Raw genomic sequence first — 56,786 nt, 5'->3', positions numbered from 1 at the left:
GGGCGACAGGCTGACCGTGCTGGCCGACAGCGGCGTGCGCTCCGGCCTGGACGTGGTGCGGATGCTGGCTCTAGGCGCCAAGGGCGTCCTGCTGGGCAGGGCCTTCATCTACGCCCTGGCCGCGCGCGGCGGGCCGGGGGTCAGCCAGCTGCTGGACCTGATCGAGAAGGAGATGCGGGTGGCCATGGCCCTGACCGGCGTCAACACGCTGGCGGAGATCGACCGCTCCATCCTGGCCAAGGTCGACCGGTGAGCCTGGCGTCGCTGGTCGCCGCCCTGGCGCTGGTCCAGGCCGCGCCGGGCGCGCCCAGACCTGACCTGACCGACGTGCCGCCGCCGCCAGCCATGGAAGCGCCGGTCGCGCGCATCCTGATCGCCAGCGACTCCACCGCCGCCAACTACGGCGCCTCGGCCTATCCGCAGATGGGCTGGGGCATGGTGCTGAAATGCTCGCTGGATCCCCGCGTCGAGGTGGTGAACCTGGCGCGCGGTGGCCGCTCGACCAAGACCTTCATCGAGGAGGGCCTTTGGACGGGGCTGCTGGAAAAGCTCCGGCCCGGCGACACCGTGCTGATCCAGTTCGGCCACAACGACGCCGACCGGGTGAAGATCGTTCGCTTCACCGACCCCAAGGGCGCCTACACCGACAACCTGACCCGCTTCGTCGCCGACGTCCGGGCCAAGGGCGGCCAGCCGGTGCTGATGACCCCGATCGCCAAGCACGTGTTCGTCGGCGACCGGGTGCAGGAAACCCACGGTCCCTACGCCCAGGCCGTCCGGGCCGTGGCCCGGGCCATGGGCGCGCCGCTGATCGACCTGGACGCCGACATGATGGGCGCCCAGCAGGCGCGGGGCGAGGCGGGGTCGCGCGGCTTCTACCTGATTTACACGCCGCAGGACGGCGTCGCCCGCTATCCGAACGGCAACAGCGACACGACCCATATCAACGAGGGCGGGGCGCGGCTGGCGGCGTCGCTAGTGGCCGGCCGCCTGGCGTTCCTGAAGCTGCCGGTCTCGGCTTATGTGCACCCGGCCTCGACCGGCGACCAGCCTACCCTCGGCGGTCCGCGCTGCCCGGGGCGGTAGGGGCAAAAAGAAAAGCGGAGCGTTTCGAGGCGCTCCGCTGGCCCGGTTGGGGGAACGGGCGAGTCGCGTGTGAGAAGGAATGGACAGGAGTTCAAGTCCTATGTCCGATTTTCCACAATGTGGAACATCATTCGATATAGTGAGAATGTCTTGACAGGCGCCCGGATGTCAAGCCACAGGTGGCGAAAGGCCTGAAGTGGTCTGGCCAATTTGGGGCGGCACGATGCTACGCATCCTTTGGGGTTCGGTCCTGGCCTGGCTGTGCGTACTGTCCCTGGGTCTGGCGAGCCCGGCGGCCGCCGCTTCCCGGATCGACCGGCCCTTCAACGACGGCTGGCGGATGGCGATCGGCGAGATCGCCGGGGCCGAGACGCCCGAGTTCGACGACGCTGGCTGGAAGCCCGTAACCCTGCCGCGCGCGTGGAACGAGGACGAGGCTTTCAAGGTCGACATCCACGACCTGAAGGGCGGGATCACCTGGTATCGCAAGCGCTTCGTCCTGCCGTCCGACATCGGGCCGGCGACGGGCGGCAAGGCCTTCATCGAGTTCGAGGGCGTACGCCAAGCCGGCGACGTCTATGTCAACGGCGTCCTGGTCGGCGGTCACGAGAACGGGGTCACGGCCTTCGGCGTCGACGCCACGAAAGCCCTCAGGCCCGCGCCGTTCGTCAATATCGTGGCCGTGCGGGTCGACAGCGACTGGAAGTACAAGGAGCGCGCCACCGGCAGCGCCTTCCAGTGGAACAACAACAACTTCAACGTCAATTACGGCGGGATCCACCGAGCGGTGCGGCTGCACCTGACCGGAGCCCTGCATCAGACCCTGCCGCTCTATTCCAGCCTGGGCACGACCGGCGTCTATGTCTGGGCCGACCAGTTCGACATCAGGGGCGGGGCCGCGAGCGTCCATGCCGAGTCGCAGGTGCGCAATGCATCCGACCGGCCGCGCACCTTCCGCTACCGCGTGAGCCTGCGCGACGTCGACGGCAAGCCGGCCGGAGCCTTCGACGGCCCCGCCGTCACCCTGGTGCCCGGGGAGACCCGCACGGTCTCGGCCCAGGCCCGGCTGAAGGGCCTGCATTTCTGGAGCTGGGGCTATGGTTATCTCTATGCGGTGACCACCGAGCTGATGGAAGACGGCGCCAGCGTCGACGCCGTCGTCACCCGCACGGGCTTTCGCAAGACCGCGTTCAACAACGGCATGATCTTCCTCAACGACCGGGTCATGCAGGTGCACGGCTACGCCCAGCGCACCAGCAACGAGTGGCCAGCCCTGGGGACCGACATTCCGCCGTGGATCAGCGACTTCTCCAACGCCCTGATGGTCGAGAGCGGCGGCAACCTGGTGCGCTGGATGCACATCGCCCCGGCCGCCCAGGACGTGGAATCGGCCGACCGCGTGGGCCTGCTCCAGGCCATGCCGGCCGGCGACGCCGAGAGCGACGTCACGAGCCGCCGCTGGGAGCAGCGGGTCGAGGTGATGCGCGACGCCATCGTCCGCTTCCGCAACAACCCCTCGATCCTGTTCTACGAGGGCGGCAACGAGAACATCAGCGACGCGCACATGGCCGAATTGAAAGCGGTCCGCGACCAGTTCGATCCGCACGGCGGCCGCGCCATCGGCTCGCGCGAGATGCTGTCCAGCAAGGTCGCCGAGTACGGCGGCGAGATGCTGTACATCAACAAGAGCGCGTCCAAGCCGGTCTGGGCCATGGAATATTCCCGCGACGAGGCGGCGCGGAAGTTCCAGGACGACTTCACCCCGCCGTTCCACATCGACAGCCCCGACTACAATCGCAACCAGGACAGCCACGCGGCCGAGGACGTGCGCCGCTGGTTCGACTACTGGCGCGAACGGCCTGGGGGCGGGGACCGCGTCAGCTCGGGCGGGGTCAACATCATCTTCTCCGACAGCAACACCCACTTCCGCGGCGACAACAACTACCGCCGCAGCGGCGAGGTCGACGCCATGCGCCTGCCCAAGGAGGGGTTCTACGCGCACCAGGTGATATGGGACGGCTGGGTCGACGTCGAGCATCCGCGCAGCCACATCATCGGCCACTGGAACTACTCGCCGGGCGTGATCAAGGACGTGCTGGTGGTCTCCAGCGCTGACAGCGTCGAGCTGGTGCTGAACGGCCGATCGCTGGGGCGGGGCGTGAGGTCCGAGGGCTTCCTGTTCACCTTCAAGGCCGTGGCCTGGGCGCCGGGGACCCTGCGCGCGGTCGGCCGCGACGCCGCCGGCAAGGTCGTCTCGTCGGACGAGCGGGTCACCACTGGCCCGGCCATGGCCCTGCGCCTGACGCCGCATGTCGGCCCGGCCGGCTGGCGGGCCGACGGGGCCGACCTCGCCCTGGTCGACGTCGAGGCGGTCGACGCCCAGGGCCGGCGCGCTCCCGCCGCCCTGGACCTGGTGATCTTCGACGTCGCCGGCCCGGCCGAATGGCGCGGCGGCATCGCCCAGGGCGACTCCGGGGGCGGGGCCAAGCCGACCGAGGCCCCGGCCTCGCCGACGGGCGATGTCGTCACCGGGGCGCATACGGTGGACGGGGTGACCTCGTACGCCGGCGCTTCGCGGGGCGACGATAACTACATCCTGTCCCGGACCCTGCCGGTCGAAGCGGGGATCAATCGCGTGGCCCTGCGCTCGACCCTGGCGACGGGCAAGGTCACCGTGACGGCGCGGGCCGAGGGGCTGAAGCCCGCGACCGTGACGCTGGACGTCGCGCCGCCGTCGGCCGTCGAGGCCCTGCCGCCCGTCAGCCTGGCGCGCGGTCCGACGCCGGCGACCCCGTCGTTCAAGGTCCGTCGCGTCGCCCTCAAGCCCGTCGCCACCCTGGCCGGCTCCAATCCCGCCACGGTCGGCCTGGCTCGCGACGACGACGAGACGACCCACTGGGCCAGCGACGGCCAGTTGGCCAACGCCTGGATCGAGTACCAACTGGACGAGCCCCAGGTGATCAACGAGGTGGTGCTGAAGCTGATCGGCTGGCGCCTGCGCTCGTACCCGCTGCGCATCACGATGGACGGCGTCACCGTTTACGAGGGCGTACCGGCCAAGAGCCTTGGCTACGTGACCCTGCCGCTGAAGTCGGTGAAGGGCCGCAAGCTGCGCATCGCCCTGACTGGCCCCACCGTCGACCGCGACGCCTTCGGCAAGATCGTCGAGATCACCGGCGCCCGGGCGGGGCTGGATACGGGCGCCGAGAAGGTGGCGGCCGGCGGGGGGCTGGGGATCATCGAGGCGGAGCTGTATCGGCGGCCATGATTGGCGCGATCCATACTTGCCCCCACCCGACCGCTTCGCGGTCTGTCCGCCCCCATGGGGGGGCGGAGCCTTCGCGCTTGAGGCTCTTCCCCCTCTGGGGGAGGAGGGCCGCAGGCCCGGAGGGAGCAAGTATTGACGGGACCTGCGCTACCGCTCGGCCTTGGCCACCTCCACCGCATACACGTGGTTGGCTCCGTGCATGTTGGAGCGGAACACGATCCACCTGGCGTCGGGCGTGAAGTTGACGTTCGGCTCGAGTCGGTAGTCGTGGTCTTTCATGTTCACCAGCCGCTCGGTGTCCAGCACGCCCGGCTGGATCAGCGCCTCGGACCCTGGAGCGTGGATGCCGGCGACGTCGGGGATGGCGCGGGGGCGCATCAGGTACAGCCACTTGCCGTCGGGCGCGTGGGCGACCATCTCGCTGTCGCCGCCGTCGCCGGCGAACAGCTTGCCGTCCGGCGAGGTGTTGAAGTGCACCGACCAGGCGTTGCGGTCCAGGTGCAGCCAGGTGCGCCTGCCGGTGGCGATCTCATAGCCGGCCACCCAGAAGTCCTCACCGCGCGGGGTCTGCAGATCGTACCAGACGGTCCTACCGTCGGCGCTGAACCATTCATGGCCGGCGATCTCCATGTTCATGGTCCGGGTATGGACCTTGACCGGCGGATCGGCCTTGTCGGTGCGGACCAGCCACAGGCGGTCGACCTTATGCCAGGGCCCCTCGTGGCAGAACATCAGCAGGTGCGGGTCGGTGGGCGAGAACTGCAGGTGGTTCAGCCAGTCGGTCGCCTGGTGCACGACCTTGCGCGCGCCGGTGGCCGTGTCGATCGTGAAGATCTCCATCGGGATGCGGCTGTCCAGGCGGGCGTTCAGCTGCACCTCGCGACCCTCGGCGTAGGACAGCGCGCGACCGTCCGGACCCTTCACGTCGTCGGGATTGCGGGGCAGGGCGTCGGCCAGGTTGGGCGGGATCGGGACGTCGGTGCGGTTGGCCACCCCGGCCAGCAGGGTCTCGTCGGCGTTGATCGTCTGGACGCCCACGCCCTTGGCCAGCCGGGCGACCTGGCGCACCGCCCGAGTCTTCGGATCGACCGCCTCGACCACGCCGGTCCCGTCCTGCGCCAGGCGCTGGTAGTAGACCTGGCCGGTCTTGCGGCCGACGAACAGCAGCCGAACCTTGCCCTCGACCAGCGGGCGCAGGGCGTGGGTCTTCAGGTCGACGCCGGAGATCCCGTCGGGCGTGCTGATAGCCAGGGTCGTCCCGTCGGGCGTGTAGCCGTTGAAATTGAAATAGAGGCTGCCGCTGCCGGCCTTGTCGGACAAGCGGATCACCCGGTGGCCGGTGTCCTTGTCGATCCATTCGCGCGGCGGCTCGGCCGCGCCGGGCCTGGGCTGGGTGACGACGTCCTGGGCGTGGGCGGACGGCGTCAGCACCGTCAGGGCAAACGCCAAGGCGAAGAGAAGGGGAGCTTTCATCGGCGGTCTCACCGGGTGCGGATGTGGGGACGGGGCGGGGCCTTCATGCCCTCGCCGAGATAGAAGCTGGTGTGCGGCGGCTGGTTGTAGGCGGTGTTCTGCCAGGCGATCGACAGCCGATACTGCGGATCGTGCATCAGCGTGACCAGCCGTCTTTGGGTAAAGTACGGCGTGGCGTAGATCCGCAGGGAGCGGTTGTCCTCGGCCCGCCAGATCACCTCTTCGCGCCAGTCGCCCAGGATGTCGGCCGACAGGACCGGGGTCGCCTTTGTGCCGTTGTTTGAGGCCGCGCCGGCGGCCGTCAGCAGCGGAACCGCCTGTCCGGTCTTCCAGTCCCACTTGCTGATCTGGGTCTTGTCCAGCAGCTCGCGCAGGTCGTCGCCGTCCCACCAGATGGCGAAGTTGGTCTGGCGCGGATGCTGGACGCCGTCGATCGGCCTGCCCTGGGCGGTGTAGAGCCGGTCGCTGTTGGTCCCCCAGGCCTCGACGCCGGGGAAGCGCGGGTCGATGTCGGCCGCCAGGCCCCGGCCGGTGTCGTGGTCGGTGGGCGTGCTCCACAGCACCTTGCCGGTGCGGGCGTCGAGCATGGCCGCGCCAATCCCGCCGTTCCGGCCGGGACTCTCGTGAACGCCGAACTTCTCGAGGCCGGGATGGGCGGGATCCAGGTCCGACACGTGCATGGCGTCGCCGTGGAACAGCTGGGCGCTCCACAGGCCCTTGCCGTCGTCGTCTACGGCCATCGAGCCGTAGACGATCTCGTCGCGTCCGTCGCCATCGACATCGGCGACGCTGAGCTGGTGATTGCCCTGGCCGCCGAATCTTTCATTGCCGGGCGCGGCGCTGTCGAACAGCCAGCGCCGAGTCAGCTTGCCGTCCCGGAAGTCCCAGGCCGCCAGGGTGGTGCGGCCGTAGTAGCCGCGGGCGAAGACCAGGCTGGGCCGCCGGCCGTCCAGATAGGCGGTGCCGGCCAGGAAGCGGTCGGAGCGGTTGCCGTAGCCGTCGCCCCAGACCTGCGTCATCTCCTCGATGCTCGGGGCGTTGGTGCGCGGGTCGCGTGGCGGCGAATAGGGCGCGCTGGCCAGGGCCTTGCCGGTCCGGCCATCGAACACGGTCAGGTACTCGGGACCCTTGAGGATGCGACCCTGCACCCGGGCCACCTTCGTGCCGTCGGTCAGGACGGTGGCGCCGGTCTTGTCGGCTTGGGGCCGCTCGCCGCCGCGCTCGCGCCAGTCGGCGTTGGGATCGCCCAGCACCCGGCCGGTCCCGTCGATCGTACCGTCGCTAGTGCGCAGGGCCACCTCGGCCCGGCCGTCGCCGTCATAGTCATAGACCTGGAACTGGGTGTAGTGGGCGCCGGCCCGGATGTTGCGGCCCAGGTCGATGCGCCACAGGCGCCGGCCCTCCAATGTGTAGGCGTCGAGGAAGACCGGCCCGGTATAGCCGCCGAAGGCGTTGTCCTTGGAATTGGTCGGGTCCCACTTGAGGACGATCTCGTAGCGGCCGTCGCCGTCCAGGTCGCCGACACTGGCGTCGTTGGCGGTGTACGAATAGGCCTCGCCCGCGGGTGTGACGCCGTCGGCGGGGGGCTGGATCGGGACGCTCAGATAGCCGTCGGCCCAGACCCCGGCGGGCTTGCCGGCCGGAGCCTCCCTGCCGCCGACCACGGCGCGCACGGTATAGGCGGCGGACGAAACGCCGGTCTTGTCGACGAAGTCGGTGGGCCCCGCCAGGGGCGCGGCGTTCAGCTTCGCGCCGTCGCGATAGAGGTTGAAGGCGGTCCTGGCCGGCTCGTCGCCCAGCAGCCGCCAGCTGACCAGCACGCCGCCGGCGGCGGCCGGCACGGCGACCAGGCCGCGGTCCAGGGCTTCCATCCGACGAGGCGCCGAGAAGGCCGATCCACCCACGGAGGACAGCACCGTCGCGCACAGCAGGGCCGCCGCCGCGACCCGCGCGCCTCGGTTTTCACCGCGCTGACTCATGCGTCGCAATCCCTTTGGTTTCCCCGTTCCGGCTCGTGACGACCCTTCTTCGCGGCCTTCGGATCGGCGCCTGGGCCGCCTCGCGAGCGTTGCAACACGCTTACATCATGGAACAATGCGGCTGTCTTCCCATAAATTGCATTGACATCTCAATATATGGAATTATCCATTGTATGAGAAATGCGCCGCCGAGCGCGCCGCGAGCTGTCCGAGCAAGGGCGGCCGCAGGGGTCGGTAAGGCGTCCGGGGACCTTCGTCAGGAGGCCCAGGCCTGGTTAGAGGGAGGGAACCCAATGCTTGCATCCACTCGCGGCCGTCGCGCGGCCGTCGCCACCACGTCCTTGCTGGCCTTGGCGGCCAGCCTGGCCTTCGCCGGCGGCGCGTACGCCCAGAGCGCGGCCCCTGGCTCGAACGTCGAGGACAAAGCCAACACCATCGACGAGGTGGTCGTGGTCGGCACCCGCGCCAGCCTGCAGTCGGCGATGAACCGCAAGAAGCGCAACGGCACGATCTCCGACTCGATCGTCGCCGAGGACATCAGCCAGTTCCCCGACAAGAACGTCGGCGAGGCGCTGGGCCGCATCACCGGCGTGCAGCTGGCCCGCGACTTCGGCGAAGGCAACGCGGTGTCGATCCGCGGCGTCGAGCCCGACCTCAACCGCGTCGAGATCAACGGCATGAGCACGCTGTCGACGGCCGGCAACCTGCAGGTCTACGGCGGTGGCGGCCGGTCCAACGACTTCCGCGAACTGGCCTCGGAGCTGGTCCAGTCGATCGACGTGTTCAAGGGCTTCACCGCCGATATGACCGAGGGCGGCGTCGGCGGCACGGTCTCGGTGAAGACCCGCAAGCCGCTGGACTTCAAGAAGCCGACCCTGTCGCTGACCGCCTCGGCCCAGAACCTCGACACCGCCGACACCTGGAAACCGCGCGGCAACCTGTTCGCCGCCACCACCCTGTTCGACGGCCGGTTGGGCCTGATGGCCAACGTCACCTACGACAATGTCGACACCCGCGGCGACTATGTCCGCAACTCGTCGTGGGGCCGGTTCGCCGACTTCGACGCCTCGGCCGACAAGACGGTTCCCTACTACAGCAGCGCCTACAATTCCCAGATCAACGACCTGGCGCGCAACGTTACGACCGCGGCCGGCTGCTCGGGCCTGACCACGCCGGACGCGACCCAGATCTCGACCACCAACCTGCGCAACGCCTGTCTGTCGCAATGGTACGACTACGCGCCTCGCACCGCCCGCTACGGTGTCTGGACCCGCAACGACGAGCGCATCTCGGCCGAATTCACGGCCCAGTACCGCTTCACCGACAAGATCGACGCCTGGGTCAGCTATAACCGCAACGAGCGCTCGCAGACGCTCAACGACATCAACTACGGCACCGACTTCACCACGACGACCCGGCTGCGCAACACGGCCACCGCCACCACCTGCTCGTCGACGAACACCACGGCCGGCGCAGTCAAGGTCGACGCCAACCACAACGTCATCGGCTATACGCTGGGCAATTGCGTGAACACCACCGGGGCCGGCGGCAACAACGGCTTCGGCATCAGCGCCCGCGACTTCAAGTACGACACGACAAGCAATTACTACAACTTCGGCGCCAACTATCGCGGCGACCGCCTGCAGATCGAGTTCCAGGGCTCGAAGGCCGACACCAGCACGGTGTCACAGACCAACAATGTCAGCGTCAGCTTCGACACGCCCGGCATGTCCGTGACGCTGGATCCGGCGACCGGCAATCCGTCGTTCGCCTTCGCCAGCGGCTTCAGCCCCAGCGACGCCGCGGCGATCCGCCAGTGGCAGATCCAGTATCGCCCCTCGAACTCCGGCTCGAAGGAACAGCAGTACAAGCTGGACTTCGACTATGAGACCAACCTGCCGTTCATCAAGAAGATCGAGTTCGGCGGTCGCGCCACCGACTTCTCGACCAAGGGCTACGGCTACGGCGGCTTCATCCTCAGCGGCGGCTCCAACCCCTCTTCGACCACCGACGACACCGTGATCTACTCCAACGCCGTCAATTCGACGGCGGTGGTCTCCAACACCCAGACGGCCGACCAGACCGATCCGGCCTATGGGGCGACCTACGGCACCGGCTACTGGACCACGACGGAAAGCTGGTCGCGCGGCTTCTCCAACGCCCTGTTCGCCTCGGCGATGAGCCCGCTGCCCAGCGACTTCTACTGGGGCGGCGGCTCGATCCCGTCGACCTGGAATTTTCCGGACTTCAACAAGGTCTCGCAGAACCTCGACACCTCGCACTTCAACCTGAACAACCTGGAGAAAACGGTCGGCAGCGACGGCAAGCCCTACCGGCAGTTCCCGTACATCATCTCGGAAAAGACCGACGCCCTGTACCTGAAGTTTGACTACAACTTCCCGCTCGGCAGCTACGATGTTGACGGCAACTTCGGCTGGCGCCGGGTCCACACCCAGACGACCGGCGAGGGCGTTTCGAGCCGCAGCGCGACCTACGGGACGACGACCTACGTGCTGAGCAACTCGCTGGGCAAGATGACCAAGGACTATACGGTCTGGCTGCCCAGCTTCAACGTCGGCCTGTGGTTCATTCCCAACAAGCTGTCCGCCCGCGCCGGCTTCGCCGACCTGATGGCCCGTCCGCGCATGGATTTCCTGATGCCGACCGTGGCCTGCACCACCGACGCCTCGCCGGACGCCAACGGCGAATTCGACGAACCAAGCTGCAACGCCGGCAACCCGGAGTTGAAGCCCTACCGCGCCAAGCAGTACGACCTGAGCTTCGAATACTACCCCAACCAGGACACCCAGGTGTCAGTCGGCCTGTTCAAGAAGGACATCGAGTCGTTCTACGTGTCGTCGCGCACCCTGATCGGCAAGCGCGACGTCTACGGGGACGGCCAGCTCTACAACTACAACACCTACATCAACGGCACGGGCGCCAAGATCGAGGGCGTGGAGATCACGGCCAAGACCGCCTTCACCTTCCTGCCGGGTTTCCTGTCGGGCTTCGGCGTCGACGTCAACTACACCTACCAGAAGGCCAAGAACGTCAAGTTGTTCTCGCAGTTGGACGGCTCGCCGCTGCCGTTCCCGGGTCTGTCCTCGGACAGCGCCAACCTGACCCTGTGGTACGACAAGGGCCCGCTCAACGCCCGCCTGGCCTACAACTACCGCTCCAGGTACCTGGTCTCGGCCGCCGACAACTCGCTCCAGCCCGTCTATCGCGACTCGACGGGCTATCTCGACGGCAAGGTCACCGTGAAACCCGGCTTCAGCTGGGCGCCGGGCCTGTCGTTCTTCGTCGAGGGCAAGAACCTGACCAAGGAAGACGAGCGTTCGACCGCGGGCGACATCCGCCTGACCGAACTGGGCTATTTCGGCCGCCGCTTCTTCGTCGGCGTGACGGCGAAGTTCTAGGGCAGGGCGATCTTCCTTCTCCCCTTGCGGGAGAAGGTGTCAGCGAAGCTGACGGATGAGGGGGGGGGCTCTACGACAAAAGCCGCGACCGGCCTTTCGGCTTGTCGCGGCTTTTTTGTTTCTCGGCCCCGACCGCCTTCGGCCATCGCCCTCTCCGGCAAAGGGAGGGCTATCGCATATGCCCAAATACGACTGTCATCCCGGACGAGCGCGCAGCGCGAAGATCCGGGACCGGGGCGTGAACGCATGCGCTTGCGGCGGTCCCGGATCTGCGCCCGGCTACGCCGGGCTTGTCCGGGATGACAGCTCTTATCTCAGCAAATCCATATGCGATTGCCCCGCCCCAAAGGGAGAGGGACTATGCCAGGGCGAACACCCCGAACCGCCGCACCCGCAGGTGGCTGAACGTCGTGCGCAGGCCGAACCAGCCGCGGGCGTAGGGCTGGGCGTCGTCCAGTTCGAACAGCTTGCGGCCGTCGTTCCAGTACTGGATCAGCCCGCCATCGGCGACCAGCCGCACCGTTCGCCAGCGGTTGGCGACCAGCATCTCGTCGGCCGCCGTATGGTCGTGCTGCGGCAGCAGCGGCCGGTCGCCTGGCCGGCCGACATAGCGCCGGAAGCGGGTCGAGGTGTTCCCGTTGCCGCCCTGGCCGACATAGTAGGTCTTCAGCGTGTCGTAGTCGGCGAAGGCGCCTGTTCGTGGTGTAGCGAGTGGGCTGCCTCCACCCGCGTCGCGAGCCATCCAGAAGGCGTTCAGGTCGCTGACCCGGTCGTTGGGGCCGCCCGCCGAAATCGCCTGGGCCTGGTACCGGATCATCACCGGACTGATCAGCTCGGGCCGGAACCACAGGGTCAGGCCGGCGGGGGCGTCGATGTCCAGCACGCCGTCCTGGACGGTCACCTTGGCCGGCTTCTCGGCCTCGAGCGCCCACTGGTCCAGGCCGTGGCGGAAGTCGTCGGCGTGCACGCGCGACCCGGACCGAGGAGGCCGCGCCGAGGCGGCGAAGGCCGGGCCGGCGGCCAGGGCGGCCAGGCCGCCGAGCATCGCGCGGCGCCTCATCGCTCGTCTCCATCGACGGTCGCCAGCCCCACCCGCAAGGGCGGGTCGATGACCAGGCCGGAAACGTCTTCGCCGACGATGGGCTTCACGCCCTCCGGCCAAGCCAGGCCCAGCCGGCCGAACCGCGCGCCGTGCACGGCCTGCAGCAGGATGGGCGGCCGGGGATCGGGCGTCAGGGTCTCGATCCGCACATTGTCCAGCGTCAGACCCGTGACGTGCCGGACCCAGAGGCCATGGGCGGGGGTGGGGCCGAACATGCTGGGCTCGGGATAGGCCTGGGCCATGTCGCCCGGGCGCCGCTCGGCCCAGGCCGTCTCGCCCCCGCCGCCATAGACCAGGCGGATGTCGGTCAGTTCGACGTCCTCGATCGGGTCGCCCTCCAGCCCGGCGATCGTCGCGGCGTAGTCGGGCAGGATGTCGAAGGCGGTCAGTCCGCGCACGCGGATCCGCCGCATGGCCCCGCGCCGCGTCCCGTCCGGGCCGCGCCCGCGGTCGCCCAGGCGCAGGAACAACGGCGCGGTGGTCACCTCGCGCAGGACGATGTTGTGGATCGAGACGTCCTCGATCGTGCCGCCGTCGACGGTCTCCAGCGCCAGGCCGCGCGAGCGGGTGAACCAGCAGTCGCTGATGGCGATGTGGCGGAAGTCGCCGTTGGATTCGGTGCCCAGCTTGATCCGGCCGGTGACGCGGTCCTGGTCGGGGGCCAGTTGCTGAGTGCGGCCCAGCGTGCCGTCCAGCATGGTGCCCAGGTCGAAGCCGCTGACGTGGCAGCGGGTGATCTCGACCCGCTCGGTGGACCGGGCTTCGCCCAGGGCCAGCGAACTCTTCAGCACGATGGCGTCGTCGTTGGGCGTGTTGATCCGGCAGTCGGCGATGACCACGTCGCGGCAGGCGTCGAGGTCCAGCCCGTCGCGGTTGGTGTCGATCCGCAGGCCTTGGATCGCCAGATGATCGCAGCCGGTGGCCAGCACGGCGAAGTGGCCGCCGCGCCAGATCGTGAAGCCTTCCAGCCGGACCCGGCGGGCGTTCTTCAGAGCGATGGCCTTGTTGCCCTGGCCGGCCATGGCCTCCCGGTCGGGAACCAGGATCGCCATCGCTTCGGGCGACAGGCCCCCCATGCTGACCGGAAACTCGCCGGCCTGGCGGCTCCAACGCGAACCGGGACCTTCGCGGGTCAGGCCCAGTCCGTCGATCAGGCCCGGACCGACGATGGCGACGTCCTCGACGCCGTCGCCCCAGATCAGGCTGTTGCGCCAGTGGCTGTGGCCGAAGTCCTGATAGAGGTCGAACGGATTGGACTCGGCCGGGTCGTAGGCGCTGGCATGGCGGGCGGGATCGGCGGCCTCCAGCACGCAGCCCTCGTCCAGCCGCAGGGCGACGCCGCTCAGCAGCCGTATCGAGAACGACAGCCAGCGGCCGGTTGGCAGCACGACCTCACCGCCGCCGGCTGCGTGCGTCGCCCGGATCGCCGCGTTGATGGCGTCGGTGTCCAGGCTGACGCCGTCGCCCCGCGCCCCGAACGCCCGGACGTCGAGCGGCGCGCGGCTCATGGGTAGAGGCCGTGCCGCTTCAGGAAGGCGTCTAGCAGGGCGGGCCAGGGCATGGCGACGCCGGCGGGGCCGGTGAGGCCGAAGCCGTGGCCGCCGGACTCGAAGACGTGCAGCTCGCTGGCGACCGACTTGGCCCGCAGGGCCTGGAACATCAGCAGGCTGTTCTCCATCGCCACCACCTTGTCGTCGGCCGCGGCGGCGATGAAGGTCGGCGGAGCGTCGGCGGGGATGTCGTGCTCGGCCGACACCGCCAGGCGCTGGGCCTCGGTGGGATCGGCGCCCAGCAGCGACCTCAGCGAGCTGCCGTGGGCGTGCGGCGCGGTCATGGTGATGACCGGATAGAACAGGCCCGCCGCCGCCGGCCGGGTCGACAGGCGGTCGGCCGCGTCCACGGGGGCGTAGGTCTCGACGCCAAAGCGGGTGGCCAGCCGCGCGGCGATGTGGCCGCCGGCCGAGAAGCCGGTCACGGCGATCCGCTCGGGATCCAGGCCCCACTTGCCGGCGTTGGCGCGGATCAGGCGGATGGCGCGCTGGGCGTCCTGCAGGGCGACGTCCGGCCCAGCCGCCCAGCCGTCGGCCGGCAGGCGGTAGTCCATGACGAAGGCGGTGACGCCCTGGTCGGCGATCCAGGCGTCGATCGGCCCGCCGACCTTGCTGACCGCCACGCGGATATAGCCGCCGCCCGGGATCATCAGGATGGCCGCGCCGTTCGGCTTGGCCGGCCGACGCATCGTCAGCCAGGGCCGGGTGACGTTCAGGAAGGCGGTGTCGTTGGGATCGCCGCCGGGCCGACGCAGGATCACCCGCTCGGTGACCGTGACCTTCTCGCCGCCAGGCGGCTTGCCGGGCCACAGATCCATGACCTCGACGGGCGAAGGCGGCGCGGCCTGGGCGCGGCCAAGACTGGGCGCGGCTACGGCCAGGGCGCCAAGGCCGAGCAGGGCGCGGCGGTCCAGCGCAGGATCAGTTGCCACGGGGAGCCTCCGAGCTGTGGGCGGCGCTGGGCGCCAGGACGAAGCCGTCGGGCGAGGGCGGATGCGCCGGGTCGAACGACGGCAGGTCGTCGACCAGGTGGGCGGCCAGGTCGGGGACCTGGGCGCGGATCCCGCTCACTACGCACTGCGCCAGCATATAGGCGCCGTAGTTGTTGTGATGGGTGACGTCCTTGCCGCCGTCGGCGAAGGCCTTCCAGGCATTGTTGGGGCCCAGGGCCTCGTACAGCGCCGCGCTCATGTCCAGCAGGTCGATGACCGGGACGCCGGTCTCGCGGCCGACGGCGCGCACGGCCTCGGGATAATCGCCGAGCGTGTTGACGATCCTGCCGGCCGCGTTGAACCTGCGGCGGTGCATCGAGGTCACCAGCACCGGCCTGGCCCCGCGCCGCCGGGCCTCGCCGACATAGGCCTTCAGATAGTCGCGATAGGTGGTGGCCGCCTCGACATAGGTCTGGGGCCACTGGATCTTCTGGTCGTTGTGGCCGAACTGGATCAGCAGCCAGTCGCCCGGCTTGATGCGGCTGAGCAGCTTGTCCAGCCGGCGTTCCACCAGGAAGGCCTTCAGGGTCTCGCCGGACTCCGCGTGGTTGGCCACCGAGACGTCGGGCTTGAAGAACCGGGGCAGCATCTGGCCCCAACTGGCCCCCGGCTCGAAGCGCTGGTCGGTGACGGTGGAGTCGCCGGCCAGGTAGACCACCGGCACGGTGACGGGCTCGACCCGCAGGCGGCGCACGGCCGGGGCCGGTCCGCAGAACTCCAGGGTCAGCTTGTCGTCCCAGTCGTACGAGCCCTCCTCGCGCGGATTGAGCAGCACCCGCACGCCGCCGGGGGCGTTGGGCGGCGGGGGCGTCAGGGTGGCGTTGCGGACATTGACGACGAACGTCACGGTCGCGGTCCCGCCCGCCTTGGCGACGATCCGCTCGGCCATCAGGCGGCGGGACTCGGCCTTGACCGTGGTGTCGGACGCGGCTTCGCCGCCCAGCGCCAGGGTCACCCGATAGTCGCCCTCGGGCGCGGCCAGCGAGAACAGGAACGGACCGCCGGAAGAGAGGGGAGCGGGGGAGGGTTCGAAGCCGTGGCCGACGGCGGGATCGTAGGCGGCGTCGCGCGCCACGCGGACATAGCCGGGGGCGGGCTTGTCGTCGCCGAAGTCGAAGGCCCAGCCCGGCATCAGTTTTTCGGCCTCCACCGCCCAGCTTGCGGTCGGCGCGGCGGCGAGGGCGGCCAGGACCGCGCGTCTATGCCACATCAGGCGCGGCCTCCCTCTGCGATCTGCGTCGCGCTGCGTTGACCCCACAAATATCGACCGCCTCGCGTCGAGGCAATGGATTTCATATTGCGAGATTAAGTCCCGTAAAATGGAATTCGAGGTTTGGCGATCGGCGAGATGCCGCGTGCCGACGAGGGCGCGGCCTTGCCTGCCCTTCGGCGCTCGCGTTCGTCGAACGCACATTTCAAAACGGTTGCAATTCGACTTGTCGGACTTATCGTATCGACAAAATGAGAGCTTATCCCAATAAATGGGATTTCTCCCATGATCGGGCCCGGACGAACCGGCCCTGCGAGGAAACGCGAGAGGCCGGCATGGGCCGGGCCTCCACGAGGAGGGATTGATGTCTGACCATCGCATTCGGCGCTGGGGCACGGGTTGCTCGGCGCTCGCCCTGGCCTTCACGGGCGTCCTGGCGGCCAGCGCCGCCGACGCCCAGACCGCCCCCTCGCCCGACAACACCGTCGAGGAGGTGGTGGTCACCGGCTTTCGCGAAAGCCTCAAGAGCGCCCTGAGCGTCAAGCGCCAGTCCTCGGGCGTGGTCGACGCCATCAAGGCCGAGGACATCGCCGACTTCCCCGACGCGAACTTGGCCGAATCGATCCAGCGCGTGCCCGGCGTGTCGATCACTCGGGTGGCCGGCGAGGGCCGCACGATCACCGTCCGCGGCCTGCCGCCCACCTTCACCCGCGTGCGCATCAACGGCATGGAGGCCCAGTCGACCAGCGGCGCCACCACCAGCGACCGCGGCGCCAACCTCGGCCGGGGCTTCGACTTCAACACCTTCGCCTCGGAGCTGTTCAGCGGCATCACGGTGCGCAAGACCGCCCAGGCCGAGGTCATCGAAGGCTCGCTGGGCGCGACCGTCGATCTGGAGACCGCCAAGCCGCTGGACCACAAGGGCCTGACCTTCGTGCTGGGCGCCTCGGCCGGCTACAACGACCTGTCCAGGAACGTCGATCCCAAGTTCACGGCCGTGGCCGGCAATAGCTGGAACACCACCTGGGGCGAGTTCGGAGCCCAGGCCTCGCTGGCCTACAGCAAGCGCAAGTTCCTCGAGGACCAGTGGGGTTCGGGCGGCTGGAACCCGGCCACGGTCGACGGCGGCTTCTGCACCCCGGTCGGCGTCGCGCCGCAGAACCCGGCGACCAACGCCGGTAACGGCACGGACGCCCTCAACTGCGCCGCCGGCGTAGCCCGGCCGGCGGCCAACGACACGGTCTACGCCCAGGCCAACCGCTCGACCGTGTTCTTCCCGCGCCTGCCGCGCTACGGCCGGTTCCATCACGACCAGACGCGCACCGGCGCCACCCTGGCCCTGCAGTGGAAGCCGACCTCGCGGACCTCGCTCAGCTTCGACGCCCTCTATTCGGACTACGACGTCAAGCGCGAGGAGAACTGGCTGGAGGGCTTCTCGTTCGCCCGCGCCATCAGCCAGAACGGCAAGCCGCAGACCGCCGTGCGCGAGCTGATCCTGCGCAACGCGGGGACCAGCCACACCGCCGGCGTCAATCTGGGTCAGACGGTCTACGACGTCGACTACGCCCGCTTCGACGGCGTCGACATCCGCTCCGACACCCAGCACGACGAGTTCGAGAACGTCTTCCAGCAATACACTCTGGCCGGGACGCACGAGCTGACCGACCGCCTGAAGGTGACCGGACTGATCGGCTACTCCAAGTCCGACTACGACCAGCCGATGACCACCACGATCATGTTCCAGCGGCCCAACGCCGGCATGACCATCGACTTTCGCAAGAACCGCGACCAGCCGATCATCACGCACGATTTCGACGTGACCGACGCCGGGCTCTACAGCTTCGGCGCGCCCAACGCCGAGGTGCGGCTGCAGCAGATCTACACCACCAACATCTACAAGACCGCCGAGGTGAACCTGGCCTGGGCCTATGACGACGACCTGACGCTCAAGGTCGGCGGGCATTATGACGAGTTCTCGTTCGACACCTCGGCCAAGCAGCGGGCGAACAACTTCCTGGTGCCGACCCTGAGCACGGCCGAGTTGAAGGCGGTGACCAAGGTGGTGTCCGGCTTCGGCGGCCACGGCCTCGACGACGGGGTCTTTCCCAGCCGCTGGGCGACCATCGACTACGACAAGTTCGTCGCCAGCCAGAACCTCTACAGCGAGACCGGGATGTACGCCCTGGTCCCGAACTATGGCGGCGTCCGGCGCGTCGACGAGAAAGTGGCCTCGGCCTATTTTCAGGCCGACCTGAAGACCCAGATCGGCGGCCTGCCGGTGCGCGGCGACATCGGCTTCCGCTTCGCCCAGACCGAGCTGCAGTCGCGCGGTTACCAGATTGGCCCGACGCCGGCGCAGGTGACAGCCGAGAACAAGTACCACGACGTCCTGCCGTCGTTTAACGTCGCGGTCGACGTCCGCGAGAACTTGGTCGTGCGCTTCTCGGGAGCCAAGGTCGTGTCGCGACCGGACCTGGGCTTCCTGACCCCCGGCGGCAGCCTGAACCTGACCGGCACGCCGTCGATCACCTCGGGCAATCCGGACCTGGATCCGATCCGCGCCACGACGGTCGACCTGGGCGCGGAATGGTACTTCGCCCCGGGCGCGCTGCTGGGCGTGGGCGTCTTCTACAAAGATATCGCCACCTATGTGCAGAACCAGTCCCAGCAGATGACCTTCCGCCAGACGGGCCTGCCGATGTCGCTGCTGGGCGCGTCGGGCGTGGATCCGGACAACACCCCGATCACCGTCACCCGCCCGGTGAACACGCCCGGCGGCCCGCTCAAAGGCTTCGAGATCAACTACCAGCAGAACTTCACGTTCCTGCCCGGCCTGCTGCGCCATACCGGCGCACTGATCAACTACACCTATGTCGACTCGCAGATCGACTACTTCCTGGCGGCCGGCGGGGTGACGACCAACGATCTGGTGGGTTTGTCCAAGAACGCCTACAACGCCACGCTGTTCTACGAGGACGACAGGTTCAGCGCCCGGATCTCGGCCGCCTACCGCGACAAGTCGATCGTCGCCCTGCCGGCCAACAACCCGCTGCAGGACCTGGAAGGCTATGACGAGAACCTGACCTTCGACCTGGCGGCCTCGTACCAGATCAACGAGAAGTTCAAGCTCTCGCTGGAGGGACTGAACATCCTCGACCGGTTCAATCGCCAGTTCATCGATTCCGACCGCGACAGCACGTTCGTCTACACCCACACCGGGCGGCAGTGGAATCTGGGGCTGCAGTACAAGTTCTAGACCGAATGCGACCGGCCGCCGCGGCCGGTCGTCTCCACGCCGCTACGGCCTGGCCCGCTCCAGCACCAGCAGGGACACGCCCTGGCGCGGCAGCTGGAAGGTCAGGGTCAGGCCGTTCTTGCCGCGAACCGGCGGCGGGCTGTCGATCACCGCCAGGCTGCTGGCCTGCTCCAGGGCGTCGTACTGGGCCTTGGTCGGCGCCATGGGCGAGCCCATCCGCCGCCAGGCCCCGTAGACGTTGCCGTGCGTCTCGTCGACCCGGTAGTGGACCAGCCTGCCGCCGGTGAAGGCGCGGGGCAGGTTCTTGAGGACCAGGCTGACGTCGGCGGCCGGGCCGGGCACATCGTCGTCGTGATAGTTCCACACCAGGATCGCCAGCCGGTCGGGGCCCAGGCTGGCCAGGGTCCCGACATCTGGACGGCCGCGCACCCCCTGGGCGACGATCTCGTCCAGCGGGATCTGACCCGAGCTGACCGCCTCGAGCCGCTCGGGGCCCATCAGGCTGAACATCCGGAACACGTTGAGCACCGCCAGGTCCAGGCCGTTGCTCGACAGCTGGCGGAAGCCGGCGAAATAGGGCTGGTCCTCGAACTCGAACGCCCAGGTCAGGGCGCCGTCCAGGGTGACGCCGCGCCGCGCCGCCAGGTCGTGCGCGCGGGCGAAGCTGGCGGCGGTGTAGCTGGAATAGACCGTGCCGTTGCGATAGCCGAAGCTGGGGCCCTGGCAGGCGGCGCAGCCTTCCGGGTCGGACTCGCCGATCACGATGGGCTTGTCCTTCAGGGCCGGCCGCGCGGCGATCATCGAGAAGCCCTTGTCGATGCCGGCCAGCTGGGCGGCGATCCCCATCTGGACGTGGCCGTCGACGAAGCGCGGCGCGCCCTTGGCGTGGAAGGCCAGGAAGTCGGTCGGCGTGCCCTTCTGGCCGGTGGCGTAGTTGGTCCCCTCGGTCACGTGGGTGAGGAAGTCCTCCATGAACTGGCCGCCGCTGCCGGCCACGTCGGGTCCGCCGACCCGGGCCGTGGGCAGGGCCCGTCGCACGCCGGCGATGGCGTAGTCGTGCAGCTTGTGGAATTCCTGTGGCGTGCCCTTCCAGTAGGCGGGACCGTTCGGTTCGTTCCAGACCTCGAAATACCAGGTCTCGACCTCGGCCCGGCCGTAGCGTTCGACGCAGTGGCGCGTCCACTGGTAGGCCAGCTCCGACCACTTGTCGTAGTCCTTAGGCGGATAGCCCCAGCCGCCGCTGATCAGGTTGTAGTCGAAGCCCGGCCGCCAGGCGTGCTGATAGGGCTCGGGCCGGGTCGACAGCGCCTGGGGCATGAAGCCGATCTGGACATAGGGCCGGACCCCATTGGCCAGGTAGGTGTCGAACAAGCGGTCCAGGATCGTCCAATCGTAGACCGGACGTCCGCTGGCGTCCTCGGCATAGACATTGGTGCTGCCCCACTTCAGGGCGGGGGTCCCGTCGCCGGTGTTCAGCAGGTTGTGAGTGCGGAAATAGACGGCCTTGGACCTGAGCGCGCCCAGGTGGCCCAGCAGCTTGCGGCCGTCCTTCATGGTCGCGTAGTTCGGCTCGTCCGCTCCGAAGAACCGCCAGATCGGCCGCAATTCCCCGACGGGCTTGGCGGCGTCGACGGTGATGGACACCGGGATGTCGGCGGGCGCCTGGGCGAAGGCCGAGGATCCCGCCAGCAGCAGGGCGACGAACAGGCCGGCGCCGACACGGTTCCGCATGACTTCATCCCCGTTGGACCGGCGACCTGCCGCGCGCCGTTGGGCCATGGGTAGCACGGATCGTGGAGCGGGCCAGCGTACTGGTCGGACAATAAGGGCGGTCGGCTCCGGGGACGAGGACCACGCACGGCCTCGGACGTCGATCCGCCTGAGGGGCAATACTCAATCGTTGTTATCCCGGAAGCCTCGCAGAGGCTGTCCGGGATCCAGGGGCCGGCGCATTGCGGTGGCCCCTGGATCCCGGCTCTACGCTTCGCTTCGGCCGGGATGACAACCGTGGGGCAATTGAGTCCAGACCCTAGGACTTCACCGCCTGGCGTCCGGCCCGCACCGCCGCCGCCAAGTCGTCGAGCAGGCGCACGGACGTGTCCCAGTCGATGCAGGCGTCGGTGACCGACTGGCCGTAGGTCAGGGGCCGGCCCGGGATGATGTCCTGGCGGCCGGCGACCAGGTTGCTCTCGATCATCACGCCCATGATCGGCGCGCGGCCGGTTGCCACCTGGGCGCAGAGGTCGGCGACGACGGCGGGCTGGTTCTCGTGGTTCTTGCCGCTGTTGGCGTGGCTGGCGTCGACCATGATGCGCGGCGGCAGGCCGGCCTTGGTCAGGGCTTCGGCCACGGCCGCGACGCTGGCGGCGTCGTAGTTGGGCGTCTTGCCGCCGCGCAGCACGACGTGGCTGTCGGGGTTGCCGGTGGTGGTGGCGATGGCGGCGCGGCCCTCCTTGGTCACGGCCAGGAAATGGTGCGGCTGGGCGGCGGCCAGCACCGCGTCGACCGCCACCTTGACGTCGCCGTTGGTGCCGTTCTTGAAGCCGACCGGGCACGAAAGGCCCGAAGCCATCTCGCGGTGGATCTGGCTTTCGGTGGTGCGAGCCCCGATCGCGCCCCAGGCCACCAGGTCGGCGATGTATTGCGGGGTGGTGACGTCCAGGAACTCGCAGGCGGCCGGCAGGCCCTGGGCGCTGACGTCCAGCAGCACCCGCCGCGCCAGCCGCAGGCCCTCGTTGATCCGGAAGCCGCCGTCCAGGTCGGGGTCGTTGATCAGCCCCTTCCAGCCGACCGTGGTGCGCGGTTTCTCGAAATAGACCCGCATCACCACTTCCAGCTCGCCGGCGTGACGCTCGCGCTCGACGGCCAGGCGGCGGGCGTAGTCGAGGGCGGCCCTGGGGTCGTGGATCGAGCAGGGCCCGATCACCACCACCAGCCGGTCATCGCGGCCATGCAGGATCTGGTGCACCGCCTGGCGGGCGTCGCCGACGACCTCGGCGATCGACGAGGTGGCCGGCGCCTCGCCGATCACCTGGGCCGGCGGGCTGAGGGTCTGCAGGCGCGAGATGCGCAGGTCGTCGGTGGAGACGGGGATCGAGGCGAGAGAGGCGGCGGTCGAGGAAGGCATGGCGTAACTCCGGGAAATCTTGAGGCGTCCGGCGGCCATGAAAAAAGCCGCCCGGGGAACCCCTGGCGGCTGGTGAAGACGTTCGCGGCGCTGAGTTCAGGCCGAACGATCCCCTCCCGGCGCCAGAGGCGTCGGATAGCTAAAGTACCAAAACAGCTGGTGGCTGGCGGCGAGGATCATGGACGCGATCCTAGAGCCAAGTTCGCCGCCTGTCACCCCGTATCGGCCCTGGTCGCCGAACGCGCCGCCGTCGCACGGTCTTACCGGCCCTTGTCGCCGGCCGCCTTGAGCCAGGGCGCTGTCACCACGAAGTGCAATCCGAGCGGGTCGGGCGCGCCGGGATAGTAGTCGGTGCTGATGATCTGCGCGCCCGAGCGCAGCGCGGCCTGCAGGCGGGTCAGGTCGTGCAGGCGGGCATCGCGGGTGTCGGCGTCGCTGCGGGTGCGGACCAGGAAACCCTGGGCGACCAGATCCTTGATCCGCGCCTCCTCGGCCTTGGGATCCTGGATGTTGAACACGGCCGCTTCGGGCTCGGCGGCGTCGTAGAGGCCGAACATCATCCGCCCCTTCAGCGAGGGATGGCCCTGGCGGTACAGCTGGGCGACGCGCGGGTTGGAGTCGAGCACCAGCAGCACCTTGCCGCGCGACGCGGCCAGGCTCGGCCAGCCACCGCCGGTCGCCGCCTGGCGCAGGGTGGCGGCGTCGCCGCGCACGTCGTCGGGCGCGACGATGCCGGCGCGGCCGAACGCCTTGATCGCGTCGGCGTCGATCCCGGCCAGGTCCGCCTCGGTGTAGAGCGGCGGGTTGGGGATGGCCGGGGTGTCGAACGGGTCTTCCTTGGTGTTGACGAAGATCACGATCGGGTCGTGGTCGGGATGGGCGCGCGACCAGGCCGCGACCTGGCCGAAGCAGTCGGCCAGGGTCAGGCACAGGGTGCGGGCGTCGACGACGGGGGCGTGCAGCACCTTGGCGCCGGGGCGGTTCATGATCGCCAGCTTGGCCGGATCGCCGGCGTAAGGCGCGGCGTAGAGGCCGCCGGCGCTGTCGGCATAGGGATCGAATTCCAGCTGGCGCAGGCCCAGGTCCAGTTGCGCCTTGATCGGCGGATGGCCGTATTCCACGCCCGCCGAGCGCTCGCCCATCACCTGCCGCTGATGCGCCAGGGCGGCGGGGTCCAGCTCGGGACGATAGCTATTGTGCGAGCCCAGCACGCGCAGGGCGTTCAGCCTCGGCGCGTCGGCGGCGTGGACGGCGAGCGGCGCCAGCAGGGCGATCGAGGACAGCAGGGCGACAGACAGGCGCATGGTGGATCTCGCGAATAAAAAGGCGGCTGGGCGCGGGCGCGCCCAGCCGGAGTTCGAGGCGGCCGAGGGGAGCGGCCGCCCATCAGGGGAGCGGGTTAGAACTTGCCGCGCAGGGTCAGCGAGACCGTGCGGCCCCAGTGATAGATCTCCATCGGCTGGTCCTTGGTTTTGCCGTAGACGTAGCGGATTTCGTCCGTGAGGTTCGAGCCTTCCAGCGTCAGGGCGTAGTTCGGCGTCAGGTCGTACGAGATCGAGCCGTCCAGCGAGCCGTAGGCGTCGATATAGGACTCGGCGGTGGTGGTGCTGCCCGTGCCCGACAGGTAGCGCGAGCGCCAGAACCAGCCCAGGCGGGCGGCCAGCGGGCCCTTCTCGTAGTAGCCGACCAGATTGTAGCTGGTCTTGGACAGGCCGATCAGGTCGTCCTTGATCGCGCGGTTGCCGGCGAAGTAGCTGGCCTTGCTGTCCACCACGGTCACCGAGGCCTGGACGCCCAGGCCGTCGAACGGGCCGGGCAGGAAGGCCAGGCTCTGGTTGTAGGCCAGTTCGACGCCGGTCAGCTTGGCGTCGCCGCCGTTGACGCTGGTCGATAGCAGGATGTCGCCGCGGCCGGGGACCTGGATCGTGGTGTTCTGCTGGGTGATGTAGTCGTCCATCTTCTTCCAGAACACCGCGCCGGTCAGGGCGGTGGTCGGGGCTGGATACCATTCCAGCGAGGCGTCCAGCTGGTCGGCCAGGAACGGCTTCAGGGCCGGGTTGCCGCCCGAGGCGTTGGGGGAGTCGCGCGAGACGCTGATGCGCGGCGCGCTGTCGGTGACATTGGGCCGGTTGATGACCCGCGAGGCGGCGAAGCGGGCGATCAGGGTGTCGCTAAGCTCGGCCTTGACGTTCAGGCTGGGCAACCAGTTGCCGTAGTCCTGCGGATAGGACACCGGCGTCAGCACGGGATTGTTGTCTTTGTCGGTGCTGGTCAGGGTGCCGCTTGCCACCTGTTCGGTGCGGGCGTAGCGGACGCCGATATTGCCGCTGATCGGCACGAGGGCGTCGAAGCTGAAGTCGCCGCGCACATAGCCGCTGGTGATGTTCTGTTCGACGACGAACGAGTTGCGGGCGTCGGCGGCCGAGATCGGCTGGGCGGCGACGGCCGGGGTGAACAGGCTGTTGTAGAAGGCGGTGGTGGTCGGCGTGACCCAGTTGCGCGGGGTATTGCCGTCGAAGTCGGACAGGAAGTTCTTGTAGGGCAGGGGCTCGTAGAAGGACGCGCCCAGCGTGCTGACCGGCACGTTGAGGTCGTTGTTCAGCACCCAGTCGCGACGGCGATAGTCGCGCTTCAGATTGTGCCGTTCGACGCCGGCCGCAATCTTGGTCAGCCAGCCGTCGAAGGTGCGGCCGCCGTCCAGGCGGATCGTCTCGTCGGTGTCGCGCGAGTCCTTCCAGGTGTAGTCGAAAGCCTGGCCGACGAAATTGGCCGGATTGGCGTAGTCGACCGTGGTGGTCAGCTGCGGGATCGACGTGTAGCCGCGCGAGAAGTCGTAGGTCAGCGGTCCGAAGAAGGCCAGGCGGTTGCGCTTGGTGGCTTGGCCGTCCGGATGGTAGCTGCGGGCCCGCGAGAAGGCGTATTCGGCGTTGAAGCTCCAGGCGCCCGGCGTCCAGGCCTGCTTGAGGCCGACGGCGGTCAGGTCGTGGCGGTTGAGGCTGGTTTCGCGCGAGGCCATCCAGCGCACGTTGTTGATCGTGCCGCCGACCACCGTGTCACCGATGAGCTTCTGGCTGCCGGCCACGAAGACCGGTGTCCGGAAGGTGGAGTCGTCCGGATAGATGTCGAGGCCGAACTCGTCGTAGTCGACGTCCAGGCGGGTCACTAGAACGTCCAGGTCGGTCTGGAAGTCGCCGTTCGGGCGCCACTGGCCGGTCACCGCGCCCGAATAGAGTTTGCGGTGCTCGGTCTCGATGGTCGGGCGGGTGCGCGAGGGGGTGTAGAGGCCCGTCCCCAGCACCGACTTGAACTTATCGAGGTTCCAGCCGACCTGGTACAGGCGGTCGTTGCGCACGTGGCGCTCGTCGTAGAGGCCCGAGGCCAGCAGGCCCAGCGTGTTGTCGGCGTTGGTCCAGGACAGCAGGGCCGAGGCCGAGGGATCGGCCTTCTTGCGCACGTCGCCATAGGTCTCGCGGATCGAGAAGGCGGCCTTGTGGCCCACGTCCAGCGGCTTGAAGGTCTTGATGTTGATGTTGCCGCCCAGGGCGCCTTCGTCCATGTCGGCGGTCGGGGTCTTGACTACCTCGATCTGCGAGATCAGCTCGGACGGCAGCACCTCGAAGCGGAACTGGCGGCCCTTGGCGCCGCCGTTCTCGATCAGCTCGTTGACCGCGATCGAGCGGCCGTTCAGCTCGACATACTGGAACTGCGGACCCAGGCCCCGGACGCTGACATAGAGGCCCGCGCCGCGCTGGCGGTCGATGGTCACGCCGGTTACCAGCTGCAGGGCCTCGGCGGCGTTGCGGGTCGGAAATTTGCCGATGTCCTCGGCGTTGACCGCGTCCAGGCCGTAGGCGGCCGAGCGCTTCAGGGCGGCGGCGGCCTGCAGGCTCTTGCCGTAGGACGTGACGACGATCTCGTCGACGGCGTCGGCCGGCGCGGGCGAGGCGGTGGGTTCGGCGGCCAGGGTGCGGCCGGCGGCCAGGGCGGCGAAGGCGAGAATGGCGACGGCGCCGGCGCAGCGCGCCGACGGGTTCTTGGAGCGGATCATCTTATCCCCCGATCGGTTGAGGCCCGCGGGGAGGCGCGGGTCGAGGGGGAAGAACGAAAACGCCGATGCTCATCCTCAGTCCGCGGTCGGTGAATTATTTGCGACGGGTTGTTGAAAACATTGGGCTTTCATCCGTGTAGGGACGAGCGTCCGGCCGGGGAGATCACCAGGCTTCCGTCCGGGGTTGTCCGGGTCGTCACCGGCAGCACGGCCTCCAGGGCGGCGCGGACGTCGTCCAGGCGCTCGATACGCACCGAGCCCGACAGCCGCAGCCTGGCCAGGGACGGATCGTCAAGGATCACCTTGCGGCCGGCCGCCCGCGACAGCCGCTCGGCGGCCTCGGCCAGGCCGACGTCGGCGAAGACCAGGCGTCCGCTGGTCCAGGACGCGTCGCCGGCCACGTCGCCGCTTTCGGCGCGGCCGCCGCGCCCGGCCGACAGATAGCGTTCGCCTGGCCGCAGCAGTACGTCGGGCGCGCCGGCCTGGGTCACGCGCAGCGAGCCCTGGACCAGCGACACGGTCAGGCGCCGCCCGCCGGCGACGTTGAAGCGGGTGCCCAGCACCGTCAGGGTGCGCTCCGAAACCGCCACGGTGAACGGGCGTCGCGGATCGTGGCTGACGTCGAAGAAGGCGTCGCCGTCGGTCAGGGCCAGGGTTCGCGCGCGTCGGGAAAGCCGGGCGGTCAGCCGGCCGCCCGGGCTGAGGGTGACGCGGCTGCCGTCGGCCAGGGTCAGGCGCGCCGCGGCGTGAGGCGGGGCGACATAGCTCTCGGTTCGGGGACGGTCGACCAGCACCGCGCCGGCGACGACGCTCGCGGCCGCCAGGGCCAGTCCCCCGACCAACCAGCGGCGATTGGGACGCCGGGGCCGGCGGACGGCGGGACGGTCCAGGCCGGTCTCCAGCCGGACCGAGCGACGCAGGGCGCGCACGGCCGGATCCTCCGCCGCCAGGCCGGCGGCCAGCCAGGCCTCGCGGGTCTCGGCGATCTCCTCGCGCGCTTGCGCCGAACCTTCGGCCCAGGCGTCGAGCGCGGCCTGTTCGGCGTCCGACAGGGGGCGCGAGAGGCCGGCGGCCAGGATCCGGCGCGGGTCGAGCCCGGCGGGTTCGGTCGGGGTCTTAGGCGTCATGTTCGGTTCCGATCGCCAGGCGCAGCCGCGCCAGGGCGGTCATCATGTGTTTCTCGACGGCGCTGACCGACAGGCCCAGCCGCGCGGCGGTCTCGGCCTGGGTCAGGTTCTCGAAGCGGCAGAGCACGAAGGCCGCTCGGACGCTGGGGCTCAGGGTGTCCAGGGCCGCGACCAGGCCGCGCAGCCGCTCCCGCCCGGCCAGGGCGGCTTCGGCCGAGGGGCCCTCGTCCGGCAGGCCGGGATCGACCTCGACGTGGCGGTCGCGCCGGCGGGAGCGTTCGTGGCGCTCGTGGTCGACCAGGGCGTTGGCCGCCACCGTGAACACCAAGCCGTCGGGATTGCCCCAGTGCAGGCGCGAGAACCGGCGGGACAGGCGCATGAACACCTCCTGGGTCAGGTCCTCGGCGTCCTCGGCGCCGACCGAACGCCGCTGGAAGAAGCTGAGCAGCGGCCGGCGATAGCGCGCGACCAGAGCGTCGAAGCGCGGCGCGTCCAGCGCGGGCTGCGGCTCGGCGGCGTCGCTCGTCCGAACGGGCGAATCCCCTTCGGCCGAGGCCCGGCTCGGGAAGGTCAGAACGCCCATCGCAGCCTCGTGGACAGGTAGCGGCCCCAATGATGAATCTCCATCGGCTGGTCGCGGCTCTCGCCCTGGACGAAGCGATGCGCGTCGGTCAGGTTCACGCCTTCGAAGGTGATCGTCGCCCGCCGGTCGATCCGCCAAGACGCCGCGCCGTCCAGCGACCCGAAGGCCGCCGTGGTGGCCGGGGCGGTGATCGAGCTGCCGATCGTGATCAGGTAAGCGCTGCGCCAGTTGTAGCCGAGCCGCACCGAGGTCCGACCGCGCTCGTAGAAGGCCAGCAGGCCGTAGTTGGTGCGTGACAGGCCCAGCAGGGCGTTGCGGATCACCCGGTCGCCGGCGAAGTAGTTGGCCTGGCTGCGCACCAGGGTCAGCGAGCCCTGCACGCCCAGGCCGTCCAGCGGCGCGGGCAAGGTCCTGAAGGTGCGGCTGTAGGCCAGCTCCACGCCCTGGATGCGGGCGTCGCCGCCGTTGACATTGGTCGACAGCAGGATTTCGCCCCGCCCGGGAACCTGGATGAAGGTGTTCTGGGCCGTGATATAGTTGTCGAGCCGCCGGTCGAACACCGCGCCGGTCAGGGCGCCGCCCGACGGGAAGTACCATTCCAGCGAGGCGTCCAGCTGGGTGGCCAGGAACGGGTCGAGGTTGGGATTGCCGCCATTGGCCGTCGGCGTGTCGCGGGCCAGGGTGATGCGCGGGGCGTTGTCGACGACGTTGGGACGGCTGACCACCCGCGAGGCGGCCAGCCGCAGCAGCAGGTCCGGCGTCAGGGCGATGCGCAGGTTGGCGCTGGGCAGCCAGTTCCCATAGGCCTTGCGCCACTCGGCCGGGATCGGCTCGCTGCCGCTGGACAGCACGCCGGTCGACACCTGCCGCGTGCCGGCGTAGCGGACCCCGACGTCGCCATCCACCGGCAAGCCGAACCCGCGGCCGGCGAAGTCGGCTCGGACATAGGCCGAGAGGATCTTTTCCTCGACCACGAACGAGTTGCGCAGGTCTGAGATCGACGGCGGCTGGGCCGCGATCTGGTTGGTGAACAGGCGCTCGTAGAACGCCCGGGCGTTGGGCGCGACCCAGCGGCGGGGCAGGTCGCCGGGCGTGCCGGCCAGATAGTCCGAGACCGGCGTCTCGCCATAATAGCCGCCGCCGAGGCTGGCCAAGGGGAGGCCGACCACGGTGTTGAGGATCCAGTCGCGCCGGCGATAGTCGCGCACCCGCCGGTGGCCCTCGACGCCGAAGCTGAGCTTGCCCGCGCCCAGGGACCGGGCCGCGTCGGCCTTGAGCGCCTCGTCGGTGTCGCGCGAGTCCTTCCAGGTATAGTCGAAGGCCTGGCCGGCGAACTGGGCGGGGTCGGTGTAGTCGACCGTGGTCTTCAGCGTCGGGACGGCGTGAAGGCCGCCGCTGAAGTCATAGGCCAAGGGGGCGAAGAAGGCGGCGCGCGCCCGCACCGTGCCCCGGCCGTCGGGGTGATAGCTGCGCGCGCGCGAATAGGCGTAGTCGACGTCGAGCGTCCACGGGCCCGGCGTCCAGCCCTGCCGGAAACCGAAGGCGGCCAGGTCGTGGCGATTGAGGCTGGTCTCGCGCGACGCCATCCAGCGCACGTCGTCGATCACGCCGGCCTGGACGGTGTGGCCGACCACCTTCTGGCTGCCCGCCACGAAGGCGGGGCGGGCGAAGGTGGTGTCGTCCGGATAGATGTCGAGGCCGAACTCGTCGTAGTGGGCGTCCAGCCGTGTCACCAGCAGGTCGATATCGGTCCGCCAGTCGGGCGAGGGCCGCCATTGCAGGGCGAAGTCGCCCGACATCAGGCGGCGGTCCTCCAGCTCGATCGTCGGGCGGGTGCGGGTCGGCGTGTACAGCCCGGCGGGCAGGACGTCGGTGAAGCGGTCCAGGTTCCAGCCGGTCTGGTAGAGGCGGTCGTTGCGGATTCGCCGGCGCTCGGCCATGCCCGCCGCCAGCAGGCCCAGCCGTCCGCTGGGGTCCACCCAGCTCCAGACGCCCGACACCGCCGGGTCCGGCTTGCCGGCCTGGCCCTGCGAGGCCCGGACCGACAGCACCGCGCGCGGGCCGCGCTCCAGCGGCTTGAAGGTCCGTACGTCGATATTGCCGCCCAGCGCCCCCTCGTCCATGTCGGCGGTGGTGGTCTTGACCACCTCGATGCGGTCGACGACGTCGGCCGGCAGCACCTCAAAACGGAACTGCCGGCCGCGAAACCCGCCGTTCTCCACCAGGTCGTTGATGGCGATCGAGCGGCCGTTCAGCAGCACGTTCTGGAACTGCGGGCCCAGGCCCCGGACGCTGACATAGAGGCCCACGCCGCGATGCCGTTCCAGGCTGACGCCCGGCGCCAGCTGCAGGGCCTCGGCGGCGTTGGCGGCGGGCAGGCGGGCGATGTCCTCGGCGCTGACCGCGTCCAGGCCGTAGGCCGCCTGCCGCTTGAGCGTGACAGCGCGGTCGAGGCTGGCGGCGTAGACGGCGGCGACGACCACCGGATCGACGGCGCTGGGACCGTCCGGCTCGGGGGACGGAGGTGGAGGGGCGGCGGCCCGGACCTCCGGCTCCACGGCGTAGACGCCCGCGCGGACCTTGCGGATCTTGAGACCCTGGCGTCCGACGATCGCGGCCAGGGCCTGGTCCAGGCTGGCCCCGCGCCGGACCGGGCCGGCGGCCAGGCCTTCGACGAGATTCGGCTGGAACAGGATCTGAATGTCGCGCTCGACGGCCAGCCGCGTGAGGGCGGAACCCAGCTCAGACCGGTCTCGGGCCTGGCTGACGGTCGAGACCGAGGCCGCCGTGACGATCGCCAGCAGCATAGCGCGACACTCGAGGCTGCGGGGCATGCTGCGAGGATCTCAGGTCCCGACGACGCGACGAACCGCACCGTCACTAGTCGTCTTGGGTGACGGATTGACGACAGGCCAGGGGCTGGCGGGGGGCGGGCGGTTCTCGTCCAGGTCCGCCGTGTCGATCCACGCCCATAACCTCGGGAGGGGCGGCGGCCAGCTTGGCGTCGTCATATTACGGTGGTGTAGAGACGTCTGAGTGTGGCCACGGCGGCCGATGGCGAGAAGAGCGTTTGCCGGTTGTGAGTCAGATCACCGGCGTTCCTGCTCCCGGATCCCCGCGGTCTGGTCCAGCAACCAGTCCCTGAACGCCTTGATCCGTGGCGTGTTGCGGCGACTCTCCAGATAGACCAGCCAGTACCCGTCCCCGTCGGATGCGGTGATGTCGAACGGCTGCACGAGCTGACCCTTGGCCAGGAAGTCGCTGTAGAGATTGCGCGTGAGGATCGCCGCGCCCTGATCCGTCATCGCCGCCATCGCGTCGTAGATCTCGGTGTCCAGTCTCGCGCCGACGACGACCCGGCCGGGATCGAACCGAAGTCCAGCCGCCGCGAACCAGGACGGCCACCAATGGTAGTCGGCGCAAAGCAACGCGACCTTGTAGAGATCCTCGGGCTCGCGGATGCCCCCGACGCTCTCGGCGAGCCTTGGGCTGAGGATCGGCGTGTAGTCCGCCCGGAACAGATAATGCGCCTTGAGGCCCGGCCAGTCGCCGGCCCCGGTCCGGATTCCCACGTCCATGTTCTCGCGCGTGAAATCGACCAATCGGGCGGAAGCGTCGACCTTCACCGCCAGGTCCGGATGCATCAGCTGGAAGTTTCCGAGCCGCACGGACAGCCAGTTCGCCGCGAAGGTGTCGACGCTGGTGACCGCGAGCACGCCGCCGGTCCGCCCCTTGGCGGCGGCCCAGGCGTCCGCGAGGGCCGAGAACGTCCGCGTCGCCTGCGGCGCAAGGCTTTCCCCGGTTTCCGTCAGATCGATCCGCCTTGCGCCCCTGACAAAAAGCGGCGCGCCCGCGCGCGCCTCAAGCATCTTGATCTGGTAGCTCGCGGCCGACTGGGTCATGCTCAGTTCTTCGGCCGCCTTGGTGAAGCTGCCCAGGCGGGCGACGGCTTCGAAGACGCGAAGCGCCGTGAGCGGCGGCAGGTCCCAGCTCATGACGGATCAAATCTCCTTATGCATGGCGGCGCAGGTTCGATTGGTAGCCGAGCGGGCTTCGAGGCACCATCCTCCCGCTGGATCGAATGAAAGCGCGACCTTCCGGCGAGATCCGATCGAAATGGAAGGGAAAGGCCCGTGATCAATGCGGTTCATGACTCTCTCGCCGAGAACCGGCGAACCATCGAATCCTACGAAGGCTACGCGGATCGCTACGTGCAGATTCGGCGGAACCCGGACGACAAGGAACAGGCCGCGCTTCGACAGGTCGCCTCGATCGCGGGCCTGGGAGGACATGTCTTGGAGATCGGCTCGGGACCGGGATACGACGCGGACTTTCTCGAGACCCTGGGCGTCAAGGTCCGGCGCACCGACGCCACGCAACGCTTCCTCGACTTGCAGGCGGCGCGGGGAAAGCCGGGCGACCGCCTCGACGTCATCACCGATCCGCTCGGCGGTCCCTACGACGCCGTCGTCGCCCAATATGTGCTGTTCCATATCCCCCGGGATCACATCGACCGGGTGCTGGCGAAGATCGCGGGGGCCCTGAGGCCGCGCGGCGCCTTTCTGGTGTCCATGCGCGAAGGCGATCACGAGACGGGCGGCGACTATCACGAGGTCTACTGGCGCCGGAACGACTTCGCCGCCCGGCTGAAGGCGGCCGGCCTGATCACACTCTGGGACGACGTCAGCCTCGGATCCGACGACGTGACCTGGAACACCTTCCTGACGCGCAGGATGGCCTGACGTGAGCGATCGATCCGTGACGCTCACCGCGCCCGACCAAGCCCTGCTCGAGCGCCTCCTGCCGGTCGCCCGGCGGATCTTCACCGAGACCTTCGGGAGCCTCTACGAATCGGGGGATTTCGAGCGCTTCTGCGACGGCGTCTATCGGTCCGGAGGAACCATGTCGCGCGACTTCGCCGATCCGAGCGTGCATTGGCGGGTGGCGACCCTCCAGGGCGATCCGATCGGCTACGCCAAGCTCACGCCGCTGCGGGCCCCTGTCGCCGACGCACGGGCCGGGGCGATGGAGCTGCAGCAGATCTACGTCCTGCCGGACTGGCATGGAGCCGGCGTCGCGGCGCGCCTGATGCGCTGGGGCCTGGCGACCGCGCGGGCGCAAGGCGCGCCCGAGATCTATCTCACCGTGTTCGACCACAACGAACGCGCCAAGCGCTTCTACACGCGCCACGGCTTCGAGGAGGTCGGCCGCTGCACCTTCCAACTCGGTGACCGCATCGATGACGATCGCATCTGGCGGGCGCGTCTCGAGGGTTGAGCGCCCGGCCATCAAAACGGAGATCGATCCGATGAAACTGTTCTTCGCGCCGGGCTTCAGCAGCCTCGCCGACCACATCGCGCTGCTGGAGGCCGGGGTTTCGTTCGAGATCGCCAAGGTGGATCCCGAGTCGAAACGGCTTGCCGACGGTGGTGACTATCGCGACGTCAATCCGAAGGGCCAGGTGCCGGCGTTGATGCTCGACGATGGTCAGGTCCTGACCGAGAACGTCGCGATCCTGGCCTGGGTCGCCGACCGTGCGCCGGATCTCGCGCCGCCGGGAGAGCTGGGCCGCTATCGGTTGCTGGAGATGCTCGCCTTCATCGCCAGTGAGATCCACAAGCGGTTCCCGATCTATTTTTCGCTTTCGGAGGAGGCGGCAGAGACGGTCGCCCGCGATATCGTCGAGCGGTTCGACCTCGTCGCGCCGCGCGTCGAGCGCGGCTATCTTCTCGGCGATGCGTTCGGCGTGGCGGACGCCTATCTATTCGTTATGGCGCGCGGTGCGCTTCAACTGGACTTTCCGCTGGGCGCGCCGTTCGAGAACTATGTCGCCCGCATCGAAGCGCGTCCCGCCGTGCGGGCGGCCTTGAGCCGAGAGGCCGCCGAGCCGCCGCCGGGCCCGTGAAGCTGTGAGGCCGCCGACCCACGATCCCGGTGCGCGCACCCGCTTGCCGGAGCCTCTTCGCTGATGATGTCTATGAACTGGTCGGGACCCAAGGCCTTGAAAGGCCTTGGGTCCCGATGGTGCCGCCGGGCAGGATTGAACTGCCGACCTCAGCCTTACCAAGGATGCGCTCTACCACTGAGCTACGGCGGCGAAGAGGAGGGGGCGTATAGCGAACCAAACGCCGTTGGCAAAGACAAAATCGTCTTGACCGATCGTCGCAGCGATTTCACCTGTGGACATATGAGCCAGAACCCCAAGCCCCACAACGAGAAAGCCGCGCGCGAAGCGCGGCTGGCCCAGGCGCTGCGCACCAATCTTCGCCGCAGGAAGGCCGCGCCTGTCGCGGCGGACAAGCCGGAATCGCCCCGTTCGGACGACGAGACCCCGTCGGATTGAGGTCGACCGCGGAGGAACCTTGAGGAATCGGTGCAGGCCCTTGCGCGGGCTCTTGCAACCAGTAGAACCGCTCTTTCACATGTGACCGCGCGGCGACATCTCCCGACAGGCCGCGCGACGAGGGATTTTCATTGGATCGTATCGCCATCACCGGCGGCGCGCAGCTGAACGGGATCATCCCGGTGAGCGGCGCCAAGAATTCGGCCATCAAGCTGATGGCGGCCAGCCTGCTGACCGATCAGCCGCTGCGCCTGACCAACATGCCGCGCCTGGCCGACACCCGGTTCCTGGGCAAGCTGCTGGCGCGCCTGGGGGCGCAGGTCGACGAGCGCGAGGGGCCGGACGGTTCGGAGACGGTGCTGCACGCACCGGAGATCACCAGCGGCTTCGCGCCCTATGACCTGGTCCGCCAGATGCGGGCCTCGTTCAACGTGCTCGGCCCGCTGATCGCCCGCACCGGCCAGGCCAAGGTGTCCTTGCCCGGCGGCTGCACCATCGGCGCGCGGCCCGTGGACCTTCACCTGCAGGCCTTGGAAGCCCTGGGCGCCAAGATCGACCTGCACGAAGGCTATGTCTACGCCCAGGCCCCGCGCGGCCTGAAGGGGGCGGAGATCGCCTTTCCGTTCGTCTCGGTGGGCGCCACCGAGCACGCCATGCTGGCCGCCGTGCTGGCCGACGGCGTCACGGTGATCCACAACGCCGCCTGCGAGCCCGAGCTGCTGGACCTGCAGATCTGCCTGAACGCCATGGGCGCCAGCGTGCAGGGGGCGGGGACCCCGACCATCACCATCACCGGCGTCGCCAAGCTGCACGGCGCGACCCACTCGGTGATCCCCGACCGCATCGAGATGGGCACCTACGCCGTGGCCGCCGCCATGGCCGGCGGCGAGGTCCAGCTGACCCGCGCCCGGCCCGAGCTGATCGACAGCCTGCTGGTCAAGCTGGAGGAGGCCGGCTGCGGCGTCATCCGCACCGAAGACGGCGTGATCATCAAGCGCAACGGCCACCGCCTGGAGGCCGTGAACGTCGAGACCCAGCCCTATCCGGGGTTCGCCACCGACCTGCAGGCCCAGTTCATGGCCCTGATGACCACGGCCAAGGGCGAAAGCCACATCCGTGAGACGATCTTCGAGAACCGCTTCATGCACGCCCCCGAGCTGATGCGCCTGGGCGCCGACATCTCGGTGTCGGGCGGCGAGGCCCGCGTGCGCGGCGTCGAGCGGCTGGAAGGCGCCGAGGTCATGGCCACCGACCTGCGCGCCTCGGTCAGCCTGGTGATCGCCGGCCTGGTCGCGCGCGGCGAGACCACGGTCAGCCGCATCTACCACCTGGACCGCGGCTTCGAGCGGCTGGAAGAGAAGCTGGGCGCCTGCGGGGCCCAGGTGCGCCGGATCAAGGGCGACAGCGAGGGCGACCTAGATGGCTGACGCCGCTCCTCTGAAACTGCTGGCCCAGGACGCCGACGACCTGGCGGTGATCTCGGCCGCCCTGCAGGACGCCGTGGCCAAGATCGGCGACATCCGCTGGGACGCCTCGGCGCGGACTCTGACCTTGGCCTGCAATCGCTTTCGCTGGGAGTCGGGCGGCAGGAAGGGCGAGCGGGTGCGGTCGGCCCTGCAGCTGGGCGACGTCGCCGGCGTCCAGGCCCGCAAGCTGCGCCGCGACGCCAAGGGCGCGGTGGTCGAGCTGCTGTCGGTGGCCTTCGAGCCGGGCGAGGCCCCGGGCGGGACGGTGCTGCTGACCTTCGCCGGCGGCGGCGACCTGAAGGTCAGCGTCGACTGCCTGGACGTGATCCTGGCCGACGTCTCGGGCGCCTGGTCGACGCCGCGCCGGCCGGGGCACGCCGAGTAGGGCGAGACGACAACCAGGCTCTTTTGGGGCGGCTCCGCGCTATCCAAGCCCTCCTTCTTGATCCGTGGCGCGCCACAAGCCCGCATCTGCCCGCGACGGCGATCTGGCCGTCTGAGATTGGCGTTCGGTCGACTTCGCTTCACGACCCTGGCCGGACGTTGAGAAACGCGGTTAGCTCAATCATGGCCTTAAGATGGATCATCCTGATCGCGCTTAGCCTTGCGCTTTCCTCGTGCTCGGACATCGGCTTTGACGGTCGCGCTCGTCAGTATTCCGGCGTCTGGCTCTACGAGTTCGAAGGCTCAACCTTTGTCGAAGGCGCCGCTGCGATTCCAAAGGAGCGTCCCTCCTACAGGGAGACGGACTGGCTGGAGTACCGGTTCGACCAGCCTCGCTTGGGTCAGCTCGTCGAACAGGTCGGATACGATGACAATCGGGACTGCTACACCGTTCAGCCGTTCTTGGTGACCTTCATCGGCCACAGGACGCAGCGCCCCTTTGGAGCAGGCCACATGGGGCTGTGGCGTTCACAGGTGACGGTGCATAGAACGATCTCGTTCGAGCGACTTGGCCCTGCATTCTGCTACGACAGCTAAGTCTGTCCCCGACTCCAGGGCGAGAATGACGGACTCATTGGGTGGGCGCCGCCGAAGGCCGATCCGCCTCAGCGAGCGCGGCCGTCGCGTCCGTACTGGGCGGCCTGTCCGCCTCGCCAGCGGAAAGGGCAGGCCGCCCGACGGCGCTATTTGAGCGGCAGGTGCACCTCGACCACCACCTCGTGCACCGGCGCGTTCGGCGGGAACGAGAAGTGCCGCTGGCAGTAGATCGGGAAGTCCCGCGCTTCCTCGCCGCTGGCGGGAAGCCAGTCGCGATAGAGATAGAGCGCGGCGGGCTCCAGGTTATGGGTGTCGTGGGTGACGCGCAGCACCGCGCAACGTCCGCCGGGGATCTCGCCGGCCTTCATGAGCGGGTCATCGGGATCGATCGGCCGGTCGGTCCCGATGCAGAGGTCCATGCTATAGTCGGCGGGGTTCTCGGGAATCCGCTCGGACCGGAAGATGTTGAAGGTCGGGCTGGTCTCGGGCGACAGGCCGGCGGCTTTGCGCCAGGCGATGAACCGCTCGATGGTGGCGCCGAGCAGCGCCCGGTCGCCGCGATGCTCCAGGATCGCCACCGGTGTCGGGGGAACGTCGCGGACGATCACGTCGCCGGGTTCGTAGGTAATCTGCATGAGCTTGCTCCTGGCGTTGTCTAAAGGCCCGAAGGCCGCAAGCCACGGCGCCCAGTCGGGCGATTTCCGGAACGATGAAGGCGATTGTCCGAACCTGCGCCGAAAGGCGCGGGCGAAGGCGTCCGGCGCGTCGTAGCCGGCTTCCATGGCGATTTCCGTGACGCTCTGCGCGTCCTTGGAAGCCAGCCGATGCGAAGCCCGCTTCAGGCGGGCCAGCTGGACATAGCGATGCACGGACAACCCGAAGGTCGCCATGAATTGCCGGTGGAAGTGGAACTTGGAGAACGCCGCGACGCGGCTCACCGTTTCCAGGTCCAGGTCGCCGTCGAGATGCTGGTCGACGTGGTCCAGCACCCGCTGCATCCGAGCCTGGTAGTTTCGAAGCGCCGCCTTCATCGTCACTCTTCTCCGTGGTGGCGCCAGCTAGTCGCTCGCCGCCGGATCGTGCTCGACCGTTCTTGCGGTTTAGCGCGAATGGGGCGGATGTTTCGCGACCGTCCGCGGTCCGCGTATTTTTACTGGCCACGGCGCGACATCGCGGCTAACCGCGCGTCATGATCGAACCTCACCCCTCCGGCGGCTACATCCTGGAAGAACTCGTGGTCGGGATGGCCGCCGAAAAGCGCGTCACCGTGACCGAGCAGCGCATCGGGCAGTTCGCCGAGGCGTCGGACGACTTCAACCCCGTGCACATGGACGAGCCCTTCGCGTCGAAGACCGCCTATCGCGGCCGGATCGCCCACGGCCTGCTGTCGGCCTCGTTCGGATCGGCCGTGGTCGGCACCATCCTGCCCGGCGCCGGCGCGATCTATCTGAGCCAGACCCTGGCCTTCCATCGGCCGGTGCGCATCGGCGACGTCGTGGCGGCCCGCGTCGCCGTCGCGGCCATCGACGAGGCGAGCGCCCGCGTCACCCTGCGCTGCGAAGCCTTCGTCGGCGACGAGCTGGTCATGGACGGCGAGGCCACGGTCCGCGTTCCGCGCCGCCGCCGCCCGCAGAAGGCCTGAGCGGGGACGGACTTCAGCCAGCCGGGCGCCCGTCGCGGCAAGCCTGGCGGGATATCGCCCGCGGGCCTAACTGAGCTCGGGGCGCGCCGCGATCCGCGCCGCCGTCATTCCAGGGAAGCGACATGGTCATTTTCAGCGTGCTCTATCCGGCCACGCCCGGCGCCCGGTTCGACCAAGCCTACTACGACGATGTGCACATCCCGCTGGTCAAGGCCGCCTACGCGCCGACGGGGCTGAAGGACGTGCAGGTGCTCAGGGGCCTGCCGGGGCCGGACGGCGGCGCGCCTCCGTTCCTGCTCATGGCCCACCTGATCTTCGACGGCCCCGAGGCCTTGGCCGCCAGCCTGGGCGGCCCCCGCGGCCCCGAGGTGCGGGGCGACGTGGCCAAGTTCACCGACATCCAGCCGATCACCCAGGTCAGCGCGCCGGCGTAGGAGATGCGCGTGTCCCCGGCCTCTGATCATGGTTAATGCGGTCTTAACCCTGATCACGCCTTGTGCTCCCGTGTTTCAGGCCTGTCGCGATTCGTAGTCTCGCGGCGATCCAGTCGAGGGCGTCATGGTCGGCAGCGTTACGAACGGCTACGCGGCGAACCCCTATCTCGCCGCCACGACGACCACCAACAGCAACGCAACGGCCCAAGGCGCTCAGGCAGACACGACCGCGGCCAAGGCCGGCGGGTCCAGCGTCAACATCACCCTGTCGGCCCAGGCCCAGGCCGCGCTCGCCGCCCAGACCGACGGCCGCACCACCGACCAGGTCGTGGCGGCGGCCCGCACGGCGTTGGACAAGCTGCTGGCCGGCGCCAAGGCGACCAGCGCCCTGAAGGACGGCAAGGCGACGATCGATGTCTCGGGCCTGGACCGCCGCAGCCTCTACGCCATCGCCAGCAATAAGGGCGGCAAGTTCTCGATCGAGGAGCAGGTGGTCGCCAGCCTGCAGATGAAGGCCGATCGCGACGCGGCCCTGTCGGCTTCGGCCTCGGCCATGCGGGTGACCGGCGACTATGCCGGGCTCTACAAGGCCGCCCTGGCCCATCTCGAGGCGGCCGGCCCCGAGGAGAAGGCCATGGGCCAGTGGGCCAAGGACAAGGCCGCCCTGACCGAGGGCCTCAAGCAGGCGACCGCCAAGCCCGGCGTGGCGCCCAGCGGCGTCGATGGCGACCCGGTCGCGGCCTATCTCAAGGACGTCGGCGGCGTGGTCGCCAATCCCCGCACCCGCGACATCGGCAAGGTGGCCTCCGACGTCCGCAGCGTGCTCGACAAGCAGTACGCCGCCGCCACCCAGGACGGGATGGCCGCCTCGCCCGACGAGGGGACCATCGACTTCTCCAAGTTCGACGACCGCTCGCTGGCCGCCGTGGCCCTGAACAAGGGCGACCGGTTCTCCACGCACGAGGTCGCCCAGGCGGCGGCCGAGGTGAAGGCCCGCAACCGCGACAGCGTCTCCAGCGCCTACAAGAACACGCAGGGCTCCGACAGCTCGGCCTTCGGCAAGAGCCTGATCACCCAGTACGCGGCCATGAGCGACGAGGAGCGTCAGGCGGCCGGCTGGACCCCGGCCCTCTACGACAAGATGGTCGAGATGCAGAACCTCTCGGACAAGCTGGCCTCGCTGTTTAATCCCGACGGCGGGGTGAATACGAGCGGGACGAGCCTGCTGGACTACATCTGAGTTCCCAAACAGCCGCTCATCCCAGCGAATGCCGTGGCCCTGATGGAAGGGCTTTGAGGCTGACGCCATGAGCGCTGAGCCTTCCAATCAGCCACCCAGCTTTGGGATTTGGTTCCTGGCGTTCGCCGGGATGAGCGGTTGAGGGGAGGCGGAGCATAGGGCTAAGACGAACCCAACGCCTTTCCGAACACGGAACCCGCTCCCCATGCCCTCCCCCAAGTCCACCGCCCGCGCCGCCCTGCTGGCGTTCCTGCTCTGCGGCGTCGCCGCGCCCGCGCTGGCCCAGACCGCCCAGTCGCCGGTTCCAGCCATCCTGACGACGCCGGAAGCCCGCGACATCCACTCCTACGCCCAGCCGCTTGTCGCGCGGGTCACCCACATCGACCTGGACCTGACCGCCGACTTCGCCGGCCAGAAGATGACCGGTACCGCCGCCCTCGACATCGCCGCCGCGCCGGACGCGAAAGAGGTTGTGCTCGACAGCAAGGGTCTGGTGATCCACGCCGTCACCGATGACAAGGGCGCGGCTCTGCCCTGGACCCTGGGCAAGGCCGACCCGATCCTGGGCGCGCCGCTGACGGTTCAACTGAACGGCGCCCGCCGCATCGTCGTTCGCTACGACAGCGCCTCCGATGGCGCGGCCCTGCAATGGCTGACCCCGGCCCAGACGGCGGGCAAGACCAAGCCCTACCTGTTCAGCCAGGGCGAGGCGATCCTGAACCGCACCTGGATCCCTACCCAGGACAGCCCGGGGATTCGCCAGACCTGGACGGCCCGCATCGTCGCGCCTGAAGGCCTGAAGGCGGTGATGAGCGCCGAGATGCTGACCCCGAACGGCGAGCCCGTGGCGGGCGGCGGCCGCGCCTACCGCTTCAGGATGGACAAGCCGGTCGCGTCCTACCTGATCGCCATCGCCGTCGGCGACATCGCCTTCCAGCCGCTGGGCCAGCGGACCGGCGTCTACACCGAGCCGTCGGTGATGAAGAAGACCGCCAACGAGCTGGTCGACGTCGAGAAGATGGTCGAGGCCGCCGAGAGCCTCTACGGCCCCTACGCCTGGGGCCGCTACGACCTGCTGGTGCTGCCGCCGTCGTTCCCGTTCGGCGGCATGGAGAACCCGCGCCTGACCTTCGCCACTCCGACCATCATCGCCGGCGACCGCTCGCTGGTCAGCCTGGTGGCCCACGAGCTGGCCCACTCGTGGTCGGGCAACCTGGTCAACAACGCCACCTGGTCGGACTTCTGGCTGAACGAGGGCTTCACGGTCTATTTCGAAAACCGGATCATGGAAAAGCTCTACGGCAAGCCGCGCGCCGACATGCTGGCCGATCTGGGCTGGAGCGACCTGCAGGCGACGATCAAGGCCGCCGGCGGCCCGACCGGCGCCGACACTCGGCTGCACCTGGACCTGGCCGGCCGCGATCCCGACGACGGCATGACCGACATCGCCTACGAGAAGGGCGCAACCTTCCTGCGCACCATCGAGAAGGCCGTCGGCCGCCCGCGCTGGGACGCCTACCTCAAGGACTACTTCGCCCGTCACGCCTTCCAGAGCCAGACCACGGCCGGCTTCGTCGCCGACCTGCGCGAGAATCTGATCAAGGGCGACCCGAAACTCGAGGCCGAGATCGGGATCGACAAGTGGGTTTATGGCGCGGGCCTGCCCGACAACGCCGTGCACGTCCGGTCGGCGGCCTTCCCGGCGGTGGACGCCCTGGCCGCCGCCTACGGCAAGGGCGGTCCCGCGCCGCTGGCCAAGTGGAAGGCCTGGAGCACGCCCGAACGCACGCGCTTCGTCGCCAGCCTGCCACGCGCTCTATCGAAGGAACGGCTGGCGACCCTGGACAAGGCCTTCGGCCTGTCGGTCCAGGGCAACAGCGAGATCCGCTTCGTCTGGTTGGAGCTGGCCGTGGCCAACCGCTACGACCCGGCCCTGCCGTCGCTGGAGGCCTTCCTGACCGACCAGGGCCGCCGCAAGTTCGTTGCTCCGCTGTTCAAGGACCTGATGGCCCAGGGCGACTGGGGCCAGTCGATCGCCAAGCGGATCTACGCCAAGACCCGGCCGCTCTATCACGCGGTGACGCGGCAGACGGTGGACGGGATCGTCAAATAGACCCTCGACGTTCGTCATCCCCGCACGAAACGGGGATGACGGTGTTCGGGGCGGACTGGCGACCCCGGCTCATTCGGGGATGGGATAAGCGGGCTTCAGGGCGCGGGCGGGCCGAAACGGTTCTCGCCGGCCTGGCTCGCGCCGGCCAGCAGGAAGATCAGCAGGCCCAGCGACGCCAGATAGAGCAGGTTGTTGGTGAAGATCAGGCCGAACATCCTCATTGAATCCGGCGTCAGGTCGCCGGCCAGCGTGCTTTGGAAGAAGCGCGGGAACAGGGTCAGACCCACGATCAGGAAGGGCAGGGGCGCCAGGCCCCACCAGCCGCGCCGTCCGCGGTCGTGTAACCGTCGGGTTACCGCCGCCGCCAGAAGCGCCACCACCAGGGCGCATCCGACCTGCATCGCCGTAAAGAACGGTGTCACGTCGGGCATGAGCTCGGGGTGGCTGCCCTGAATCTGGATCGAATAGGAGCTGGGTCCGCGGGTGACGGTGGCCTGGTCGGGGTGCTCGGCCGCGAAGCGCTCCATGCGCGCGAACGACTGGCTCATGATGGGGCCCATCGTCGCCGCCGCGCCGGCGAACATCAGGGCGATCACCACGCCGGCATAGGGCCAGAAGCGCCGCGCGGGGTCTCGGCCCGAGAAGCGGAGCAGGCCGGTGAAGCCGTTGCGGACGGAATCGACGAAGGCGTTCACGGCGTCTCCCCCTGGAGCCTCGAAGGCGGAGCTTTCGAATAGGGCGATTCAACCGCCGGCGCCCAGAAGGTCACTTTCTCCGTGACGCTCATCGTTCGCTGACCCATGCTCCGTCCACGACACGATCGCGGGGGCGACATGGATCAGCAGGCGTCGGACCAAGCCGGCAACACCCTCTGGAACCCGGACCTGGCGCCGACCACGGCGGCCCAGCGCACCTGGCGAGCGCGACACTTCGCGGCCCTGTGGCTGGGCATGGTGATCGCCGTGCCGGCCTACATGCTGGCCGCGGGACTGATCGAGCAGGGGATGTCGGCCGGCCAGGCCGTGTGGGCCGTGCTGCTGGGCAACCTGATCGTGCTGGTCCCGATGCTGCTGATCGGCCACGCCGGCGCCAAGTGGGGCGTGCCCTACGCCGTGCTGGCCCGGGCCTCGTTCGGCTGGCGCGGCGCGCGGGCCCCGGCCCTGGCCCGGGCGATCGTCGCCTGCGGCTGGTACGGCATCCAGACCTGGATCGGCGGGGGGGCGCTGCTGACCCTGCTGGGCGTGATGGTCGGCAAGAGCCTGGTCGGGCCGGCGGTCCCGGTCCTGGGGATCGGCGTCGGCCAGCTGCTGTCGTTCGCCGCCTTCTGGGCGATCCAGCTGCTGTTCGTCACCAAGGGCCTTGAGACGGTGCGCAAGCTCGAGACCTGGACCGCGCCGGTCAAGGTGCTGGTCTGCGGCCTGCTGGTCTGGTGGGCGCTGAGCAAGGCCGGCGGCCTCGGCCCGATCCTGCACGAGCCCAGCGCCTACGACGCCGGCGGGGCCAAGGCCGGTCGGTTCTGGCGGGACTTCGGCCCGGCCGTCACCGCCATGACCGGCTATTGGGCGACCCTGGCCCTGAACATCCCCGACTTCACCCGCTTCGCCCGCACCCAGCGCGACCAGATCGTCGGCCAGGTCGTGGGGCTGCCCGGCCCCATGGCCCTGTTGGCCGCCATGAGCGTGATCGTCACCTCGGCCACCGTGCTGATCTACGGCAAGCCGGTCTGGGACCCGGTGGCCCTGTCGGGGAACATCGGCGGGATCGCCGTGCTGGTGGGCCTGCTGGTCATCAGTCTCGACACCGTCTCGTGCAACATCGCCGCCAATCTGGTCGGCCCGGCCTACGACTTCTCGGCCTTGTGGCCCAGGCGGATCAGCTACCGCACTGGCGGCTGGATCACCGCGACGATCGGGGTGCTGATCATGCCGTGGAAGCTGCTGGAGAGCACCCAGGGCTATATCTTCGTCTGGCTGACCGGTTACGGCGCCCTGCTGGGGCCGGTGGCCGGGATCCTGATCGCCGACTACTGGTTGCTGCGCCGCGCCCGGCTGGACGTCGAGGCGCTGTACGACCGCGCGGGACGCTACACCTACTTCAAGGGCTGGAACCTGGCGGCCGTCGCGGCCTTCGCGATCGGCGTCGCGCCCAACCTGCCCGGGTTTCTGAAAGCGGCCGGACTGCCGTCGGCGGTGGGCGTCGGGGCGCCGTGGACGGGGCTTTACGACTATGCCTGGTTCGTCGGGGCGGGGATCGCGGCGGGGGTTTATGTGGTCGCGATGCGGATTGGCGGCGGGGCGCGGGCGTCGGCTGCCGAATAGGAGCCGACTTCCGCCCTCGCCCCCGTTGAGGCCTTTTCGAACACCGGGCGGCCTTCGAGGCGCGCGGCCCGGCGAGCGCACGTCGAACGATTGTGCTCATAGGGCGGCGGCGTTAGCCATGGATGGACCGCCGGCTCACCGCGCGGCGTTGACTTGCTGGACGAAGGACCTCACGCATGCCGCCTTTCGATCGTCGTGTCCTGCTGGCTGGCGGCTTGGCGGTCGGCGTCGGCGTCAACACCTCGCAAGCGGCTCCGAGCGGAGCCGTCCCCCAATCCCCGAGCGCGCCTCCCATGATCCATCACGTCTTCTTCTGGCTCGAGAACCCGGGATCGAAAGCCGATCGCGATCGGCTGATCGCCGGCCTGAACACCCTACGAGCGATCGAGGTCGTCCAGCAGCTTCACATCGGCGTCCCGGCCTCGACCGAAAAGCGCGACGTCGTGGACAACAGCTATGACGTCTCGGAACTGATGTTCTTCGCCAGCGTCGAAGACCAGAAGCGCTATCAGGATCATCCGCTTCACCTGAAGTTCGTGAAGGATCACGCCCACCTCTGGCGAAAGGTCGTCGTCTACGACGCCATCTCGCCGTGAGGCGCGGTTGATCCTCTGTTCGCCGATGGACCGCCCTGAGCGCTGGAGGCGGAGCGGCGCATCAAAACTTGCATCCCGCACAAAAACCCGCATCTAGGCCGCATGCGCCGCTTCAATTCCGCCGATCCGTCCTTTCCCGCCGCCTTCAAGGCCTTCCTCGACGAGCGCCGGGGCGCGCCCGAGAACGTCGACGCGGCGGCGCGCAACGTACTGGACGCCGTGCGGGCCGATGGCCTGGCGGCGGTGCTCAGCTTCACCAGCCGCTTCGACGGCGTCGAGCTGACCGAGGACACGATCCGCGTCACCGCCGAAGAGATCGAGGCCGGCGCGGCCGAGTGCTCGGCGGAGGTGCGCGAGGCCATCGTCTTCGCCGCCGCCCGCATCCGCGCCTTCCACACCCGCCAGCGCCCGGCCGACCAGGCCTGGACCGACGAGGCCGGGGTGCAGCTGGGCTGGCGCTGGACGCCGCTGGAGGCCGTGGGCGTCTATGTGCCCGGCGGCCGCGCGGCCTATCCCTCGACCGTGCTGATGAACGCCGTGCCCGCCCAGGTGGCCGGCGTCGACCGCATCGCCATGGTCACCCCGCCCGGCAAGCTGGAGCCGGCGGTGCTGGCCGCCGCCAAGGAGGCCGGGGTCAGCGAGATCTGGCGGATCGGCGGGGCCCAGGCCGTCGCCGCCCTGGCCTATGGCGCGGGCCCGATCCAGCCGGTCGACAAGATCGTCGGCCCCGGCAACGCCTATGTCACCGCCGCCAAGCGCCGGCTCTACGGCGTGGTCGGCATCGACGCCCTGGCCGGCCCGTCCGAGATCGTGGTGGTCGCCGAAGCCCAGAACGACCCCGACTGGATCGCCGCCGACCTGCTGAGCCAGGCCGAGCACGACCCGGCCGCCCAGTCGATCCTGATCACCGACGACGAAGCCTTCGCCCAGGCGGTGTCCGACGCCGTCGACGCGCGTCTCGCGACCCTGGCCACCGGCGTCGACGCCGCCGCCTCGTGGCGCGACCACGGTGCGATCATCCTGTGCCCTCTGGACGACAGCCCGCGCCTGGTCGACCTGCTGGCGCCCGAGCACGTCGAGTTCGCGATCGACAATCCCGAGCGCCTGGCCGACCGTGTGCGCCACGCCGGGGCGATCTTCCTGGGCCGCCTGACGCCCGAAGCCATCGGCGACTACGTGGCCGGCTCCAACCACGTGCTGCCGACCAGCCGCGCGGCCCGCTTCCAGTCGGGCCTGTCGATCTACGATTTCCTCAAGCGCACCTCGATCGTGAAGTGCGACGCGGCCTCGTTCGGGATCCTGGGGCCGCACACCGTGGCCCTGGCGGAAGCCGAGGGCTTGCCGGCCCACGCCCTGTCGGCGTCCATCCGCCTTTCTTCGGGCCGGTTGCCATCCAAGCCGTAAGGGGCAAGTCTGCCGACGATGTCCGACGCCAAGGCCACCCAGTTCCTGAAGTCCGTCCTCATCGACGAGGACAGCCTGGCGGCAGCCTCGCGCGACCAGGAGCAAGAGCGGCAGGTGGCGATCTTCGACCTGCTGGACGGCAACTATTTCGAGCCGGTCGAGTCGGCGGGCGGACCCTATGACCTGAAGCTGTCGCTGGTCGAGAACCGCCTGGCCCTCGACATCACCGGCGCGGCCCCCGAAAGCGGTTTCGAGGAGCGCCGGCACCTTTTGTCCCTGTCGCCCTTCCGAGGGGTGATCAAGGACTACTTCATGATCTGCGACAGCTACTATTCGGCGATCCGCAATTCCTCGCCCCAGCAGATCGAGGCCTTGGACATGGGGCGGCGCGGCCTGCACAACGAGGGCTCGAACCTGCTGCGCGAACGGCTGGAGGGCAAGGTCAAGACCGACCTCGATACGGCCCGGCGGCTGTTCACCCTGATCTGCGCGCTGCACTGGCGGGGTTGAGGGCGTGGCGGCGGACCTTCCGGACGCGGTGCTGTTCGCCTGCAACTACAACCGCGTGCGCTCGCCGATGGCCGAGGCGCTGTTCAAGCACTTCTACGGCACGCGGGCGTTCGTCGATTCGTGCGGCCTGAAGCCCGATCCCGCCGACGAAGGCGTCGATCCGTTCGTCGCCGTGGTGATGGACGAGATGGGCCTGGACGTCAGCGGCCACCAGCCCAAGAGCTTCGCCCAGCTGGAGGACGACAGTTTCGACGTCGTCATCTCCCTGACCCCCGAGGCCCAGCACCGGGCCGTCGAGCTGTCCCGCTTCCGCGCCACCGACATCGAATACTGGCCGACCCACGATCCGACCCTTGCGTACGGCTCGCGCGACGCCATGTTGGCGGCCTATCGCGAGGTGCGTGACGCCTTGGCCACGGCGATTCGACAACGTTTCGGCGCGCCATCGACGTTCGGGGGGTGAATGCGCTATACACCCCGCCTCGCAGCCGCGATCCGCTCCCCGACTCAATCGTCGAGGGGGCTTTATCGGCATGGCGTCACCCGTTTTGAGAGGCCTGATGGCTAAGGAAGAACTGCTCGAGTTTCCCGGTACGGTCAGCGAACTGCTGCCCAACGCGACCTTCCGCGTGAAGCTGGAGAACGATCACGAGATCATCGCCCACACCGCCGGCAAGATGCGCAAGAACCGCATCCGCGTGCTGGCCGGCGACAAGGTGCTCGTGGAAATGACGCCCTACGACCTGACCAAGGGCCGCATCACCTACCGCTTCAAGTAGGGCTGGCGATGGTCGTCCAGCGGACGCCGCTGGTCCTGGCCAGCGCGAGCCCCCGGCGCCTGGACCTGCTGGCGCAGGTCGGCGTCGCCCCGGATCGGGTCGATCCCGCCGACATCGATGAAACGCCGCTGCGCGACGAGACCCCGCGCCGCCATGCCTTGCGCCTGGCGGTCGAGAAGGTGCGCGCCGTCGCGGCCCGTTCGCCCGGCGCCATCGTCCTGGCCGCCGACACCGTCGTCGCCGTCGGCCGCCGCATCCTGCCCAAGGCCGAGACGCCGGAGCAGGCGGCCCATTGCCTGAAGCTGCTGTCGGGACGCAACCACAAGGTCCTGACCGGCGTCGCCGCCATCGCCCCCGACGGGCGCGAGGCCTCGCGGCTGGTCGAGACCCGCGTGCAGTTCAAGCACCTGTCCGATCAGGAGCAGGCCGACTACCTGGCCGGCGGCGAATGGAACGGCAAGGCGGGCGGCTACGGCGTGCAAGGCGTGGCCGGCGGCTTCATCATCGATCTGCACGGCTCCTACACCAGCGTGGTCGGCTTGCCGCTGTACGAGACGCTGAACCTGCTGACCGGCCTGGGCTATCGAAAATGAGCGAACGGCGGGCCTATCTCTACAAGGGAATCGGCGAGACGGTCGGGGTCGTCACCCTGGACGGCCGTCCTGAGCGCCTAGTCGCCCAGTGGGAGGGCGACGACCCGCTGGACGCCGAGGGCGTGCGGGGCGTGGCCCGGGTCAGGAAGATCGAGCGCGCCTTCAACTCGGCCTTCGTCGCCCTGCCGGGCGGCGCCGACCTGCTGCTGGCGCTGAAGCCCGACATGCCCAAGCTGGCCGAGGGCCAGGTGGTCGAGATCGAAATCCGCAGTCCCTCGCGCCGCGACAAGTCGGCCGTGGCCCGCTACGTCGGGCCGGCCGAGGGCGAGCCGCGCGTGCTGACCCACGCCCCGACCCTCGACGAGCTGCTGCGCCTCTGGGTCAAGTCCGGTTCGCCGACTCAAGGGTTGGCCGCCCTGGAGGCCGTCGAGGCCGCCGAGGCCGAGGCCCTGGCCACGGTCTTCGCCCTGCCGGGCGGCGGCGACGTCAGCATTGAGGCGACCCGGGCCCTGGTGGCCGTGGACGTCGACCTCGGGGCTCGCGACGGCGATTCCAAGAAAGCGGCCCGCGCCGCCAACATGGCCGCCTTCACGACCGCCGCCCGCATCCTGCGTCTGAAGGGCCTGGCCGGGCTGGTGGTCTTCGATCTGGTGGGCCGCGGCCATGACGGTCCGGCCCTGACCACGGCGGCCCGCAACGCCTTCGCGATCGACAATCCCGGTGTCGGCATCGGTCCGATCAGCAAGTTCGGAGCGCTGGAGATGATCGTGCCGCGCCGGACCAAACCGATTCTCGACCGGCTGCTCGACGAATCGGGCGGGCTGTCGGCGCGCGCCGGCGCCTTGCGTCTGGTCCGGGCTTTCGAGCGGGAGGGCAGGGCGGACCCGGGCGGCAGGCTGGCCGGTCGCTGCGGCCCTGCCGTGGCCCAGGCCTTCGCGGCCCTCGAGCCCGCCCTGGCCGACCGGATCGGCCGCCGTTTCACCCTGGCCGTCGTCGCCGACTGGCCCAATGACCGCCTGGAGGTCGCATCCTCATGAGCGCCTGCCCGATCTGCAAGAAACCGACGACTCCCGAGTTCCGGCCCTTCTGCTCAAAACGCTGCGCCGACATCGACCTGAACCGCTGGCTGTCGGACCGCTACGTGGTGCCCGGCGCCGAGGAGGACGAGGAGAATCCCCCGTCCACAGACTTCGGCCGGGAATAGTTCGCGATCGCTTCAAGAGGGGCTGGACTTCGTTTTTAGCCTCCCCTATAGACGCGGCTCCCCGCCGTCGGGCGGGCGCCAGGGCGGTTTCGACCGCCTCTTAGGCCCAGGGCCTGGGTAGCTCAGTTGGTAGAGCAGCGGATTGAAAATCCGCGTGTCGGTGGTTCGAATCCGCCCCCAGGCACCACTTCCTTTCAGATGCCCCGTTGTTGCGACCTCCTGCGGGGTGGGTGGTCATCTCGGCGGCGCCGCGAACTTGATCACCCGCGTCCGCCTCAGGGCAGATGTGAAATTTTAGCAGCGCCTCTTCGGGCGAGGCGAAAGCGATCGTCTCCGTTCGATCTCGGAGGCCTCCGCCGACGCCTTTGGGGCCGTTCTCCCGGCGACCGAGGCGGGGGTGAAGGAAGCGCGGGGCGCATCGGGACGGTCCGGCCGCTGTCGCAGGCGTTCCATGCCGATCCAGCCGGAATGGGCTTCCGTCGTCGCCGGGCAAGGGGTCACGACGATGATTTCGAGCGCCGAAAGGGCGATTGGCGGCGAAAATCGTCTCTTGGCCGGACTCGCGAGGGCGAGCGGGGCCATGGCAAAGGTCAGATCTCTGGCGGACGTCTTCCCGGCTAGATTGAGCTGCGCCGCGATGCGCGTTCTGATCCGGTCCGCGAGATCGACGTTTTGTAGGCATGCTGCGGCGCAACATCGATATTCCCTTTGGTAGGGAAAAACCGCCCTCAAATCCTGATTTCCCATTTGTGCGGCGCGGCAAAGGCGGTGAGGGCGTCGGAGGGGCGGTGAATTTATGCCTCCTCGCACCCCTTGACGGTACGAAAAGGGGTTGCCAAAGGACCCCTGCCGCAATTCTAACATTGCGGTAAGATCGAAGCCTCCCCGGGGGCGGCGATCACACGCGCTTCGAAACGATCCTTCTGGCGGGGCATGAGTCCGGCTTGCGGGGCGTAACGGGTCGAGCGCTGCGAAGCGGGTCTGCGGGACGTCCGAGCGATCGGCCATCTTGCAGGCTATTCAAGTTAGGGTGGAGACGCTCTCGCGCGACGACCCTCGGTCCAAACGTGCTAGACCAATCAGGAACTGGCGACAGATGCTCGACATTAAACGGAAAACCCCCCTCATCGCTCTCGTCGGCGCCATGGCGCTGATGGTGAGCGCCCCGGCTTTCGCTCAGGACGCTGCGGCTCCTGCGCCGGCCACCACCGAAGCTGCTGCTCCGGCCGCCGCCGCCCCGGCCCCCGCCGCCGCGCCTGCCGAAGAGCCGCTGGACGCCGGCGTCGCCGCGACCGAAAAGATGAAGTCCCACTCCCTGACCCCGATCGGCATGTTCCTGTCGGCCCAGGCGGTGGTTAAGGTCGTGATGATCGGCCTGATCCTGGCCTCGGTCTTCTCGTGGGTCCTGCTGATCACCAAGCTGTTCGAGTTCGGCGCCCTGAACAAGCAATCGGACAAGTTCCTGGAAGCCTTCCGCGGCGCTCGCTCGATCGCCGACATCGCCCGCATCGGCTCGTCGGAAGAATTCGAAGGCAACCCGATGGCCGACATGGCCGCCGCGGCCGCCCAAGAAGTCGAACTGTCGCGCCAAGCTGGCCTGGCCGTCGGCGGCGAACACCGCGACTCGACCCTGTCGCGCGCCACCTACGCCATCAACGCGGTGCAAGCCTCGCTGGCCAAGCGCCTGTCGGGCGGCATGGTGTTCCTGGCCTCGGTCGGCTCGGCCGGTCCGTTCATCGGTCTGTTCGGCACCGTCTACGGGATCATGACCTCGTTCATCGGCATCGCGAACACCAACACGACCAACCTGGCCGTCGTCGCTCCCGGCATCGCCGAAGCGCTGCTCGCCACCGGTATCGGTCTGTTCGCCGCTATCCCGGCCGTTATCTTCTACAACTACTTCCAGACCCGCATTTCCGGCTACGGCACGCGCTCTGAAGGTTTCGTTGCTGAACTGATGAACGCCATTTCGCGTCAGCTCGACAAAGGGGCGTAAGACCGATGGCCGCCAAACTCTCAGGCGGTGGGGGCGACAGGTTTAACATCGACCAAAACAGCGAGATCAACGTCACGCCCTTCGTGGACGTCATGCTGGTTCTCCTGATCATCTTCATGGTGGCGGCCCCGCTCGCCTCCGTGTCGGTCGAAGTGAACTTGCCGCCGGCGGTCGCGAAACCGTCGCCGAGCCCGCCAAAGCCCGTCTACATCTCGATCAAGGCATCGGGAAAGGTCTTCATTGGCGACGACCCTACAACGGTTGACGAGATGGGTGCGGACCTCACGAAGAGCATTGGTCGTCGCGATCCCACCAAGGAGCGCATCTATATCCGCGCCGACGAAAAGACGCGCTACGGGGCCTTCATGGAGGTGATGAACACCCTCCAGGACAACGGCTTCTATAGCGTGGCGCTCATCGGCAAGGATCAGAACAGCTAGGGGTGATGCATGGCTGAACAACAAACGCCTGAGCATCGCCACTACGATCCGCTCACTTCGGACGGCCCACGCCGCAAGAAGGGCCTCGGCGCCTTCGGCGTCGCGACCATCGTCGTCGTCGGTTTGCACGCTGCTTTGTTCGCGTATCTGGCGAAGCAGAAGTTCGAAGCGGTGATGAAGGAGTATCACGACGACGCCGTGGACGTGGAGCTGCCTCCGCCGCCCCCGCCGCCGCCGCCGCCTCCTCCGCCCCCGCCGCCGCCGCCGACCAACGCTCCGCCTCCGCCTCCCGCGGTGGTGCAGCCGAGGCCGCCGATTGCGCCGCCGCCGGACGTGACGCCGCCGCCGCCGCTGCCGATTCCGCCCGTCAAGGAGCGGGTCGAGCAAACGGCTCCGCCGGTGATCTCGAACGTGCCGCCGGTGCCTTCGAACCCGCCGGCCCGGGCTTCGGTGATCACCAAGCCGGACTGGGCCCGCAAGCCCACCGGCGAGGACATGGCTCGCTACTACCCCGACCGCGCTCAGCGGATGGAAGTGGGCGGTCGCGCGACGCTGTCGTGCACCGTCACCGCCAAGGGGTCGCTGGAAGGCTGCTCGGTCGTGTCGGAAAATCCGGCGGACTACGGCTTCGGCGACGCGGCCATGAAGCTGTCGCGGCTGTTCCGCATGAAGCCGAAGACGCTTGACGGCGCTCCGGTGGACGGCGGTCAGATCACGATCCCGATCGTGTTCACGGTTCCCCGCTAGGGACCGAGGCGACAGGCCAGGAAACGAGCGCCCCGGAGCTTCATCGGCTCCGGGGCGTTTTCGTGTGGAAGGGCCGTTTCGGCGCTTGATCCGGTCCGCGCGTCCGACTAAAGACACTGCCTCGCGATACGCCGCCTTAGCTCAGTTGGTTAGAGCGCTAGATTGTGGATCTAGAGGTCCTCGGTTCGAGCCCGAGAGGTGGTACCATCGCAAGACGCTGAAAAGCCCTGGGTTCGTCCCGGGGCTTTTTCGTTGCGGACCAAGGGTCTAGGCGTGGCGCCCGTGCAGGGCGGCCCAGACGCGCCAGGCGATCAGGGCGATGGCGACCCAGCCCGCCAGCAGCCCCGCCATCGGATGGGCCTGCCACCAGTACCGAATGCGGAAGACGGCCGCTCCCGAAAACATTCTCACGCCTACGCTCCTGACTCACGCGACGTTGCGCGCCTGCTCCCTGAGTTCGAGGCTGCGCTTGAACGGGCGTTTCGGAAATGCGGCACAGCGCCGCTAGGGCGTCCCGTCGCGGTGTTCGTGAAAAGCGTGCGGGAGGTCGGCGATTCGCCGCCGGACCAGGCTCGGTCGCTAGGACGTGGCCGCCGCCGGTTCGTCGTCGACCATCGCCTTGACCAGATCGACGACACGGCGGCGCAGCCGGCGGTCGTTGAGCCGTGGAAACAGCCCGGCCAACTCCAGCCCCTCGGGCGTGGCCACGAACTGGGTCATGCGCTGGGCGAAGCCGTCGTCGACCTCGCCCCGCGAGGTCTCGTCCAGGCCCTCGAAGAAGTAGGACACTGGCGACTGCAGCAGGCGCGCGGCCTCGTACAGCTTGGAGGCGCTGATCCGGTTGGCCCCCCGCTCGTACTTCTGGATCTGCTGGAAGGTGATGCCCAGGGCTTCGGCCAACTGAGTCTGGCTGAGGCCCAGCACCTTGCGGCGGATCCGAAGGCGTGCGCCGACGTAGAGATCGACGGGGTGGGCCATGTCGGAAGGGGATTTGTCGGTCATCCGCGTCACGTTCCTTCCAGCGACCGCGCGCCCACCCTCTATCCGAGAGCGTGTGGTCCAGCTTGGTTAACGCAGAATAGACCCATGCAGCCGCCTTAGTCACGCGTCTGACACATCCGTAGGGACCGCAAAATGGCCCGGCGGGCTTGACGTTTGGCGCGGGCAGGGGTGTTTGCCGCCCATGGAGACCAAGCTTCGCGCGCGGGTGGCGGTGGCCGGCGCCGGCGCGATCGGATCGGCGGCGGCGCTGACCCTGGCGCGCGCCGGATTTGACGTCACGCTTTTCGATCCCGGTTCCCCGGGCGACAACGCGTCCGGCGTGGCGGCCGGCATGCTGGCGCCGGTGGCCGAGGCGGTGTTCGACCCGGTCTCGACCCCCCACCTGGCCCTGCTGAGGCGGGCCCGTGACCGCTGGCCGGCCTTCGTCGAGGGACTGGACCTGGCGATCCTGCGCGACGGCCTGAGGGTCGAGGGCGAGGCCGCCTGGCTGGCGGGCGTCGCCGCGCGCTTCGAAGCCCTGGGCGTCCCCTTCCAGCGCCGGGACGGGGCCCTGGTCGACGCCGAGGACTGGCGGATCGAGGCGCGGCCGGCCCTGGCCGCCCTGCGGAACGCGTTCGAGGCCCTGGGCGGACGTTTCGCCCCTCGCGCCTTCACCGCCGGCGACCTGCCGGCCTTTTCCGCCGTGGTCCTGGCCACCGGCGCGGGCGACGCGGGCGGGCTGGCGCCGGAGCTGGCGGCGCTGGCGCCCATCAAGGGCCAGATCCTGCGCGCCGACCGCGGCCCGGCGACCGGGCCGGTGATCCGCGGCGAGGGGGTCTATGTCTGCCCCGGCGACAGCCCGGCGATCGGCGCCACCATGGAACTGGGCCGCGCAGACCTGACCGTCGACCCGGCGGCGACGGCGGCCCTGCGCGCGGCGGCGATCCGCCTGCGTCCCGAACTGGCGGAGGCGGTCCTGACCACCGAGGTCGGGATACGCGCCGCCACTCCCGACGGCCTGCCGTTGGTGGGCTGGAGCGCGACGCCGGGCGTGATCCTGGCCGTCGGGGCCCGGCGCAACGGCTGGCTGCTGGCCCCGCTTGTGGCCGATCTGGTCGCGGCGTATCTGAAAGGTGATAACCCAGGCCCGGACGCCGCTTCGCTCGACGCGAGGCGCTTCTCGAGGACCTGAGCGACAACGACAAGAACCAAGGCAGGGCAGGGGCGAATGCGCGGATTTGGGTTGACCGAGGACCAGGAAGCCATCCGCGACGGCGTCGCCAAGCTGTGCGCTGACTTCGACGACGAGTACTGGCGCCGCACCGACGAGACGGGGATCTTCCCCGAGGAATTCGTCGCCGCCATCGCCGAAGGCGGCTGGCTGGGCGTGGCCATGCCCGAGAGCGTCGGCGGGGCGGGCCTGGGCCTGACCGAGGCGGCGATCATGATGCAGACCGTGGCCCAGTCGGGCGCGGGCTTCTCGGGCGCCAGCGCCATCCACCTGAACATCTTCGGCCCGATGCCGATCGTGAAGTTCGGCTCCGACGACCAGCGCGCCAGGCACCTGCCGCGGCTGATCTCGGGCCAGGACAAGATGTGCTTCGCGGTCACCGAGCCCAATTCGGGCCTGGACACCTCCAGCCTGGAGACGCGGGCCGAGCGCACCGACGGCGGCTACGTGCTGAACGGCCGCAAGATCTGGACGACCGGCGCCCAGCGCGCCAACAAGATCCTGATCATCGCCAGGACCACGCCCAAGGACCAGTGCGCCAAGCCGACCCAGGGCCTCTCCCTGTTCTACACCGACCGCGAGAAGATCGAGGCCAAGCCGATCCCCAAGATGGGACGCAAGGCGGTCGAGTGTAACATGCTGTTCATCGAGGACCTGTTCGTGCCCACCGACGACCTGGTCGGCGCGGAGGGCAAGGGCTTTTCCTACCTGCTGCACGGCCTCAATCCCGAGCGGGTGCTGTTCGCGGTCGAAGCCATCGGCCTGGGCCGGGCGGCCCTGGCCAAGGCCGCGACCTACGCCAAGGAGCGCGTGGTGTTCGGCCGGCCGATCGGCCAGAACCAGGGCGTGGCCCACCCCCTGGCCCGGTCGTGGGCCGAGCTGGAGGCCGCCAACCTGCTGGCCTTCAAGGCCGCCGCCCTCTACGACGCCGGCCAGGACTGCGGAGCCGAGGCCAACGCCGCCAAGTACCTGGGCGCCGAGGCCGGCTTCACCGCCTGCGAGGCCTCGGTCCTGGCCCATGGCGGCATGGGCTACGCCAAGGAATACGACGTCGAGCGCTATTTCCGCGAGGCGATGATCGCCCGGATCGCGCCGGTCAGCCGCGAGATGATCCTGAACTTCATCGCCGAGCGGGTGCTGGGGTTGCCGAAGAGCTATTGAGGGGGATCCTTTCCAGGCGTCGTGCACCGCCCGCTTGCCCCCTACGGACCGCTACGCGGTCGTCTTCCCCCAGAGGGGGAAGAGCGCCGGTGCGAAGGCTCCGCCCCCTCTGGGGGCGGACAGGCGGCGAAGCCGCCAGGTGGGGGCAAGTGTTCGCGGGCGCGATCTGTCGTTCTCACGCGGCTGGCCGCTGAGCTTATGGAAAGGGTCGCGGAGCGCCGGACGACGTCCGGAGTTCTTTGATAAATACCGTTTCGACGAAGCCGATCGCTCCGCGCGGTCGTTTTCCGCCAGCGTCCGGTGGGCAGCCCTGTTGAGGCTTAGCCGGACCCGGTCTCGATCCCTTTCGGGAGAAACCAGACGCCGGGGGCGCGGGCCTATGGGCAA

At 68.9% G+C, this 56,786-nt stretch carries 48 protein-coding genes, 3 tRNA genes and 1 pseudogene (1 of these 52 running past the window's edge); 32 read left to right on the top strand and 20 right to left on the bottom strand.

The features are described from left to right. From lldD to BM066_RS15370, 3 genes are all read left to right on the top strand, one after another. Positions 1-253, top strand: partial view of an FMN-dependent L-lactate dehydrogenase LldD gene (gene lldD, locus BM066_RS15380; RefSeq protein ID WP_018113181.1) — the 3' end only. It extends 890 nt beyond the left edge of the window; only the last 253 of its 1,143 coding nucleotides appear in the window; its start codon lies beyond the left edge, outside the window; the stop codon is at positions 251-253. Further along, positions 250-1,086, top strand: a complete 837-nt coding sequence (locus BM066_RS15375) for a rhamnogalacturonan acetylesterase (protein ID WP_018113182.1) — start codon at positions 250-252, stop codon at positions 1,084-1,086. Before lldD ends, BM066_RS15375 begins: the two co-directional genes overlap by 4 nt. Before the next feature lie 223 nt (positions 1,087-1,309). Beyond that, entirely contained in the window at positions 1,310-4,354 is a 3,045-nt protein-coding gene (locus BM066_RS15370; protein ID WP_018113183.1) for a DUF4982 domain-containing protein, read from the top strand. 147 nt (positions 4,355-4,501) lie between these two features. Here BM066_RS15370 and BM066_RS15365 read toward each other — a convergent pair whose 3' ends face one another. Both BM066_RS15365 and BM066_RS15360 read right to left on the bottom strand, forming a co-directional pair. Beyond that, positions 4,502-5,827 (bottom strand): oligogalacturonate lyase family protein, encoded by a 1,326-nt coding sequence (locus tag BM066_RS15365; protein ID WP_029589456.1) that lies wholly within the window; start codon positions 5,825-5,827, stop codon positions 4,502-4,504. An 8-nt stretch (positions 5,828-5,835) separates the two neighbouring features. Then, positions 5,836-7,806, bottom strand: coding sequence for a rhamnogalacturonan lyase (locus tag BM066_RS15360; protein WP_029589457.1), 1,971 nt, complete (start codon positions 7,804-7,806; stop codon positions 5,836-5,838). Positions 7,807-8,099: 293 nt separating this feature from the next. On the opposite strand from BM066_RS15360, the gene BM066_RS15355 reads away from it, so the two are divergent. Then, complete coding sequence (locus BM066_RS15355; protein ID WP_089929359.1) at positions 8,100-11,225, top strand: TonB-dependent receptor; 3,126 nt, start codon at positions 8,100-8,102, stop codon at positions 11,223-11,225. Positions 11,226-11,583: 358 nt separating this feature from the next. Here the strand turns inward: BM066_RS15355 and BM066_RS15350 are convergent, their stop codons facing one another. From BM066_RS15350 to BM066_RS15335, 4 genes are read right to left on the bottom strand one after another with little or no spacing between them, the layout of a single operon-like run. Then, a complete protein-coding gene (locus BM066_RS15350) occupies positions 11,584-12,285 on the bottom strand; it encodes a DUF6250 domain-containing protein (protein WP_089929357.1) in 702 nt (233 codons plus the stop codon). Then, complete coding sequence (locus BM066_RS15345; protein ID WP_089929355.1) at positions 12,282-13,835, bottom strand: rhamnogalacturonidase; 1,554 nt, start codon at positions 13,833-13,835, stop codon at positions 12,282-12,284. Before BM066_RS15345 ends, BM066_RS15350 begins: the two co-directional genes overlap by 4 nt. Beyond that, a complete protein-coding gene (locus BM066_RS15340) occupies positions 13,832-14,809 on the bottom strand; it encodes an alpha/beta hydrolase (protein ID WP_255367605.1) in 978 nt (325 codons plus the stop codon). Before BM066_RS15340 ends, BM066_RS15345 begins: the two co-directional genes overlap by 4 nt. Then, entirely contained in the window at positions 14,799-16,079 is a 1,281-nt protein-coding gene (locus BM066_RS15335) for a rhamnogalacturonan acetylesterase (RefSeq protein ID WP_089929352.1), read from the bottom strand. Before BM066_RS15335 ends, BM066_RS15340 begins: the two co-directional genes overlap by 11 nt. A 364-nt stretch (positions 16,080-16,443) precedes the next feature. Here BM066_RS15335 and BM066_RS15330 point away from each other — a divergent pair, with 364 nt between their 5' ends. After that, positions 16,444-19,335: a TonB-dependent receptor gene (locus BM066_RS15330; protein WP_089929349.1), complete on the top strand. Its 2,892-nt coding sequence runs from the start codon at positions 16,444-16,446 to the stop codon at positions 19,333-19,335. Positions 19,336-19,377: 42 nt separating this feature from the next. On the opposite strand, the gene BM066_RS15325 is transcribed toward BM066_RS15330, so the two are convergent. The 9 genes from BM066_RS15325 to BM066_RS15290 form a co-directional block, all read right to left on the bottom strand. Further along, positions 19,378-21,066 carry a GH39 family glycosyl hydrolase gene (locus BM066_RS15325; RefSeq protein WP_089929347.1) on the bottom strand — a complete coding sequence of 563 codons (1,689 nt, stop codon included), beginning with the start codon at positions 21,064-21,066 and terminating at the stop codon, positions 19,378-19,380. Between the two features lie 298 nt (positions 21,067-21,364). Beyond that, entirely contained in the window at positions 21,365-22,462 is a 1,098-nt protein-coding gene (locus BM066_RS15320; protein ID WP_089929345.1) for a 3-deoxy-7-phosphoheptulonate synthase, read from the bottom strand. A 96-nt stretch (positions 22,463-22,558) separates the two neighbouring features. After that, positions 22,559-22,642, bottom strand: a complete 84-nt coding sequence (locus tag BM066_RS27365) for a hypothetical protein (protein ID WP_177218471.1) — start codon at positions 22,640-22,642, stop codon at positions 22,559-22,561. A gap of 80 nt (positions 22,643-22,722) precedes the next feature. Continuing rightward, complete coding sequence (locus BM066_RS15315) at positions 22,723-23,766, bottom strand: phosphatidylinositol-specific phospholipase C domain-containing protein (protein ID WP_089929343.1); 1,044 nt, start codon at positions 23,764-23,766, stop codon at positions 22,723-22,725. A gap of 95 nt (positions 23,767-23,861) precedes the next feature. After that, positions 23,862-26,510 carry a TonB-dependent receptor gene (locus BM066_RS15310; RefSeq protein WP_089929341.1) on the bottom strand — a complete coding sequence of 883 codons (2,649 nt, stop codon included), beginning with the start codon at positions 26,508-26,510 and terminating at the stop codon, positions 23,862-23,864. Positions 26,511-26,638: 128 nt separating this feature from the next. Further along, positions 26,639-27,637 carry a FecR family protein gene (locus BM066_RS15305; protein WP_089929339.1) on the bottom strand — a complete coding sequence of 333 codons (999 nt, stop codon included), beginning with the start codon at positions 27,635-27,637 and terminating at the stop codon, positions 26,639-26,641. Next, positions 27,627-28,220 (bottom strand): RNA polymerase sigma factor, encoded by a 594-nt coding sequence (locus BM066_RS15300; protein WP_089929337.1) that lies wholly within the window; start codon positions 28,218-28,220, stop codon positions 27,627-27,629. Before BM066_RS15300 ends, BM066_RS15305 begins: the two co-directional genes overlap by 11 nt. Further along, positions 28,208-31,054: a TonB-dependent receptor gene (locus tag BM066_RS15295; protein WP_089929335.1), complete on the bottom strand. Its 2,847-nt coding sequence runs from the start codon at positions 31,052-31,054 to the stop codon at positions 28,208-28,210. The genes BM066_RS15300 and BM066_RS15295 overlap by 13 nt, the downstream gene beginning before the upstream one ends. Before the next feature lie 255 nt (positions 31,055-31,309). Further along, complete coding sequence (locus tag BM066_RS15290; RefSeq protein ID WP_089929332.1) at positions 31,310-32,215, bottom strand: LysR substrate-binding domain-containing protein; 906 nt, start codon at positions 32,213-32,215, stop codon at positions 31,310-31,312. Positions 32,216-32,353: 138 nt separating this feature from the next. Between BM066_RS15290 and BM066_RS15285 the strand changes: the two genes are divergently transcribed. The 3 genes from BM066_RS15285 to BM066_RS15275 are packed head-to-tail and all read left to right on the top strand — an operon-like array spanning position 32,354 to position 34,125. Further along, on the top strand, positions 32,354-32,962 hold the full coding sequence (locus BM066_RS15285) for a methyltransferase (RefSeq protein WP_255367604.1): 609 nt from the start codon (positions 32,354-32,356) through the stop codon (positions 32,960-32,962). 1 nt (position 32,963) lies between these two features. Beyond that, positions 32,964-33,497 carry a GNAT family N-acetyltransferase gene (locus BM066_RS15280; RefSeq protein ID WP_089929330.1) on the top strand — a complete coding sequence of 178 codons (534 nt, stop codon included), beginning with the start codon at positions 32,964-32,966 and terminating at the stop codon, positions 33,495-33,497. Positions 33,498-33,528: 31 nt separating this feature from the next. Beyond that, positions 33,529-34,125 (top strand): glutathione S-transferase N-terminal domain-containing protein, encoded by a 597-nt coding sequence (locus BM066_RS15275; protein ID WP_089929328.1) that lies wholly within the window; start codon positions 33,529-33,531, stop codon positions 34,123-34,125. 117 nt (positions 34,126-34,242) lie between these two features. On the opposite strand, the gene BM066_RS15270 is transcribed toward BM066_RS15275, so the two are convergent. Next, positions 34,243-34,317: transfer RNA gene (locus BM066_RS15270), tRNA-Thr, on the bottom strand. Positions 34,318-34,407: 90 nt separating this feature from the next. On the opposite strand from BM066_RS15270, the gene BM066_RS26485 reads away from it, so the two are divergent. The 4 genes from BM066_RS26485 (at position 34,408) to BM066_RS15255 (ending at position 37,010) form a co-directional block, all read left to right on the top strand. Continuing rightward, positions 34,408-34,563 carry a hypothetical protein gene (locus BM066_RS26485; protein ID WP_177218468.1) on the top strand — a complete coding sequence of 52 codons (156 nt, stop codon included), beginning with the start codon at positions 34,408-34,410 and terminating at the stop codon, positions 34,561-34,563. Between the two features lie 131 nt (positions 34,564-34,694). Next, positions 34,695-35,990 (top strand): UDP-N-acetylglucosamine 1-carboxyvinyltransferase, encoded by a 1,296-nt coding sequence (murA, locus tag BM066_RS15265; RefSeq protein ID WP_089929326.1) that lies wholly within the window; start codon positions 34,695-34,697, stop codon positions 35,988-35,990. Then, entirely contained in the window at positions 35,983-36,414 is a 432-nt protein-coding gene (locus BM066_RS15260; RefSeq protein ID WP_089929324.1) for a DUF2948 family protein, read from the top strand. Before murA ends, BM066_RS15260 begins: the two co-directional genes overlap by 8 nt. A gap of 182 nt (positions 36,415-36,596) precedes the next feature. Next, positions 36,597-37,010 carry a hypothetical protein gene (locus tag BM066_RS15255; RefSeq protein ID WP_089929322.1) on the top strand — a complete coding sequence of 138 codons (414 nt, stop codon included), beginning with the start codon at positions 36,597-36,599 and terminating at the stop codon, positions 37,008-37,010. A gap of 146 nt (positions 37,011-37,156) precedes the next feature. Here BM066_RS15255 and BM066_RS15250 read toward each other — a convergent pair whose 3' ends face one another. Continuing rightward, entirely contained in the window at positions 37,157-38,041 is an 885-nt protein-coding gene (locus BM066_RS15250; RefSeq protein ID WP_089929320.1) for an AraC family transcriptional regulator, read from the bottom strand. 158 nt (positions 38,042-38,199) lie between these two features. Here BM066_RS15250 and BM066_RS15245 point away from each other — a divergent pair, with 158 nt between their 5' ends. From BM066_RS15245 to BM066_RS15230, 4 genes are all read left to right on the top strand, one after another. Then, positions 38,200-38,652, top strand: a complete 453-nt coding sequence (locus tag BM066_RS15245) for a MaoC family dehydratase (protein ID WP_089929318.1) — start codon at positions 38,200-38,202, stop codon at positions 38,650-38,652. A gap of 122 nt (positions 38,653-38,774) precedes the next feature. Further along, positions 38,775-39,086 carry an EthD family reductase gene (locus BM066_RS15240; RefSeq protein WP_089929316.1) on the top strand — a complete coding sequence of 104 codons (312 nt, stop codon included), beginning with the start codon at positions 38,775-38,777 and terminating at the stop codon, positions 39,084-39,086. Between the two features lie 124 nt (positions 39,087-39,210). Further along, positions 39,211-40,326 carry a hypothetical protein gene (locus tag BM066_RS15235; RefSeq protein ID WP_089929314.1) on the top strand — a complete coding sequence of 372 codons (1,116 nt, stop codon included), beginning with the start codon at positions 39,211-39,213 and terminating at the stop codon, positions 40,324-40,326. A gap of 205 nt (positions 40,327-40,531) precedes the next feature. Then, positions 40,532-42,439, top strand: a complete 1,908-nt coding sequence (locus tag BM066_RS15230) for a M1 family metallopeptidase (protein WP_089929312.1) — start codon at positions 40,532-40,534, stop codon at positions 42,437-42,439. Between the two features lie 95 nt (positions 42,440-42,534). Here BM066_RS15230 and BM066_RS15225 read toward each other — a convergent pair whose 3' ends face one another. Beyond that, positions 42,535-43,134, bottom strand: coding sequence for a DUF805 domain-containing protein (locus tag BM066_RS15225; RefSeq protein WP_089929310.1), 600 nt, complete (start codon positions 43,132-43,134; stop codon positions 42,535-42,537). A 138-nt stretch (positions 43,135-43,272) separates the two neighbouring features. On the opposite strand from BM066_RS15225, the gene BM066_RS15220 reads away from it, so the two are divergent. The 14 genes and pseudogenes from BM066_RS15220 (at position 43,273) to BM066_RS15155 (ending at position 53,233) form a co-directional block, all read left to right on the top strand. Further along, complete coding sequence (locus BM066_RS15220) at positions 43,273-44,757, top strand: NCS1 family nucleobase:cation symporter-1 (protein ID WP_089929308.1); 1,485 nt, start codon at positions 43,273-43,275, stop codon at positions 44,755-44,757. A gap of 278 nt (positions 44,758-45,035) precedes the next feature. Next, positions 45,036-45,353, top strand: a pseudogene (locus BM066_RS15215) (Dabb family protein); the annotation flags it as partial. Between the two features lie 102 nt (positions 45,354-45,455). Next, on the top strand, positions 45,456-46,757 hold the full coding sequence (hisD, locus tag BM066_RS15210) for a histidinol dehydrogenase (protein ID WP_089929304.1): 1,302 nt from the start codon (positions 45,456-45,458) through the stop codon (positions 46,755-46,757). An 18-nt stretch (positions 46,758-46,775) separates the two neighbouring features. Then, positions 46,776-47,267, top strand: a complete 492-nt coding sequence (locus tag BM066_RS15205; protein ID WP_089929303.1) for a UPF0262 family protein — start codon at positions 46,776-46,778, stop codon at positions 47,265-47,267. A 4-nt stretch (positions 47,268-47,271) separates the two neighbouring features. Beyond that, positions 47,272-47,730 (top strand): arsenate-mycothiol transferase ArsC, encoded by a 459-nt coding sequence (locus tag BM066_RS15200; protein WP_089929301.1) that lies wholly within the window; start codon positions 47,272-47,274, stop codon positions 47,728-47,730. Positions 47,731-47,827: 97 nt separating this feature from the next. Continuing rightward, positions 47,828-48,046 carry a translation initiation factor IF-1 gene (infA, locus tag BM066_RS15195; protein WP_004617696.1) on the top strand — a complete coding sequence of 73 codons (219 nt, stop codon included), beginning with the start codon at positions 47,828-47,830 and terminating at the stop codon, positions 48,044-48,046. Between the two features lie 8 nt (positions 48,047-48,054). Further along, the gene (locus BM066_RS15190) at positions 48,055-48,639 is read left to right on the top strand and encodes a Maf family protein (protein WP_089929299.1); all 585 of its coding nucleotides are present in this window, start codon (positions 48,055-48,057) and stop codon (positions 48,637-48,639) included. Next, positions 48,636-49,676, top strand: coding sequence for a ribonuclease E/G (locus BM066_RS15185; protein WP_089929296.1), 1,041 nt, complete (start codon positions 48,636-48,638; stop codon positions 49,674-49,676). Before BM066_RS15190 ends, BM066_RS15185 begins: the two co-directional genes overlap by 4 nt. Beyond that, positions 49,673-49,843 (top strand): DNA gyrase inhibitor YacG, encoded by a 171-nt coding sequence (locus BM066_RS15180; protein ID WP_028041190.1) that lies wholly within the window; start codon positions 49,673-49,675, stop codon positions 49,841-49,843. The genes BM066_RS15185 and BM066_RS15180 overlap by 4 nt, the downstream gene beginning before the upstream one ends. A gap of 111 nt (positions 49,844-49,954) precedes the next feature. Further along, a tRNA-Phe gene (locus BM066_RS15175) sits at positions 49,955-50,030 on the top strand. A gap of 909 nt (positions 50,031-50,939) precedes the next feature. Then, a complete protein-coding gene (locus tag BM066_RS15170) occupies positions 50,940-51,839 on the top strand; it encodes a MotA/TolQ/ExbB proton channel family protein (protein WP_029589236.1) in 900 nt (299 codons plus the stop codon). A gap of 5 nt (positions 51,840-51,844) precedes the next feature. Next, on the top strand, positions 51,845-52,279 hold the full coding sequence (locus BM066_RS15165; protein WP_019847727.1) for a biopolymer transporter ExbD: 435 nt from the start codon (positions 51,845-51,847) through the stop codon (positions 52,277-52,279). 9 nt (positions 52,280-52,288) lie between these two features. Beyond that, positions 52,289-53,026, top strand: a complete 738-nt coding sequence (locus tag BM066_RS15160) for an energy transducer TonB family protein (RefSeq protein WP_089929294.1) — start codon at positions 52,289-52,291, stop codon at positions 53,024-53,026. Between the two features lie 130 nt (positions 53,027-53,156). Further along, positions 53,157-53,233 (top strand) — tRNA-His (locus BM066_RS15155). A 60-nt stretch (positions 53,234-53,293) separates the two neighbouring features. On the opposite strand, the gene BM066_RS26480 is transcribed toward BM066_RS15155, so the two are convergent. Continuing rightward, positions 53,294-53,437, bottom strand: a complete 144-nt coding sequence (locus BM066_RS26480; protein ID WP_177218467.1) for a hypothetical protein — start codon at positions 53,435-53,437, stop codon at positions 53,294-53,296. 168 nt (positions 53,438-53,605) lie between these two features. Continuing rightward, on the bottom strand, positions 53,606-54,028 hold the full coding sequence (locus BM066_RS15150; RefSeq protein ID WP_089929292.1) for a helix-turn-helix domain-containing protein: 423 nt from the start codon (positions 54,026-54,028) through the stop codon (positions 53,606-53,608). Between the two features lie 181 nt (positions 54,029-54,209). Here BM066_RS15150 and BM066_RS15145 point away from each other — a divergent pair, with 181 nt between their 5' ends. Together BM066_RS15145 and BM066_RS15140 are read left to right on the top strand one after the other, a co-directional pair. Beyond that, positions 54,210-55,199 carry an NAD(P)/FAD-dependent oxidoreductase gene (locus BM066_RS15145; protein ID WP_089929290.1) on the top strand — a complete coding sequence of 330 codons (990 nt, stop codon included), beginning with the start codon at positions 54,210-54,212 and terminating at the stop codon, positions 55,197-55,199. A 36-nt stretch (positions 55,200-55,235) separates the two neighbouring features. Beyond that, on the top strand, positions 55,236-56,399 hold the full coding sequence (locus BM066_RS15140) for an acyl-CoA dehydrogenase family protein (protein WP_089929289.1): 1,164 nt from the start codon (positions 55,236-55,238) through the stop codon (positions 56,397-56,399). Positions 56,400-56,786 lie beyond the last annotated feature (387 nt).

Source organism: Caulobacter sp. UNC279MFTsu5.1 (assembly GCF_900114015.1).
Taxonomy (GTDB): domain Bacteria; phylum Pseudomonadota; class Alphaproteobacteria; order Caulobacterales; family Caulobacteraceae; genus Caulobacter.
Note: the sequence above shows the minus strand (reverse complement) of the source record. Positions and strands in the feature narration are given on the sequence as shown.

What these genes read in the sequence shown, in the direction of transcription:
- BM066_RS15290 (WP_089929332.1), bottom strand. Translation starts at nt 32,215, where the DNA reads ATGAGCTGGGACCTGCCGCCGCTCACGGCGCTTCGCGTCTTCGAAGCC.
- BM066_RS15275 (WP_089929328.1), top strand. Translation starts at nt 33,529, where the DNA reads ATGAAACTGTTCTTCGCGCCGGGCTTCAGCAGCCTCGCCGACCACATC.
- BM066_RS15315 (WP_089929343.1), bottom strand. Translation starts at nt 23,766, where the DNA reads ATGCGCCTGTCTGTCGCCCTGCTGTCCTCGATCGCCCTGCTGGCGCCG.
- BM066_RS15220 (WP_089929308.1), top strand. Translation starts at nt 43,273, where the DNA reads ATGGATCAGCAGGCGTCGGACCAAGCCGGCAACACCCTCTGGAACCCG.
- BM066_RS15245 (WP_089929318.1), top strand. Translation starts at nt 38,200, where the DNA reads ATGATCGAACCTCACCCCTCCGGCGGCTACATCCTGGAAGAACTCGTG.
- BM066_RS15310 (WP_089929341.1), bottom strand. Translation starts at nt 26,510, where the DNA reads ATGATCCGCTCCAAGAACCCGTCGGCGCGCTGCGCCGGCGCCGTCGCC.
- BM066_RS15360 (WP_029589457.1), bottom strand. Translation starts at nt 7,806, where the DNA reads ATGAGTCAGCGCGGTGAAAACCGAGGCGCGCGGGTCGCGGCGGCGGCC.
- BM066_RS15235 (WP_089929314.1), top strand. Translation starts at nt 39,211, where the DNA reads ATGGTCGGCAGCGTTACGAACGGCTACGCGGCGAACCCCTATCTCGCC.
- BM066_RS15325 (WP_089929347.1), bottom strand. Translation starts at nt 21,066, where the DNA reads ATGCGGAACCGTGTCGGCGCCGGCCTGTTCGTCGCCCTGCTGCTGGCG.
- BM066_RS26485 (WP_177218468.1), top strand. Translation starts at nt 34,408, where the DNA reads ATGAGCCAGAACCCCAAGCCCCACAACGAGAAAGCCGCGCGCGAAGCG.
- BM066_RS15205 (WP_089929303.1), top strand. Translation starts at nt 46,776, where the DNA reads ATGTCCGACGCCAAGGCCACCCAGTTCCTGAAGTCCGTCCTCATCGAC.
- infA (WP_004617696.1), top strand. Translation starts at nt 47,828, where the DNA reads ATGGCTAAGGAAGAACTGCTCGAGTTTCCCGGTACGGTCAGCGAACTG.
- BM066_RS15180 (WP_028041190.1), top strand. Translation starts at nt 49,673, where the DNA reads ATGAGCGCCTGCCCGATCTGCAAGAAACCGACGACTCCCGAGTTCCGG.
- BM066_RS15345 (WP_089929355.1), bottom strand. Translation starts at nt 13,835, where the DNA reads ATGAGCCGCGCGCCGCTCGACGTCCGGGCGTTCGGGGCGCGGGGCGAC.
- BM066_RS15170 (WP_029589236.1), top strand. Translation starts at nt 50,940, where the DNA reads ATGCTCGACATTAAACGGAAAACCCCCCTCATCGCTCTCGTCGGCGCC.
- BM066_RS15185 (WP_089929296.1), top strand. Translation starts at nt 48,636, where the DNA reads ATGAGCGAACGGCGGGCCTATCTCTACAAGGGAATCGGCGAGACGGTC.
- BM066_RS15240 (WP_089929316.1), top strand. Translation starts at nt 38,775, where the DNA reads ATGGTCATTTTCAGCGTGCTCTATCCGGCCACGCCCGGCGCCCGGTTC.
- BM066_RS15250 (WP_089929320.1), bottom strand. Translation starts at nt 38,041, where the DNA reads ATGAAGGCGGCGCTTCGAAACTACCAGGCTCGGATGCAGCGGGTGCTG.
- hisD (WP_089929304.1), top strand. Translation starts at nt 45,456, where the DNA reads ATGCGCCGCTTCAATTCCGCCGATCCGTCCTTTCCCGCCGCCTTCAAG.
- BM066_RS15145 (WP_089929290.1), top strand. Translation starts at nt 54,210, where the DNA reads ATGGAGACCAAGCTTCGCGCGCGGGTGGCGGTGGCCGGCGCCGGCGCG.
- BM066_RS15230 (WP_089929312.1), top strand. Translation starts at nt 40,532, where the DNA reads ATGCCCTCCCCCAAGTCCACCGCCCGCGCCGCCCTGCTGGCGTTCCTG.
- BM066_RS15255 (WP_089929322.1), top strand. Translation starts at nt 36,597, where the DNA reads ATGGCCTTAAGATGGATCATCCTGATCGCGCTTAGCCTTGCGCTTTCC.
- BM066_RS15330 (WP_089929349.1), top strand. Translation starts at nt 16,444, where the DNA reads ATGTCTGACCATCGCATTCGGCGCTGGGGCACGGGTTGCTCGGCGCTC.
- BM066_RS15355 (WP_089929359.1), top strand. Translation starts at nt 8,100, where the DNA reads ATGCTTGCATCCACTCGCGGCCGTCGCGCGGCCGTCGCCACCACGTCC.
- BM066_RS15305 (WP_089929339.1), bottom strand. Translation starts at nt 27,637, where the DNA reads ATGACGCCTAAGACCCCGACCGAACCCGCCGGGCTCGACCCGCGCCGG.
- BM066_RS15320 (WP_089929345.1), bottom strand. Translation starts at nt 22,462, where the DNA reads ATGCCTTCCTCGACCGCCGCCTCTCTCGCCTCGATCCCCGTCTCCACC.
- BM066_RS15295 (WP_089929335.1), bottom strand. Translation starts at nt 31,054, where the DNA reads ATGCCCCGCAGCCTCGAGTGTCGCGCTATGCTGCTGGCGATCGTCACG.
- BM066_RS15365 (WP_029589456.1), bottom strand. Translation starts at nt 5,827, where the DNA reads ATGAAAGCTCCCCTTCTCTTCGCCTTGGCGTTTGCCCTGACGGTGCTG.
- BM066_RS15150 (WP_089929292.1), bottom strand. Translation starts at nt 54,028, where the DNA reads ATGACCGACAAATCCCCTTCCGACATGGCCCACCCCGTCGATCTCTAC.
- BM066_RS15140 (WP_089929289.1), top strand. Translation starts at nt 55,236, where the DNA reads ATGCGCGGATTTGGGTTGACCGAGGACCAGGAAGCCATCCGCGACGGC.
- BM066_RS15160 (WP_089929294.1), top strand. Translation starts at nt 52,289, where the DNA reads ATGGCTGAACAACAAACGCCTGAGCATCGCCACTACGATCCGCTCACT.
- BM066_RS15370 (WP_018113183.1), top strand. Translation starts at nt 1,310, where the DNA reads ATGCTACGCATCCTTTGGGGTTCGGTCCTGGCCTGGCTGTGCGTACTG.
- BM066_RS15335 (WP_089929352.1), bottom strand. Translation starts at nt 16,079, where the DNA reads ATGTGGCATAGACGCGCGGTCCTGGCCGCCCTCGCCGCCGCGCCGACC.
- BM066_RS15165 (WP_019847727.1), top strand. Translation starts at nt 51,845, where the DNA reads ATGGCCGCCAAACTCTCAGGCGGTGGGGGCGACAGGTTTAACATCGAC.
- BM066_RS15350 (WP_089929357.1), bottom strand. Translation starts at nt 12,285, where the DNA reads ATGAGGCGCCGCGCGATGCTCGGCGGCCTGGCCGCCCTGGCCGCCGGC.
- BM066_RS15190 (WP_089929299.1), top strand. Translation starts at nt 48,055, where the DNA reads ATGGTCGTCCAGCGGACGCCGCTGGTCCTGGCCAGCGCGAGCCCCCGG.
- BM066_RS15260 (WP_089929324.1), top strand. Translation starts at nt 35,983, where the DNA reads ATGGCTGACGCCGCTCCTCTGAAACTGCTGGCCCAGGACGCCGACGAC.
- BM066_RS27365 (WP_177218471.1), bottom strand. Translation starts at nt 22,642, where the DNA reads ATGATCCTCGCCGCCAGCCACCAGCTGTTTTGGTACTTTAGCTATCCG.
- BM066_RS15300 (WP_089929337.1), bottom strand. Translation starts at nt 28,220, where the DNA reads ATGGGCGTTCTGACCTTCCCGAGCCGGGCCTCGGCCGAAGGGGATTCG.